Below are 57,671 nucleotides of genomic sequence, written 5' to 3'. Positions count from 1 at the left end.
TGGCTGACAACCAAAGACCTGATGCTGGCAACAGCGGTTGTCATGGTCGCCAGTTTCGTCGCCGTCATCGTCTCCTTTGTTGTGCAAAGGCAAATTCCATGGATGCCGCTGATGACAGCTGGAATTGTCGGGGTCTTCGGTGGATTGACGCTGTATCTTGAGGATGAGAGCTTCATTAAAATGAAGCCCAGCATGATCAATACCATGTTCGCCGCCATCCTGCTGGGCGGGCTGATGATCAAGAAACTACCGCTGCGGGCTGTGATGGGCCAAGCCCTGGAAATGCCTGAGCGGGCCTGGAAGTTATTGACCCTGAGAACGGCGATCTTCTTTCTGGCGCTGGCTGCCTTGAACGAGATTGTATGGCGCACACAAGCCACGGAAATCTGGGTCTATTTTCGCTTCCCGGGTCTGATGCTGCTGACCTTTGGATATTTCGCAACACAAATGCCATTCATGATGCGCCACGGTAAAGAAAAGCCAAGCGAGTAACGCGACAGGGGATTCCAGAGTTTCTATGGCTAAATTGGAAAAATTGATCGAAGACGCGGAAGAACATTATCGCCAGGGCCGATTGGATGCTGCTGTTGCCACCTATGAAAAAGTCCTGAAACAAGAACCGGATCATTTGGAAGCCCTGGAATGGCGCGGGGAATTGGCCGTGCAACAGGACGACTATGAACGGGCCGTGGAAACACTGTCCCGGGCACGCCAATTGCGCGGCGATGATGCCTTTACCGAATATACCAATCTGGGCCTGTGTTATTACGAATTGAACATGCCGGAAGAGGCGGTAGAGACGCTGTGGCGCGCCGTGCGGCGAGATGCCGATGATCTGGTTTCCCATTCCAATCTGGGAAAGTCGCTTTACGATCTGTACGCCCATGACAGGGTGGAAGAAGCGGTCACCATCGCTGCGGAATGGATGCGGCGCTTCCCCAATGTGCCCGACGCCCAACATATCGGGGCGGCAATTTCCGGTCTGGGCCTGCCCGACACCGCCAACGCTGCCTATGTCGAAGATATCTTCAATGACTATGCACCGATCTTTGATGAGAAACTGGCTGAGCTTGGCTATCGCGCCCCGGCACTGATCCTGCAAGCCTTGCAGCCACATCTGCCAAGCCCCAATCGGGACCTGGTCATTCTGGATGCAGGTTGTGGCACGGGCCTGTGCGGCCCCCTGCTGGCCCCGTATTGCCAGCGTCTGGACGGGGTGGATCTGTCACCAAAAATGCTGGAAAAGGCCAAATCCAAGCAACTGTATGATCGCCTCAGCAAGGCGGAACTGACCGCCTTTCTAAACAATGCGCCTGACATGTATGATGTCATCGTTGCGGCAGATGTCCTGTGCTATTTCGGCGATCTCAGCCGCGCGGCAGCCGGCTTCCTGAATGCCCTGGTACCGACCGGGCGATTGGGGTTTTCCGTGGAACGCATGGATGATGCCACCGCTGATGAGCCTGGGTATCGGCTGGATCAAAGTGGTCGCTATAAGCATGACCCCGCCTATGTTGAACGCGTCCTGGAGGAATCAGGCCTGCTGATCATCGATATCACACAGGAAGACCTGCGCAGTGAATATGGTGTATCCGTCGGCGGCTTGATCATTACCGCAGCGAAGCCCGCGTAAGGATGCTTCCCCGACCCGGCGTTCCCAGTGTAAGCTTGCCCTATGGATAAAGACGATACGATAGGCGCACGCGACGCAGGACCAAACCCGACGGAGTCTAAGACCCCGCAGACGGATGACCCAGTTTCTCCAAAATCCGACTCTGCAGCGGCCCAGACAAATCAGAAAAAGGCTGCGCCGCGCCGCGCGGTTGCAAAGGCAGTTGTTGCCAAGGCTGTCGCGAAACGCCTGCCGACAAAACAAGCCCCTGCTGCGCAGCCCGCATCCGCCCGCACTGTGGCGAAGGCAACCTTCACCAAACGCACCACGACCAAGCGCCCAATTGCAAAGGCGGTCATTAAGGCGGCTGCAAAAAAAGCGCCGGTGGCGATCCAGGATCAAAAACCCGACCCCCTTCCCACCCCGGAACAGAAGAGACCGGCAAAACCGCCAGAAAAACCGGTAGCTCAAGTTATCTCCCGCCCGGATCGGGACCCTAAACTGTTGCTCAGACAAGCGTTGCGCGCCCATCAGACCAATAAACTGGAAGAAGCCGAAGAGCTGTATCAGCGGACCCTGAAACTGGATTCTGACAATGCCGCAGCCTGGATTAATATGGGGGTATTGCTGCGCCGCCGCGGCCAACTGGAGACCGCTGTTACCTGTCTGAAACGGGGGATCGCACTGACCCCAAATGATGGTCCTGCCTGGTCAAATCTGGGCAATGCGTTGCGATCATCCAACAGATTAGACGATGCCCTGATGGCGCAACGCCGCGCCCTAGACCTGTCCAGTGATGTTGCGCGCATCCACTATAACTTTGGCTTAACCATGCGCGACAAAGGGGACCTGGAGCAAGCCGCCAGCGCCCTGCGTCGGGCGGATTTGCTGGGGTATGATGCACCCGAACTGGGATGGGACATCGCCTTGACGCATTTGTTGGCGGGCAAGCTGCGCGACGGTTTCCAGGCTTATGAGAACCGCTGGAATTTACCCGAATCCACAAAGTCGCATCAGTCCCTGCCCGCCTGGGATGGCAAACCCTTAAAGGGTCGCACTCTATTGGTTTGGGCGGAACAGGGTATGGGCGATACGATCCAGTTCTGCCGATATCTTACCGATGCTGTCGATGGTATCGGCAAATCGGGAGAAAAAATCGTGCTGGAAGTTCAGGCTCCCCTGGCGCGGGTCCTGCAACGATCCCCCAACTTCTCCAAGATCACCGTTATTCCGCGCGGCACAAAACTGCCCCGCTGCGATTTACAGGTGCCCCTGTTGAGCCTGCCCCGGCTGTGCGGCACAGAAATGGACAGCATCCCGGACCATTGTCCCTATATTATCGCACCAACCGACACCACCAAACCCAGCGGCCTTCGCCGGGACAGACTGAATGTTGGTCTGTGCTGGGCCGGAAAACCCAGCCATAAAAATGATCGCAACAGGTCCAGCGCCTTGCATCACTTCGCCAGCCTGCTTGACCTGCCTGGGACAGATTTCATCTCTCTGCAGAAAGGTCCCGCTGCGCAGGATATTCAGGACTTGTCCTTAGCACCATTGTTGCGGGACATGGGCAGCGGATTTCGGGATTTCGCTGACACAGCCGTCGTGCTGCGGGATTTGGACCTGATCATTACTGTTGATACATCCGTTGCGCATTTCGCCGGGGCAATGGCGCGACCGGTTTGGGTCCTATTACCCTATGCGCCCGATTGGCGATGGATGCTGCGCCGGGATGATAGCCCCTGGTATCCATCCATGACGCTGTTCCGCCAGACCAGCCCCGGCGATTGGCCCGAGCTTTTCACACGGGTTCGACAGGCCCTGATCCGAAAACTGCGCAGTTTCGGTTAACCTAATCGGGTTTCCCTTCCCCGAAAATCAATTGGCCCGATTTGTTCTCCTAAGTTAAATGGGAACAAAACAAGAAATAGCGCCTTCTTTGCTTGCCCGCGCGCGCTCAAATCATCGCCCTTCACTCTAAAGCGGTACCCGCTAACTTCCAGCGGCGGTTTTTATCTTGTCTTATTATTGGACAACAACTTGCTGTTTGCCTGTTTTTAGCACCATATTCGTTGACGGATAGCGTATTCCCATGATATCCCATAAATACCCATAACCGTAGTATCTGACATAGTATGCGTGATGTGTTTCTGAAGACATTCGCGGAAAATGGGCAACCCGTTGTTATCAAATGGGTTTTTTTGAATACGTACCGGAATCGCCCATCGGGGGAGATATCCAGACACAAGGGGTGGCCTTCAGCATGACGCTGTTCGCTGGCACATTCGAAAATAAAGTTGACCGGAAGGGACGTGTTTCCTTGCCGGCCGATTTTCGTTCCGAATTGCCGGAAGGGGGCGAGCGGATCGTCTATATCTACCCCTCTCCTCGCCACGAAGCGCTGGAAGCCTGTGACAAGGCCTTCATGAAGCGCATTGTTGAAGCGATTGAGGCGCGCCCGCTTTACTCCGATGACGAAGAAGACCTGAATCAATCTATCGTCGCGACGGCCCGCAAGGCGTTGCTGGATGAAACCGGTCGCCTGGTTCTGCCGCCGGATCATGCCGCCCATGCCGGGATTTCCGATCTGGCGGTCTTTGTGGGCCAGGGCAATCGCTTTCAGATCTGGGCACCAGAGCGCTTTAAGGATCACAGCGAAAAAGCCCGTGCCCGCGCGAAAAACAAAACCCTGACATTGTTGCCCGCTCGGGGCACAGAAGGCGGTGACGCATGATCGCCCCGTCTAAAGACCCTCATTTCCCTGTCATGCTGCCGGAAGTCCTGGCGGCATTGAAACCGGCGGCTGGTGAAGTTCACCTGGATGGCACTTTTGGCGCAGGCGGCTATACCCGTGGTATTCTGGATACCAGCGATTGCCGCGTCTTTGCAATCGACCGGGACCCGGATGCTATTGCCCGCGGCCAATCCCTGGTTACCACGTATGGTGATCGTCTGACGTTACTGACCGGCACTTTCGGGGATATGGAACACCTGTTGTCTGGCGTTGGGGTGACCCAGTTGGACGGCGTCGTGCTGGATCTGGGTGTGTCTTCGCCTCAGATCGACACACCGGAACGTGGCTTTTCGTTCCGGTTCGATGGCCCTTTGGACATGCGCATGGGGCTGGATGGTCCCAGCGCCGCCGATGTCGTCAATGAATGGCCGGAAGAAGAACTGGCCCGCATCATCTGGGAATATGGGGAAGAGCGTTTTTCGCGTCGTATTGCCAAGGCTGTCGTGCGGGTACGGGCGGAAAGCCGCATTGAAACCACCACACAACTGGCGAATATCGTCCGGGGGTGCGTCCCCCGTGCGAAAGACAAGATCGACCCCGCGACACGGACATTCCAGGCGCTGCGCATTCAGGTGAATGATGAATTGGGAGAATTGGACCGCGCCCTATTGGCCGCAGAACGCCTGTTGGTGCCAGGCGGGCGGTTGGTCGTCGTCGCGTTTCACAGCCTGGAAGACAAACGCGTGAAGGCCTTCCTGCGCGCCCGGTCCGGTCGGGCCGGCGGGGGTGGATCACGCCATCTGCCCCAGGGTCACGCGGAAACCCGCAGCCCGTCTTTCACCCTGATGACAACCGGTACCGTCAAACCATCCGCATCTGAAACCGCAGTCAATGCCAGGTCCCGCTCCGCGCGCTTGCGCGGCGCATGGCGCACCGATGCGCAACCTTGGACCGATGGAGGATCGCTATGAGAGTTTTAGTAATCGCCATTTGGATCATCATGGTGACGGTCACCGGCTATACGCTGTTTCATATCAGCTTTCAGGTTGAGGCGCTGGATGGGCAATTGGCTGAATTGAACCAGCAAATTCGCGACGAACAAGAAACGATCCATAATCTGAAGGCGGAATGGTCCTATTCCAGCCGCCCGGATTGGATTGAATCCCTGGGCAAAGAATTTCTGCCCGACATGCATTCGATGGAGCCATCCCAGGTGATGGCCATTGAAGATATCCCGTTTCGCCGCACCGATCCGCAAGAAGCGGATGCGGGCGCTGAAGCCGCCTCGGCGGCACCATCTGGCACGACAGAAGTTTTGCCAGCGACCCTAGTGAGGACCTCACAATGATCGGACCGTTCAGAAAGACACGGCGTCCGAAGCCACCGGAGTTCGCTCCGCCCCGGCATCGACCGCATTCAGATCGTCGCCCAGCTTTACCTTGTGCCCCCATTCGATCCGACGGCAGCTTCCGTCGTGCGATAGAGATGGGGCGCGCCCGGTTGCTGATCACCGGCGCGGTGATGGCATTCGCCTTTACCGCCGTCGGTGCCCGACTTGTTGATTTAGGGGCGTTCGCCAATCAGAACGTGGCCTCTGTCCAGACCCACGCCATCATCAACCCGGATTTAAGAACGGAAAAGGCGACCATCACGGATCGCAATGGCGTGATCGTGGCAACCAGCCTGACCACGACGGCGCTTGCCGCGCGCCCGGACCGCCTGTTGGATCCAGTGGATGCGGCCCGTCGCCTAGCCCAGCTATTTCCTGAGTTGGACGAGAGTGACCTGCGGGCAAAGCTGACGTCCGATTCTCCCTTCGTTTACGTGAACCGTAAATTGACGCCGAAAATGGAACAGGCCGTGATGCAATTGGGCATCCCCGGTCTGGAGTTTGAACGTGCAGAAACCCGCGTCTATCCCCATGGGCGGCTGTTGTCGCATATTCTGGGTTATACCGATGTCGACGGCAAAGGGCTGTCTGGCATCGAACGGGGTCTGGAAGATCGGCTGCGGGCCAGCAAAGAGCCGTTGCGCCTGAGCATTGATCTGCGTTTCCAGCATGTCGTGCATGAAGAATTGAGCAAGGCTGTCGAAGAATACAGCGCCGAAGGTGGTGCTGGTATCGTGATGGATGTGAATACCGGTGAAGTCATGGCGATGGTTTCCTTGCCGGATTTCGACCCGAACCGTCCTGCAAACACACCTGAAATCAATCGCTTCAACCGTGCGACCTTCGGGACGTACGAACTGGGTTCAACCTTCAAGATATTCAACACGGCGATGTCCCTGGATTCCGGTGCGGCAACCCTGAATGATGGGTATGACGCAACGAACCCAATCAAGATCAGCCGTTTCACGATTTCGGACTATCACGCCAAATCGCGTTTCCTGACATTGCCTGAAATCTTCGTGTACAGCTCCAATATCGGGTCTGCGAAAATGGCGTTGGATGTTGGTCCACCGGCACAGAAGGCCTTCATGGACAAATTGGGCCTGTTAGAGCCCATCGCGCTGGAAATTCCCGAAACCGGTCGTCCGATGTTTCCAAACCCCTGGAATCCGATCAACACGATGACAATCGCCTTTGGTCATGGATTATCGGTAACGCCGCTGCATTTGGCCAATGGTGTTTCTGCCATGCTGAATGGCGGAGAATTGCTGCCTCCCACGCTTCTGGCCCGGGACCATGCTCCCAAAGGGCGTCGCGTGATTTCGGAACGCGTAAGCTTTGACATGCGCCGTCTGATGCGTTTGAACGCCACCGAAGGATCCGGCAAGGCGGCGCTGGTACCCGGCTATATGGTCGGCGGCAAGACTGGAACGGCAGAGAAACCCAGCAGCGGTGGCTATAAGAAGCGGGCGCTGATCTCTTCCTTTGTCGCGGCCTTTCCGATGAACAGCCCCCGCTATGTGGTCTATGTCGTTTTGGATGAACCACATGGCACCAAGAAAACCTTTGGCTTTGCCACGGGTGGTTGGGTTGCAGCTCCGGCGGCTGGCGCAATCATCGAACGGGTTGGTGCCATTGCTGGCATCAAACCGATTCAAGAGAATGCGCCCGAAATTCAACACGTATTTGCCATAGACCTGCCAGAGGAAACCAAGAAGCTCGCCTCGCTGCAACAATAGGCGTTGGGGTGATGATGTGAATGAGGACACAAGGACGGAGATGACCGCAGACAGGATCCTACCGGATATCCCCCTCACCGGACTGACGGCTGACAGCCGCCAGGTCCGGCCAGGATACCTGTTTGCCGCAATTCCGGGCACCGTCGCTGACGGTGCCGCCTTCATTTCTGACGCCGTGGCAAAAGGTGCCGTGGCGGTACTGGCCCCGCCGGGCATTTCCGCCGGTCAAGTCGGGGCCAATGTGACCCTGATCACGGATGCAAATCCCCGTCGTCGTCTGGCCCGAATGGCCGCGGCATTCTATGGCCCGCAACCCGATACGATTGTTGGTGTGACAGGCACCAGCGGCAAAAGCTCAGTCGCAGGGTTCACCCGCCAGATATGGGCCGCGACTGGCCTGAAGTCGGCCAGCGTCGGTACCCTGGGCATTGAAGGGCCCGGCTATACGGGCAGCGAAGGGCTGACGACCCCTGACGCAACCGACCTGCACCGCGAACTGGCTGAAATGGCAAGGGCCGATATTGACCATGTGGCGATGGAAGCGTCCAGCCACGGCCTGGATCAATATCGACTGGATGGCGTCCGGTTCAGCGCAGCGGCCTTCACAAATTTAAGCCATGAGCATCTGGATTATCACCCAACCATGGAAGCCTATCGCCAGGCCAAGATGCGCCTGTTCGAAGACTTGCTGACACGCGGCGGCAGTTGCATCGTCAATACGGCTTCCGCAGAGCACGACCATATCGCCGCCATCGCTCAGGAGCGCGGATTGCGCATGCTGTCCTATGGCTTGGTCAATGGTTCAATCCGCTGCATAGATGCGATTGAAGGCCGCGGCGGCTATGCCCTGACGCTGGATGTGATGGGCGACCGGGTAAAAGTCGATTTTCCCCTGCCCGGCAAATTCCAACTGGAAAACGCCCTTGCTGCCTTGGGCCTGGTCATCGCCACAGGCACCGATGGTCGCCGCGCCGCCCAAATGCTGTCCCGCCTGGAAGGTGTGCGGGGGCGCATGCAACTGGCTGGAACCCGTCACAATGGCGCGCGGATCTTCGTTGACTACGCCCATAAGGCAGAAGCGCTTAAGACCGTCCTGAACACCCTTCGGCCCTTCGTGAAAGGTCGTTTGGTGGTGGTGTTTGGCTGTGGTGGCGACCGTGATCGGGGTAAACGGTCGGTCATGGGCAAATATGCTGCGGAATATGCCGATCAGGTGATTGTCACCGATGATAACCCCCGCACGGAAAATGCCGCCGCGATCCGCGCAGAAGTCATGCAGGGCTGTCCCGATGCCACCGAAATCGGTGATCGGGCCGTTGCCATTGCGCAAGCCGTGTCTGGTTTGACCGGTGACGACATTCTGCTGATTGCAGGCAAGGGCCATGAGACTGGCCAGAAGATCGGCACGACGATACATCCTTTCGACGATGTGGTTCAGGCGAAGACGGCAATAGCCCTTTCTGATGGCACGGCAGCGGGAGGGGGCGTATGAGCAACCAACCAATCCTGTGGACGTCTGAAACCGCCCATGCCGCCTTAAAAGCGCGATCCAACGCAAAATGGGTTACGACCGGTGTCTCCATCGACAGCCGCGCCGTCGCGCCAGGGGATCTGTTCATCGCCCTGAAAGGTCCGAACCATGATGCCCATGATCATATCGCCCAGGCGATTGCTGAAGGGGCCGTCGCTGCAATCGTAAATGCTGATTGGGCACAGGGCCAATCCTTGAATTTCCCCCATCTGATCGTCCCCGACACGATGCAGGCCTTGATAGACCTGGCCCGGTTCAAGCGGGACACGACGCAAGCCAAGGTCATCGGTATTACCGGCAGCGTTGGAAAAACCGGCACGAAAGAAGCGCTGGCCGCCGCTTTGGCAAAGATTGGCGAGACCCACAAGACAATGGGCAATCTTAACAATCACATCGGCCTGCCTTTGACTCTGGCGCGCCTGCCCGATACGGCGCGGTTTGCCGTCCTGGAAATGGGGATGAACCATTCCGGTGAAATCGATGTGCTGTCCCGTCTGGGTCGCCCTGATGTGGCGATCATCACGACGGTCGAAGCCGTGCATCTGGAATTCTTCAAAGGAATTGAAGACATTGCAGATGCAAAGGCAGAAATCTTCAGCGGCATGAATGCACAGGGAACTGCAATCCTGTTTCGTGACAGTCCGGTTTTTGACCAGTTACGGGACCGTGCAGAAACATCAGGCATTCGAAAGATCCTGACCTTTGGCGCGCATATGGATGCCACTATCCGCCTGATCGACAAATCCCTGCATTCAGCCTGCAGCGCAGCGACCGTCCAGATCAATGACAAGACCCTGGACTATTGTCTGGGGGCACCCGGTTTGCACTGGGTCATGAACAGTCTGGCCGTTCTGGGGGCGATTAAGGCCCTGGGCGAGGACCTGATTGCAGCCAGTGCCACATTTTCTGACATCCGCGCGCCGCGCGGTCGCGGGGCCTATCGCCAGATCACACTGTCCAATGGCGGCAGTTTCGGCCTGATCGATGAAAGCTATAATGCAAGCCCTGCCTCCGTCCGTGCCGCTATTGCCGTATTAGGCGGAACACATCCAAAAGACGGTGGACGCCGCATCGCCGTTCTAGGCGACATGCGAGAGTTGGGTGCGGCTGGACCAGACCTGCATGCGGCCCTGACCAAAGACCTGCAACAGGCAGACATCGATCTTGTTTTCTGCTGTGGCCCGTTGATGAAATCGCTGTGGGCTAAATTGCCCCCGGCGCAACGCGGCAGCTATGCCGAAATTTCCACCGATCTTGTTGATCCTATCTGTGCCGCCCTGAAGGCCGGGGACATTGTCACGGTCAAAGGATCCCTGGGCACAAATATGGCCCCAATCATTCGCGCACTGGATATGCTGGGCGCGGAAACCAGCCGGGCCGCAATCGCCCAGGCTGCAGGAGGATAATTCTATGCTCTACACCCTCCTGGCCCCGTTTGCCGATACCTTTCCCGGCATCAACCTGTTCCGGTACCTGACCTTTCGCACGGGTGGCGCGATCATGACGGCTTTGCTGATCAGTTTCCTGATCGGCCCAACGGTTATTCGCTGGCTAAAGTCAAAACAGCGCGGATCCAGCAATATTCGCGAAGACGTGCCTGAAGGCCATCTGGTGAAGGCGGGAACGCCAACAATGGGCGGCTTTCTGATCCTGGTCGCATTGGTTCTTTCCACCCTGCTATGGGCTGATATCAAGAACCATTATGTCTGGATCGTCCTGCTGGTGACGGTTGGCTTTGGCGCTATCGGGTTTGCCGATGATTTTCTGAAACTGACCAAGCGCAATTCCAAAGGGCTGCCTGGCAAGATGAAACTGTTGGCGCAGTTCATTATCGGAACTGCAGCCGCCTTGTGGTTTATGTCCGTGACCAACGAACCCTTATCAAGCGGCCTGGCGATCCCCTTCCTGAAGGATACATTGATCAACCTATCCTGGTTCTTCCTGCCTTTCGCCTTGTTTGTCATGATCGGGGCGTCCAATTCAGTGAACCTGACCGACGGGCTGGACGGGCTGGCTATTGTACCGGTCATGATTGCAGCAGGATGCTTCGGCTTTATCGCTTACCTGGTCGGAAACACTGTTTATGCCGGCTATCTGGGCATCCACTATGTTGAAGGCAGTGGCGAACTGGCGGTTTTCTGTGGCGCCGTTCTGGGCGCAGGCCTGGGCTTTCTGTGGTTCAATGCGCCTCCGGCCATGGTCTTCATGGGCGATACAGGATCCCTATCTTTGGGCGGCGCATTGGGGGCAATCTCCATCGTCACCAAACATGAAATCGTATTGGCTATCATCGGTGGCCTGTTCGTGCTGGAGACCGTGTCGGTGATTGTTCAGGTGGCCAGCTTCAAGATGACCGGCAAGCGCGTCTTCGCCATGGCGCCGTTGCACCATCACTTTGAAAAAAAGGGCTGGAAAGAGCCGACCATCGTGATCCGGTTCTGGATCATCGCCGCCATCCTGGCCCTGGTCGGCCTTGCCACCCTGAAACTGCGGTGAGGCAATGACACACAGACCTGACATTCGCCCGCTGACCCTGTTTGCTGACAAGCCCGTCTATGTCGTCGGGCTTGGTGCGTCTGGCATGGCCGCCGCACACGGTCTGCGTGCCGGTGGCGCGAAGGTGTTGTGCTGGGACGACAATCAGGCGACCCGCGATACGGCCACAGCGCAGGGATTTAACATCGATGATCCGGCAACCTCTTCCCGCCTGGAAGAGGCAGCCGCGCTGGTACTGGCACCAGGCATCCCCCTGACCCATCCAGCCCCCCATCCTGCCGTATTGGCCGCACAGACAGCCGGTATTGAGATTCTGGGGGATATTGAACTGTTGTTCCGGGCACAGCCGAAAGCGCGCTATGTCGGGATCACCGGGACGAATGGCAAATCCACCACCACGGCCCTGGTCGGGCATATCCTGCGCCAGGGCGGTGTGGATGTTGCAATTGGCGGTAATCTCGGAATTCCCGCCCTTACCCTGCCGAATGCCGCCGTCTATGTGCTAGAAATGTCCTCTTATCAACTGGAGCTGACTCCCAGCGCCATGTTCGATATTGCAGTCCTGTTGAATATCACACCCGACCATTTGGACCGCCATGGTGATCTGAACGGATATATTCAGGCTAAGATGCGCATCCTGCGACCACGCGACGCTGACAGTTTGGCAATTATCGGAATTGATGAGCCGCACAGCGGCAGCATCGCAGACCAATTGATGAAAGATGGGCGCGCAATCAGCCGCATCGCGCATACGACCCAGCCTGTGGCGGATATGATCGATGACGGGCAATGCCCTGCCCTGGCGGGTGATCACGGCAAGCAGAATGCCGCCGCAGCCTTCGCCATCGCCCAGGCGCTGGGCCTGTCACAGGAAAGCATCCTGGAAGGCCTGCGCAGCTTTCCTGGTCTGGCCCATCGCCAGGAGCGAATTGCAACACTGGATGGCGTCACATTTATCAATGATTCCAAGGCCACCAATGCGGAATCCGCTGCCCGCGCCCTGTCGGCTTTTGATGGGATCTACTGGATCGCCGGCGGCAAGGGCAAGGATGGCGGTTATGGCGCACTGGACGCCTATCTGACCCGCGTGCGCCATGCCTTCCTGATTGGGGATGCCGCGGCAACCATGGCCGATTGGATCGGCAATCGCGTCCCGACAACTCTTTCCGGCACGCTGGAAACCGCGATTGGTGCTGCCTTTCAAATGGCCCGTACAGAACCGTCCGCTGGACCGGTTATTCTGTCGCCCGCCTGTGCATCCTTTGATCAATTTAAGAATTTTGAGGTCCGGGGCGATGCCTTCCGTGACCTTGTGCTAGCGCTTCCTGCCAATTCCCGCACGGTTTTCTCAACAAGGGAGGCCGCGTGATGGCCATCGCACGTAATGATACTTCTGTCTTGGGTCGCTGGTGGTGGACCGTGGATCGGTGGACACTGGCCGCCCTGCTGACGCTGGCATTGCTGGGCCTGTTGATGACCCTGTCCGCCAGTCCCTCCGTGGCGGAACGCATTGGCGCGGACCCAATGCATTTTGTGCGCAAACAGGCGATCCTGTTGATCCCATCCCTATTGGCAATGATCGGCGTTTCCCTGATGGATCCCCGCGCCATTCGTCGCCTGGCCCTGTTGATGCTGGGCGGTTCCATCGTCCTTTTGGTCGCAACCCTTTTCATCGGCGCAGAAATCAAGGGCGCGACCCGATGGGTCTCCCTGGGCGGATTTACGGTACAGCCGTCAGAATTTGTAAAGCCCGCCTTCGCAATCATCGCTGGCTGGATGTTCGCCTCTCAACGGATGGGGGAAACGATGCCCGGCTATGCGTTTGCCGGGCTTCTTTACCTGCTGGTGGTCAGCCTGTTGCTCTTGCAGCCCGATGTCGGACAGGCCGCCGTTGTGACCGCGATCTTTGGGGTGCAATTTTTCCTGGCTGGCCTGCCGATGATTCTGGTGATCATCATGGTCCTGGGGGGCATTGGCATGCTGGTCAGCGCCTATTTCGTCTTTCCCCATGTGCAGAGCCGAATTGACCGCTTTCTGGATCCCGCTGCGGGAGACACTTTCCAGATCGATAAAGCCCGGGAAGCTTTTATGAATGGTGGCCTGTTTGGACGCGGCCCCGGTGAAGGCATTGCCAAGGCGAACCTGCCCGACAGTCATGCGGATTTCGTGTTCGCCGTTGCAGGTGAGGAATTGGGCCTGATCGCCTGTTTGATCATTGTCGGTATCTTTGCCTTCATCGTATTGCGGGGCTTCTCTCGGGTGCTGCAAGACAATGACCTGTTCGTCGTCGTCGCTGCGACGGGTCTTTTGGTCCAGTTCGGCTTGCAGGCACTGATCAATATGGCCTCCACCCTAAGCTTGATTCCAACCAAAGGTATGACGCTGCCGTTCCTGTCCTATGGCGGATCGTCCTTACTGGCATTGGGGATTGGTATGGGAATGCTGCTGGCCCTGACACGAAAGCGACCGGGGGTGCTGTCATGACATCCGATACCCCATTGATCGTTCTGGCGACTGGCGGCACAGGCGGGCATGTTTTCCCGGCCCAGGCACTGGCCGAAGAATTAAAGAAACGCGGCAATCGCCTGGCCCTGATCACGGACCGGCGTGGCGATGCCTATTCAGGACCCTTAGGGGAATTGGATGCCCATACGATCAGTGCCGCGGGTGTTTCCGGAAAAGGCCTGATTGCACGGGGTATGGCGGCCTTTCAATTGCTGATCGGATATTTTCAGGCCCGGTCCCTGCTGTTGCAGATGAAACCATCCGTCGTCGTAGGCTTTGGTGGTTATCCAAGCGTCCCCACGATGATGGCGGCCAGTCACCTTGGCATTCGCACTGCCATTCATGAACAAAATGCCGTCCTGGGCCGCGCCAACCGCCTGATGGCGTCGCGCGTCGACAAGATTGCGCTCAGTTTCGATGAAACGGATGGATTGCGCCCCAAGGATCAGGACAAGGCGCTGCGCACCGGTAATCCCGTTCGCCCGGAAATCGCCGCCCTGTCCGGGCGTCCGTTTACACCGCCGGGCCCGCAAGACCGCCTGAACATATTGGTCGTGGGGGGCAGCCAGGGCGCGCAGATTTTGGGGGAGGCCGTTCCCGCTGCCCTGACCGGATTATCCCAGGATTTGCGCAATCGCCTGTCTGTCGAACAACAGACCCGCGCAGAGCAATTGGATGCTGTAAAGGCTGCCTATCAATCGGCTGGCATTCGTGCCGATGTGCGCAGCTTCTTTGACGATATGCCCGAACGCCTGGCGCGGGCGCATTTGATAATCGGGCGCGCAGGGGCGTCGACCATGGCGGAAGTCGCGACCGTCGGCCTGCCCGCCATCCTGATCCCCTATGCCTATGCGATTGATGATCATCAGGCAGCCAATGCGGCCCGGCTCAGCGATGCAGGCGGTGGATGGGCTATTCCCCAGATGGATGTAACAGCCGCCGATTTAGGGCGCCGATTAGAGCAATTATTGGCCAACCCCTCCGTGTTAAGCGCCGCCGCACAGGCTTCGGCACGAACCGGCATTCCAGACGCAACGGTTCGACTGGCAAATCTTGTTGAAAGCCTGGCGACGGGCGAAGGCAGTGTTGGCGCGGTTCGGGCCGGAAATGCCAGAAAGGAAGCCGCATAATGCAAATTCCACTCTCCCTTGGTCGTTTGCACTTTGTCGGGATTGGCGGCATTGGCATGTCTGGCATTGCAGAAGTCATGCACAATCTGGGCTATGCCGTATCCGGCTCTGATATGGCAGAAAATGCCAATGTTCTGCGCCTGCGCGGCCTGGGCATCGATGTGAAGATTGGACACCTGGCGGAAAATGTTGCTGGCGCAGCCGTGGTTGTCGTCTCCACCGCCGTTAAGCGTGAAAACCCTGAAGTCGCCGCCGCCCGCGCAGCCTTGATCCCGGTCGTGCGTCGCGCGGAAATGCTGGCGGAAATCATGCGCCTTAAATGGTCCATTGCGGTAGGCGGCACCCATGGCAAAACCACAACCACCTCTTTGGTCGCGCAAATGCTGGACAGCGCCAAAATGGACCCGACCGTCATCAATGGCGGCATCATCAATGCCTATGGCACGAATGCCCGCCTGGGTCAGGGCGACTGGGTTGTCGCCGAAGCGGATGAAAGTGACGGGACCTTTGTAAAACTGCCCGCCACGATTGCGATTGTGACCAATATTGATCCCGAGCATATGGATCATTACGGGACATTCGATGCCTTGCGCGATGCGTTCCGGACCTTTGTCCAGAACATCCCCTTCTATGGATTTGCCGCGCTGTGCCTGGACCATCCAGAAGTCCAAGCCTTGATCGGGCGCATCGAAGACCGTCGTATCATCACCTATGGCTTCAGCCCGCAAGCGGAAATTCGCGCGGTAAAGGCCCAGCCTGGACCAGATGGATATGACCTTACCGTCGAAATTTCTCCCCGTACCGGTAACAAGCGGCAGATACCCGATATCCACCTGCCGATGCATGGTGACCACAATGTTAAGAACGCCTTGGCGGCGATTGCTGTTGCGGTAGAAATGGGCCTGTCGGATGACACAATCCGCAAGGGGCTGGCGGATTTTACCGGCGTTAAGCGTCGTTTCACTAAAACCGGCACCTGGAATGACATCGCCATCATTGATGATTACGGTCATCACCCTGTGGAAATCGCAGCGGTCCTTAAAGCGGCACGACAAGCAACCACCCACAACGTTATCGCGGTCGTTCAGCCGCACCGCTATACACGGCTGCATGATCTGTTCGAAGATTTCTGCACCTGTTTCAACGATGCAGACAGCGTGCTGGTCGCGCCGGTCTATACCGCAGGCGAAAACCCTATTGAAGGCGCAGACCGGGACCATCTAATCGAGGGCCTGCGCGCACGCGGCCACCGGTCCGTCGCTGGGATTGAGGGGGAGGACGACCTGCCCGCCGCGATCCGCAACCTGGCAAAGCCCGGCGATATGGTGATCTGCCTGGGGGCGGGTTCCATTACCTATTGGGCCAATGCGCTGCCGACAAAATTGGCGGGGGGTGCATGATGATGGCGCTGCGCACCGATCCATTTGGTGACGACCTGATCAGCCGCCTGCCCAGCACAACCGGGCGACTGAGCGAAGGCAGCCTACTGTCCAAAGTCACCTGGTTCCGTGTCGGGGGCCCTGCGGAGGTTCTGTACAAGCCCGCCGATCAGTCGGACCTGCAAACTTTCCTGGCCGCCCTGCCCAAAGATATTCCGGTAACCCCGATTGGGGTTGGTTCCAATCTGTTGGTCCGCGACGGCGGCGTCGCTGGCATTGTTTTGCGTCTGGGCGGAGCTTTTGCCGACATCACCGTAGAGGGAAATGAAATCGAAGTCGGCGCAGCTGCCCTGGATGCCAATATTGCAAAAACCGCCGCCAATGCCGGATTGACCGGCCTGGAATTCTATTCCGGTATTCCTGGCACGATTGGCGGGGCCCTGCGTATGAATGCGGGGGCTTATGGCACTGAAACCAAGGATGTTCTGATCTGGGCGGAAGCACTGGATCGTTCAGGAACCCTGCATCGCCTCAGCGCAGATGAAATGGGCTTTAGCTATCGCCATTCCAGCATTGATGACGACTGGATCTTCGTGCGCGCCCGCTATCGCGCGTCCCCCGGTGATAAAACTGAAATCCTTGCCAAGATGGCGGAAATTCAAGAAAACCGCAGCGCCAGCCAACCGATCCGCAGCCGCACCGGTGGCTCCACCTTCCGCAATCCCCCCAATGGCAAGGCCTGGCAGACGATTGATGCTGCGGGTTGCCGGGGCTTGGTCTGGGGCGGCGCGATGGTATCAGAACAACACTGCAATTTCCTGATCAATACCGGCACCGCCACTGCGGCAGACCTGGAAGGGCTGGGCGAAGAAGTGCGCCGCCGGGTGAAAGACAGTCAAGGCATTGACCTGACCTGGGAAATCAAACGGATCGGGAGGACCGCATCATGACAAAGAAAGTGACGGTCCTGATGGGCGGTTGGTCGGCAGAGCGGGATGTGTCTTTGGTTTCTGGCACAGACTGCGCCAATGCATTGGAACGCGCAGGCTATGATGTCACCCGTGTGGACATCGCGCGCGATATTGGTTCGATCGTGAAGGCCTTGGACCCCCGTCCCGATGTGGTGTTCAACGCCCTGCATGGTCGCTGGGGTGAAGATGGTACGATCCAGGGATTGCTGGATATCATGGCCATTCCCTATACCCATTCCGGACGCGTCGCCTCCACTTTGGCGATGAGCAAGCCACTGTCGATCCAACTGTTCCGCGATGCCGGTCTGCCGACGGCCAATCATGTGACAATGCCAATCGAAAACCTGCGTGCGGGTGTTGATCCCCTGCCGCGCCCCTATGTGGTGAAACCCGCACATGAAGGATCCTCAGTTGGTGTCTATATCGTTGAAGAGGGCAGCAACGGTCCAGACTTCGGTAACTGGAAATACGGCCTGGCCATGGTCGAAGACTATATCCCCGGCCAAGAACTGACCGTCGGTGTTATGGGCGGCAAGGCCATGGGTGTTACGGAACTTCGTCCGCTCAGCGGCTTCTACAGTTACGAAGCGAAATACACCGATGGTAAGACCGAGCATCTGTGCCCGGCGCCAATCTCGGACAGTCTGGCACAGAGTTGCATGGATATCGCAGAGCGCGCCCATATTGCTTTGGGCTGTCGCGGCGTCAGTCGGTCTGATTTTCGATACGATGCAACGACGGAACGATTGGTGATTTTGGAAACCAATACCCAGCCCGGTATGGCCCCACTGAGCCTTGTACCCGAGCAGGCGCGGCATATTGGCATGAGTTTTGAAGAGCTGGTCACATGGATGGTGGAGAACGCGGAATGCGATTCATGACACGGGGCAAGAAACCAAAGGGACGCGCCGCAAAGGCGACGCCAGCCCGGCGTCGCGGCGAAGCTGCGAAGCAACGCACACGGCGCATCGATCATGATCGCCTGAAGCGGGGGCTCAGATTTGGCGCAGTCGCAGCGATGGCACTGATGCTGGTCGGCGGCAGCGCCACCGCCTGGCATTTGAACCTGCCTGGACAGGTTGCAGCTTGGGCGGAAGCGAAAACAATGAACGCGACGGCCTCTATGGGTCTGGCGGTAAAAGAGGTCTATGTTATCGGTCGTCAGGAAACCGCACGGGAAGATCTGCTGACCGCGCTTAACATTCACGTTGGCGACCCTATTCTGGGGTTCAGCCCACAGGCGGTCAAACAGCGTGTTGAACAATTGGGATGGGTGAAATCAGCAGAAATTCGCCGCACCCTGCCCGGCATTGTCGTCGTGAAAATCGAAGAACGCCGCGCGGTGGCCATCTGGCAACATGAAGATGAGTTCGTGCTGATCGACAGCGAAGGGATAACCATTGGCGCAAAGGATGTGCATCGCCATGGTCATCTGAAAGTCGTCGTGGGTCCAGACGCACCGGAACATGCGATGGACCTGTTAAATATGTTGGCGCAGGAGCCAGAACTTGATGACCGTGTAATTGCCGCTGTGCGCATTGGCGCGCGTCGATGGAATCTGCGCCTCAGTGGCGATATCGATGTAAGCCTGCCGGAAGAAAATGCGGCAAAAGCCTGGCAACAACTGGCGATTTACCAGCGGGACCATGAAATTCTATCGCGCGCGATCCAGGAAATCGATCTGCGCAACATCGATCGCATGACCCTGGAATTGACGGAACCCGCCTTGCAAGAGGTTAGCGGACGCAACTTGGGTGAACAGACATAGCCTTTTAAAACACACGACCGACTGGCTCAGGAAAGTATATGGCATCCGGCCCAATGCCGGGGGATCAGGGTAAGGAAGAACGAAAGTGGCAACGCGCAAACTAACGGCTTTAGACATTGGATCTACCAAGATTTGCTGTTTTATCGCGGAAGTCTCGGAAGCGGGACGTATTCGCGTCACGGGGATGAGCCACCAGCAATCCGCCGGGCTGAAAGGCGGCATGGTGGTCGATATGGAAAGCGCTTACCGCGCCATCCTGTCTGCCGTGCATTCCGCCGAACAAATGGCCGGGACGACGATTGAAGACGTGGTCTTGTCCATCAATGGTGCGCGCCCCCACAGCACGACCCTGACGCGGGAAATGCAAATCGGTGGTGGCGCGATTCGCGATCCTGATATTTCAAGACTTTTGCAGGAAGCCCGTGAAAGCGTCGCTCTACAGGACCGGATGTTGCTGCACGCCATCCCAATCGGTTATTCCGTCGATGGCGGTCCATTGCTGAAAGAGCCACGCTCGATGCATGCCCAGACCGTGGGCGTTAAAATGCATGTGGTCACAGCGAATGAAAGTGCCGTTCAGAATTTGGTGAACTGTGTCGCGCGTTGTCACTTGACCGTATCCGATTTCGCTCTTGCCCCCTATGCCGCGGGTTTGTCCGCGCTGGTCGAAGATGAAAAGGACCTGGGCGCTACCGTGATCGACATGGGCGGCGGCACGACCAGCTTCAGCGTCTTTTATGAAGGGGCGGCGGTTTATGGGGACTGCATCCCGGTTGGGGGTCAGCATGTGACATCCGACATTGCACGGGGTCTATCAACCACCCTGCAACAGGCAGAGCGGTTGAAAACCCTGTATGGTTCCTGCCAACCCGCACCGTCGGATGATCGGGAATTGATCGATGCGCCGCGTATTGGAGAGGAAGATGACACCTCTCCGAATCGGGTTCCCCGCAGTTTTCTGGTGTCCATCATTGCACCGCGGCTGGAAGAGACCTTCGAATTGGTGCGCAAACGCATGGAAGCGTCCGGGGCCAATGGCATGGCGGGTCAACGGGTCGTCCTGACCGGCGGGGCCAGCCAATTGCCAGGTGTTCGGGAAATGGCCGGACGGATCCTGAACAAACAGGTGCGTCACGGGCGCCCTTTGAAAGTTTCAGGTCTTGCGGAAGCGACCGGCGGCCCCGCTTTTGCGACCGCTGCAGGCCTTTTGCACTTCGCCGTAGACGATTGTGGGGAGGCCCGGGGCAGCACCTCTCAATCAACTGCGAATCAGAATGGACTCTTTGCCCATATAGGAAAGTGGTTTAGTGGCTTTTAAGCAACACTCAAACAAAAAAATGCAAATTCTGTCCGAAAATGCACCTGAAAAACGGTCCTTTTTCGGCGAATCACGTGAGACTCGCCTCAGCTGTCGCGTTTCACGAATCCAGTACGGCTGTTAGACACCATCGCTCGAAGGAGGCGAATATGAGCATTAACTTCCAAGCACCCCAGACGGATGCTGATCTTAAGCCGCGGATCGTGGTCGTAGGCGTCGGTGGCGCCGGTGGCAACGCCGTCAATAATATGATTCGCTCCAACCTGGAGGGCGTCGAATTCGTCGTCGCCAACACGGATGCGCAAGCCCTCAAACACTCGCAGGCGGATCTGAAAATCCAACTTGGCGCGACCTTAACGCAAGGTCTTGGCGCCGGGGCCCGCCCGGAAGTCGGCCGCGAAGCTGCCGAAGAATCCATGGCCGATGCGATGGAACATCTGGCCGGGGCCAATATGGTCTTCATCACCGCCGGTATGGGCGGTGGCACTGGAACTGGTGCCGCACCTGTTCTGGCCGAGGCCTGCCGCGATCATGGTATGCTGACGGTGGGTGTTGTCACCAAGCCCTTCCATTTCGAAGGCGCGCACCGCATGCGCGCCGCCGAACAGGGCATCGAAGAACTGCAACAATTCGTTGATACGCTGATCATCATTCCAAACCAGAACCTGTTCCGTGTCGCCAATGAAAAGACGACCTTTGCCGATGCCTTTAAAATGGCAGACGATGTTCTGTATTCAGGCGTTCGCGGCGTCACCGACCTGATGGTCATGCCGGGCCTGATCAATCTGGACTTCGCCGATATTCGCACGGTAATGAGCGAAATGGGCAAGGCAATGATGGGAACGGGCGAAGCGGAAGGCGACAACCGCGCCATCATGGCCGCGGAAAGCGCGATTTCCAATCCGCTGCTGGAAGATGTGTCGATGGCCGGCGCGCGGGGCGTGCTGATCAACATCACCGGCGGTCCGGACATGACCTTGTTCGAAGTCGACGAAGCTGCAAACCGTATCCGGGAAGAAGTGGATTCGGACGCAAATATCATCTTTGGCTCGACCTTTGATGAAAATCTGCAAGGCATCATGCGCGTTTCCGTGGTCGCAACCGGCATTGAATCCGAATCCGCTCAAATGCCACGTCCACAGTCCAAGGCAACGGTTTCCCCGCTGCGCCCTCGCCATGTGGCCCCTGTTGCTGAAGAAGCCCCTGTTGAAGAAATCGCACAGGTTACAGCGGCAGAACAGGACGATATTGCCGCCCACAGCGATAATGCCGCCTATGACCAGGACACCTATGATCACGACGACGCAGAGGTGGATCCTTATGCCGATACAATGGCACAGGAATCTGACGTCGCAACCGAAACGGCAGCCGCTGACGATAATGCATATCTGGAGGAAGACCTTCCAGAACCGGCCCTGTTCGATGCCCCTGCAGCAAAAGCCCCGGAAGCGGCACCTGCGATGCAGGCAAAAGAGACGGCACAGACCACGCCTCAGGCGGCTCCTCAGGCCGCCCCTCAAGCGGTTCGCCCTAAGGATGCCTTCATTCCACCACGCCCTGTTCGCCCGGAAGAACTGAACCGTCGCGCAACAGAACGGAATGCGGAACCATTTCGCGAAGCCGACCTGATGAATGCGGGAGAGCACGCTGGAAAACCGAAAGAAAAGCAAAGCCTTTTCAGCCGCGTTACTGGCTTGGGTTTGAACCACACCGCCAAAGCGGCCCCGGCAAAGCCAAGTGAACCATCGCTTGTCCGATCCGAACGGACATCGCCGACGCCAGCCCCGGCCCCACAGCAGCAGGCCCCAACCCCAATGCAACGCCCCGCTGCGGCCCCTCAGGCGCAGTCTCACCCTGTGGAAAAAGATCTGGCGCCGTCCAAGGCGGAAGAGGAAATGCTTGAAATTCCAGCCTTTTTGCGCCGTCAGGCAAATTAACAAATATCGCATCCAGCGCCTGTAATAGGGGGCTGGATGCGTTAGATTTACCCCCTTGCATAAAAATTCCGGCCGCGACCAATAACAGGCGCGGCCGGAAATCTGTCTGGTCCCTGATCTTGTGTGGTACAAATCTTGCTCACACAAATTCTAGACGGAGCATCCTTGAAACAATACCCGTAACTGGCTAGAAGAATGCGCTGTGGAAGGAGCAAAAAAGCCAAACAAATCAAGCTGATATTTCTTCCGGATAGAAACAGAACAATGCAACAAAATGTAACACTAGTTGATTTGAGGCTTTGAGAGCACAGTGCTATCCATCGAACATACCGATCACCTGAGTTTAGCGTAGGCTTATTCGCTGCGGGGAGATGGGTGAAGAATACTGAAATAAATGTTTGGGCACCGTCGGAAACCCAACACACGAGATAGATAAGGCCGGTGATAAGAATGTTGGATGGTATGAGCGACCTGATGGAAGCGTCCACCCGCTCGGTAACGACCGGGTTGTTACAGCGGACGCTGAAGGCACCGATCCATTGCAATGGCATCGGCCTTCATTCTGGGTCGACCATCAATATGACGCTTGTCCCCGCTGATCCCAATACGGGCATTCTGTTCCGTCGCATCGATCTGAAAAATGGCGCCCGGGATATTCGTGCCCGGTATGACGCCGTTGTCGATACACGCATGTGCACCACAATCGCCAACGATCATCATGGGTCGGTGGCAACGGTCGAACATTTGATGGCGGCACTGGCTGGTTGTGGTGTCGATAATGTGGTGGTTGAACTGGATGGACCAGAAGTGCCGGTTATGGATGGCAGTTCAGAACCGTTCGTCTTCCTGATTGAATGCGCCGGTGTGGTTGAACAGGCTGCCGAACGCTCCGTCTTGCGGATCAAGCGTCCGGTCGCTGTTGAAAATGGTCTATGCACGGCTGCGCTGGAACCGGGTCATCGCTTCACCATGGCAATGGGGATCGATTTTGACAGCCGCGCCATCGGTCGCCAGGATATTTTCCTGGAAATCAGCGATTTGACCTTCAAACGGGAATTATCCCAGGCCCGTACATTTGGCTTTCTGCACGAGGTAGAGGCCATGCGTGCGGCAGGTCTGGCGCGCGGCGGCAGCCTGGACAATGCCGTTGTGATTGATGGTGATTCGATCATGAATACGGATGGTCTGCGCTTTGATGATGAATTTGTCCGTCACAAGGCCCTGGACTGTGTCGGCGATCTGGCCCTGGCTGGTGCCCCGATCCTGGGCCATTTCAAGGGACGCCGCACGGGTCACGATTTGAACAATCGCCTGCTGCGGGCTGTTTTCTCAGATGCGGATAATTATGAACTGGTTCCCAGTTCATCCGTACTGACCAGCCTTTAATCCAATTCCGCATCCTGGTTCTTGATATGGCGCTAATCGGTCGCAGATTATCGCTATTGGCGTTTTGATCCCCCGCCCGGAATGCTATAGTCTGTGCGTTCGTTCCCACTGCAGAAATGAGCGGTCCCGATGCGTCTGAGAGAATTCATCTCACCCAATCGTCTGATTCTGTCCATCGCGGCCTTGATGCTGCTGGCATTGACGGCCTGTTCCGATGAAGAACCGGTCTATGTCGAACGTCCGGTTGAAGAATTGTACAACGAAGCCATGGACATGCTGGAGGTGCAAAACTATACCGGCGCCGTTGCTTCCTTTGAAGAAGTCGACCGTCAGCACCCCTATTCGGTTTGGGCGACCAAGGCACAGTTGATGTCAGCCTATGTGAATTACCGCGCCGATAAATATGACGAGGCGATCATCGCCCTGGACCGGTTCATAGACCTTCACCCCGGAAACCGTGACATTGGATATGCCTATTACCTGCGGGCAATTTCCTATTATGAACAGATTGTCGATGTTGGTCGCGACCAAAAAATCACCCGTCTCGCCCTGGACTCATTACAGGATGTCGTGCGCCGTTTCCCAAATTCTGAATATGCGCGCGACGCACAATTAAAAATCGATCTGGCGCGGGATCATCTGGCCGGCAAGGAAATGTCCGTTGGCCGATATTATCAACGCCAGGGGGAATATCTGGCCGCGATTAACCGGTTCACCACCACGATCCGGGACTATGAAACAACAACCCATGTACCCGAAGCCCTGCACCGGCTGGTCGAAAGCTATGTCGCCCTGGGTATCCGGCCGGAGGCTGAGCGCACCGCATCGGTTTTGGGGTATAACTTCCCGGGCAGCGACTGGTATTCAGACTCCTATGCGCTGCTGGAAGGAAAAAATTTGGATAAGCCGGAAGACAATTCCTGGCTGAGCTGGACCTGGTCCTGGATCTTTTAGAACGGCGCGCCATGCTGACGAGTCTAACCATCCGAGATATCGTTTTAATCGATAAACTTCGGCTGAGTTTTTCCAGCGGCTTGTCTGTCCTGACGGGCGAGACCGGGGCGGGTAAATCTATTCTTCTGGACTCACTGGGCCTTGCACTGGGCCGCCGATCAGAAGCCAAGCTGGTGCGCCCTGGGGCCGAACGCGCGTCCGTTACCGCAGAATTTGACCTGCCCCCTGATCATGCCGTCCACGCCCTGCTTCAGGAAAACGATCTTCCCAATGAAGACCGACTGCTGCTGCGTCGCACTGTATCCGCAGATGGGCGCAGCAAGGCCTTTATAAATGACGAGCCGGTTGGCATCGCCCTTTTGAAGCAAATCGGGGAGAGACTGGTTGAGGTGCAGGGGCAATTTGACCAGCACGGCTTAATGGACCCAAACACCCATATAGACCTGCTGGATGCCTATGGCCGCCTGACGATGGAACGCGAGGCCGTCGCCCGACACTATACCGCCTGGCAGGCGGCCCGAAAGGCGTTGGACCGCGCCAAGGCCGCTGCGGAAGCAGCACGACAGGAAGAAGACTATCTGCGGTTTGCGGCAGATGAATTGGACAAGCTGGCCCCCCAGCAGGGCGAAGAGGAAGAACTGTCTGAAAACCGCAGCATGATGCAAAATGCAGAACGCCTGACTGAGGCGATCACCAGTGCGGTTGAGTATCTGACCGGTCCCAAAGGGGCTGATCAAGGCCTGCGCCAGGCCCAGCGGGCACTGGATCGCATGGCGGACAAGATGGGCGAGCAACTGAATGATCCGCTTTCGGGGCTGGAACGGGCATCTGTAGAAGTGGCTGAGGTCATCGCGACGCTGAACCGCATTGGATCGCAATTGAATGCTGATTCCACGACATTGGAGAATATTGAGGAACGGCTGTTCGCCCTGCGCGATGTGGCGCGCAAGCATAATGTCCCCGTCGATGACTTGGCGCGCCTGCGGGATGATTTCTTTGAACGCATCGCCCTGATCGATGCGGGGGAAGAGAAACTGGCTGACCTGACGGAAAAGGCTGATCGTGCCCGTGCCGATTATGAAAAAGCTGCGGAGATCTTGAGCATTAAACGCCGCGCTGCTGCGGAAAAGCTGGATGCCGCCGTCAATGCGGAACTTCCGCCCCTGCGCCTGGAACGTGCAAGGTTCACCACTGAAATTGTCGAACTGGAGCCATCCCGCTGGGGGGCTGCGGGCCGCGACAGAACAGGATTCACGGTGACAACCAATCCCGGCATGCCGGGGGGACCCCTGGACAAGATCGCATCGGGGGGTGAGTTAAGCCGGTTTCTTCTGGCGATTAAAGTCGCCCTGGCAGAGGTTGGGACCGTACCGACCCTGGTCTTTGATGAGGTCGATGCAGGCGTCGGCGGGGCAACTGCTGCCGCCGTTGGTCTACGCCTTGGACGATTGGCGGAGCGCCTTCAGGTCCTGGTCGTGACCCATTCCCCGCAGGTCGCGGCCAAGGGTGCGGCCCATTGGCGGGTCGCCAAGGCGACCGCAGAAGATGGGCGCGCTGCCACATCGGTCGACAGTCTGGACCCGCATCACCGCCGGGAGGAACTGGCCCGCATGCTGTCCGGGGCGGAAGTCACCGACGAGGCCCGCGCTGCAGCGGACCGATTGATGGAAGAGACCCATCCATGAGCCAACAAAAGGACGTGTCTGAGCTGACTGAACGGGAAGCACGCGCGGAACTGGCCCGCCTTGCGATGGAAATCGCCTATCATGATGCGCGGTATCACAAGGAAGACGCACCGGAAATCACCGATGCGGATTATGATGCCCTGCGCCGCCGCAATGATGCGATAGAGGCGCAGTTTCCGGAACTGGTGCGCAAAGACAGCCCTTCCCTGAAAGTCGGGGGCGGGCTGAAATCCGGCTTTGGTAAAATCCGCCATGTGAAGCCGATGCTGTCCCTGGGCAATGCCTTTTCAGAACCGGATGTCGCCGAATTCCTGTCCCGCGTGCGCCGGTTTCTGGGCCTTGGCGATGCGGAAGAGCTTGCCATACTGGCAGAACCAAAGATCGACGGCCTGTCTGCGTCGCTGCGCTATGAAAAGGGGCGTTTGATCTATGCCGCAACGCGCGGCGATGGCACAGAGGGCGAAGATGTTACCGCCAATATGCGCACCCTGGCCGATGTGCCCGAAACCCTGGCGGGCAGTGACTGGCCGGACGTTCTGGAAGTGCGCGGTGAAGTCTATATGCGCAAGGATGAGTTTTTGGCCCTGAACGAACGACAGGAAGCGGCGGGCAATAAGACCTTCGCCAATCCCCGCAATGCCGCTGCCGGGTCCCTGCGCCAGTTGGATCCATCCATCACGAAACAGCGGCCCCTGCACTTCTTTGGCTATGCCTGGGGGGATTTGTCGGAACCGCTGGGGCCAACGCAATCGCAATCCAGAGACCGCCTGAAACAGCTGGGGTTCACATTAAACCATCCAACAACCCTATGCCACAGCCTGGATGACATCATGGATCATTACCGGCTGATCGAACATCAGCGGGGCGAACTGCCCTTCGATATTGATGGGGTGGTCTATAAGGTCGATCGGCTGGATTGGCAGGAACGCCTGGGTCAGGTCAGTCGCGCGCCACGCTGGGCCATTGCGCATAAATTTGCCGCAGAAAAAGCGGAAACAGTGATTGAAGAAATCACCATCCAGGTCGGTCGCACCGGGGCATTGACGCCTGTTGCAAATCTTAAACCCGTCACGGTCGGGGGCGTCGTGGTATCGCGGGCGACCTTGCACAATCATGACGAAATCACCCGATTGGGCGTGAAAGCGGGCGACACGGTGCGCATCCAGCGGGCGGGTGATGTGATCCCCCAAGTATTGGAAGTGACCGCCGATGGCGGCGGCGCGCCCTTCGAATTCCCGACCCATTGCCCGGTCTGCAACAGCGAGGTGGAACGCGAAGCGGGTGAAGTCGTCTATCGCTGCACCGGTGGGCTGATCTGTGATGCCCAAGCCGTTGAGCGCCTGAAGCATTTCGTCAGCCGAGACGCCTTTGACATTGAAGGTCTGGGCACCAAAAGCATTGAGGAATTCTGGGGCGAAGGCCTGATCAAGGAACCTGCGGATATCTTTAAGCTGGTGGCCTATCGCGATACCATTCTGGGGCGGGAAGGATGGAAGGAGAAATCCGTTTCCAACCTTTTCAATGCAATACAAAGCCGCCAGGAAATCCCCCTGGACCGGTTCCTGTTCGCCCTGGGCATTCGTCACATTGGTCAGACCACGGCCAAACTGTTGGCGCGCAGCTACACGTCCTTTACCGCATGGCGTGACGCAATGCAGGCCGTAGCATCCGAACGCAAGGCCAAGCCTGATGAGAAAAAGCCAGATCTGATCGGCCCACATTATGCCGAACTGGTAGCCATTGATACCGTTGGCATGGCCGCAGCAGACAGCCTGTCGGCCTTTTTTAATGAGGCCCATAACATCACCGTGCTGGACAACCTGGTTGCCGAACTTCACATCACCGATGTAGACGCCCCCCAGGCAGGCAATTCCCCCATCGCCGGAAAAACCGTCGTCTTTACGGGTTCCTTGGAAAAGATGAGCCGGGGGGAAGCCAAGGCGCGGGCGGAATCCCTGGGCGCAAAGGTCTCCGGGTCTGTGTCCAAAAAAACGGACTATGTGGTGATCGGTGCAGATGCCGGGTCCAAGGCAAAAAAGGCACAAGAACTGGGAGTAACCATCCTCAGTGAGGAAGAATGGCTGTCCCTGATCGACCAAACACCCCCCCTGGTATCAGAAGCACCAGAAGCCTCCGGCAGCCCGCAAGGAACCCTATTGTGACCCAATGGTCCATCCGCCTGCTGTATGCCCTAACGTTCTGTATCACGCTCACCACCACGGGCGCATATGCGCAAAATTGGAGCATCCTGGAATATGATAAGGACGGCAAAGTCACAGGGGTAAGGGAAGGGACGGACGATACACAAAGACCCAATGGCCTGGGTGAAGAAAGCCAGCGCGCAATTGAGCCAGGTGAAATCCTTGTGGTTGACCCGACAGACACGGATCTGGCTGCTATGGAATCTGCCGGTTTCAAACTGATGCGCAAAGACACCCTGTCAGGGCTTGAAATGATCCTTGCCCAATTCAAAATTCCAGAAGCAATGAGCGTACCCGACGCACTGGAATATTTTGCACGGCAATTCCCAAATTTGACAGTTGGAACAAATGACCTGATGGATTTGTCCGGCGGCGCGCGGGTGCAAACAGCGCAAGCATTTGATTATTCACGCAATCTGTCGGGATGGGGCATCGTTCCAGACACATGCGGGAAAGGCATTGTACTGGGCCAGATCGATGGCTTCGTGGACGAAAACCATCCCGCATTACGCGGTAAGAACCTGGTCTATAAAAGCTTCCTGAAATCTGGCCGCCTGCCAGCGGCGGAAAATCATGGGACCGCCGTCGCGATCCTGTTGATTGGGCGCAAACTCCCCAACTATGGTGGTGGCCTTTTGCCCGGTGCGAAACTGTATGCGGCCAATATATTTGAGCGTCGCAACGGCAAGGATGTTGGTAACCTTGCCGCCATGATCCGTGCCGTCGATTGGCTGGTTACACAAGGGGTGCAGGTCGCCAATTTATCGATTGCCGGTCAGGATAACGTCATCATGCGATTGGCGATCAAGCGTTCATTGGAAAAAGGCATACTGTTGGTTGCCGCCGCTGGCAATAATGGGGCGGGTGCGCCCCCTGCCTGGCCCGCCGCCCATCCTGATACGTTCTCGGTCACAGCGATTGATGATTCGATGCATCTGTATCAATTTGCCAATCAGGGAAAGTATATCGATTTTGCTGCACCGGGTGTGAATATACCAACCGACACCCCAAACGGGCTGATGGCCCAAAGCGGCACATCCTTTGCCGCACCCTTTATAACCGCCATGGTGGGCCTACATTTAAAGGCCGGGTTCAAATTGGACCCGGACCTTATTCGCCGCAGCATGCAGCGCTATTCGACCGATCTTGGGTTAGCCGGAAAGGATGACCTGTTCGGCTGGGGTCTGGTGCGGTTGCGCCCAGCCTGCTGATTGGGGCCTGCTGATTGGGAAATAGCCCCCAAATTGCCTAAATCCATCCGCATCACCGCCCAGAAGCACTGGCAATGTGCCTGGCATGACATACCGCATCCTTCCTATGCTTGCCGTCAGCATGATCGGCATCGGACTGGCCATCGCCGCCCCTGTGGGGGCATATTTTTGGTCCCGTGATCCTGGTCCGGCCCAGACGATGGAACGCCTGACAGCGGAACGTCTGTTGCCGGAAGATATCAACCGTCCGCACACGGTCAAAAGCCGGCTGAACAGTTTCGGACCCTCAGCGCGTACCCGCCTGAAAAAGGCGTTCCTTGCCGCGCCCCTGCCCTATCCACCGGCAGAAATCGTACTGTTGGGCCTGAAACATGAAAGATTGCTGGAATTATATGGCCGTGCGCCGGGGGATGAGCTGCGCTTTATCAAATCATACCCCTTTGCCGCCTGGACTGGCCGTTTGGGCCCGAAGCTGCGCGAAGGAGACCGTCAGATACCAGAAGGCGTTTATGGTATCGATTACCTGAACCCGAATTCTATCGCCTATGTCTCGTTGCGCATCGGCTACCCCAATGCGTTTGAACGCGCCCGCGGTCAGGAAGATGGACGCACTGAGTTAGGGGGTGATATCATGATCCATGGCAAGACCGGCGGATCTGAGGGCTGTATCGTCGTTGAGAATTCAGACATAGAAGAACTGTTCACCCTGGCCGCCGATACCGGCATTCATAACATTCGCGTCCTGCTGGCCCCAACAGATCTTCGGCGCAACCCTGCCCCGACCCATCCGGGAAACCCCTCCTGGACAGACCGTGTCTATGCCGATCTGATCCAGGAAATGGCAGAAATCCCTATGGGTAAGATACAGGTGGCCGGGGATTGATTAGCGCATACCCAGGGCGGACATATAGGTGTCCAGCAGGGCTTCTTCTTCCGCGCGATCATCCGGGTCCTTCTTGCGCAGACTGACGATCTTCCGGATGATCTTTACGTCAAAGCCATGACCCTTGGATTCTGCATAGACTTCCTTGATATCTTCAGCCAGGGCCTTCTTTTCTTCTTCCAAGCGCTCAATACGCTCAATGAACGACCGCAGGCGCGCGCCGGTGGCGGTTTGGGTCGCGTCTTCAGGACTGGTGTCATTGTCGGCGGTGGCGGCGATATCAGCCATGCGATCGGCTCCCTATTCATATCTTCGGGGTGAGGTGATGTTGGGGGGACTGTACCGGTGCGCCCCCGCTGCTTCAAGACGCAACAGCACTTTGATCAGGATCAAGGCACGCATTTTATGAACCGGCGATAACACGGCATGACACATGATCTGATCAGCCGCTATGGCGGCAACGCGCCGCGCTATACCAGCTATCCCACCGCCCCACATTTCAGTGCGGATATTGGGGAAACACCCTATCGCGCCCGCTTGGCCAGTCTGGCACCAGAGCCGATTTCGCTTTATGTCCATATCCCCTTTTGCGACACACTGTGCTGGTTTTGTGGGTGTCACACCAAAATCACGCGCCGGTATGAACCTGTCCTTGATTATGTTGATATTCTAATTCTGGAAATGGCTGAACTGGCACGCGCCGCCCCGCCCAATATGCAGATGAGCCACATGCATTGGGGCGGTGGATCGCCAACCCTGCTTACCGCCAACGATACGCTGCGCCTGGCCCGAGTCGCAAAAAATCTGTTTTCCCCCACCGAAGCATTTGAATTCGCGGTAGAGATTGATCCTAGAGAGACCGGCGAAGATCGGATCGCTGCCCTGGCAGAAGCGGGTCTGACCCGCGCCAGCATCGGTGTGCAGGATTTTGACTCCCAGGTGCAGCAGGCGATCAACCGAACCCAAAGTTTTGAAGAGACGGCCGCCGCCGCCCATAGCCTTCGAAACCATGGGGTTCAAAGCCTTAATCTGGATCTGATGTATGGCCTGCCCTATCAAACCCTAGAGCGAACCCTGCGCACCATTGAACAAGCCCTGACACTGGCACCAGATCGGGTCGCGCTGTTTGGCTATGCGCATGTCCCCTGGATGAAGAGCCATCAGCGGCTGATCCCCGAAGAGGCGCTGCCAGGCCCGCTAGAGCGCCGGGAGGCCGCCGATGCCGCTGCGGAACTGTTGATTTCTGCGGGATATCGCCAGATCGGGATTGACCATTTCGCCTTACCGGGAGACAGCCTGTCCCAGGCCAGCGATGCCGGCATGTTACGGCGAAACTTTCAGGGTTATACGACGGATCAGGCAACCACCCTGTTGCCGGTCGGGGCCAGTTCCATCGGTCGCCTGCCCGATATGTTCATTCAGAACGAACCGTCCCTGAAAAGCCATGCCCGGCGGGTGACAGAAGGGCATTTGCCAATCGCAAAAGGGGTTCTGCTGAGTATGGATGATCAATTACGCGCGGCGGTCATCGAGCGTCTGATGTGTGCCTTCTCCGTCGATCTTGCGGCAATCTGCACCCTGTTTGGCGCAGATATCGCGTGCCTTTCCGATGCCTTTCCCAGGCTGCGCGCAATGGAACAAGACGGGCTGCTGACCCATAACAGAAGCCAGATCACCGTGACCCCCGTTGGCAAGCCTTACATCCGCCAGATCGCCGCCTGCTTCGATACCTATTTCAGCCAAGGCACCGCGCGCCATTCCAGCACGGTCTGATATCGTCAGCCTCCAGGTGTTGGCAGCGTTGCCTTCACATTTTCTGGCTTGCCGACAACGACAAAGGTCAGTGCGTCCGGGTCCAGCAGATCTTTGGCCAGAGCATTCACATCCTCCAGGGTTACCGCCTCGATCAGGCCGTTCCGGGTTTCGAAATAGTCGATCGGAAATCCGAAATACTGCATGGATTCCAATTGCCCTGCAATGCGCGAAGAGTTTGTGAAGCGCAGTGGAAAGGATCCTGTGATATAGGTTTTCGCATCGGCAACCTTGTCGGCGTCCAGACCATTTTCCTTGAAGTCCGCGAAGACCTTCTTCACCAGATCAATTGTTTCCCCCACCCGCGCATTCTGGGTCCCAGCACCGCCACGCAACAGGGCGGCGTGATCCATGGACGCCATATAGCTGTACACAGAATAGGCAAGGCCTCGTTTGACACGGATTTCATCGGTCAGAACAGAGCTGAACGATCCACCCCCCAGCACATAATTCATCACCATGCCGGTATAATAGCGCGGATCATCAATCGACAGGCCGGGCTGAGCGAAGGCGATGGTGCTTTGGGGCACGTCCATATCAATCACAACCGTGCCACCTGGGGTCTTGCCATTAAAGGCCGGGACTTTGTCGGAGGCGCCGGTCTTAGGCAGTTTGCCAAAAATCTTATCCAGCATAGGGCCCAATTCTTCCGGCGTGATCGCGCCAACAACGCCAATTTTCAACTTATCGCGCGTCAAGGCATCGGCCATATAGGCCTTCATATCCGCCACCGTGATTTTAGGAACACTGGTCAATGTGCCTTCATCCGGGCGGCCATACGGGTGATCCTTGAATATCGTTTCCGCCATCGCCTTACCGGCAATCGCATCAGGGTCCGTTTGGGCCTGTTTCAACCCGATCAGAATTTGGGAACGAACGCGTTCCACCGGCTCTTCATCAAACCGGGGTTCTGTCAGGGCCAGAGAGAGAAGCTCAACAGCCTCATCCCGATATCGATTGAGGGTATAGAAACTGCCTGAAAAGGCGTCCTGTCCGGCATTGAAAGAGATGGTGATGGACTGATCCGACAATTTCCCCTGAAAGGTCTTGCTGTCATAGGGGCCAGCACCTTCATCAATCGTGCTGGCTGTCAGGCGTGCAGTGCCTTCTTTGCCGGGCTTATCATGACCTGCGCCGCCCCCTTTGAAAGAAAACTCGATCGCGGTGACAGGCACAGTCTCGTCCCGAACCAGCCAGGCCGTGATGCCCCCGGGGCTGACCACTTCCTCCACCTTTACTTCCGCAAAGGCTGGACGCAGGGCCAGCAATAGAATTAACGAAGCCAGAGTCACTAAGACGGCGACTTTTGCCATCACTGCGGTTTCGAGGGTCACAGTGGCGGTCGTTTGGGTGCCAGATTGTCTCATTGCGTGACCTCCGCATCTGATTTCGGTAACAGAATATCAACCACCTCGCCCGGTGCACCCAGCACGCGCCGTGCAACCTCATTGACTTGATCCACGGTCACCTGCCCGATTTTGTCTGGCCAGGTTTCCACATCGTCCAGGCTGTAGCCCACCGACAAGGCGCGACCAATGTTCATGGCCGGCCCGCTTAAGCTATCGCGGGCAGTCGCCGCCGAATCCTGAATACGGGTGATCGCACGGGTTACCTCATCCTGGGTAACCCCCTCTTTCAGAACCAGGTCGACTTGCGCGCGCAGGGCGGCTTCCGCTTTATCCAGGGGGACATCCTGGGCAGGGCTGACATACAGGCCCATCATACCGGGCCCCCGACCATCCCCGTCATACCAACTGCCAGCACTAATTGCGATGCCCTGATCGATGACAAGGGACCGATACAGACGGCTGGTGCTATTGCCGCCCAGGACCTGCCCCAGGACCTCCAGCGCATAAGCGTCGGCCTTATTATCCGCCTGAACCCAACTGGGGGCCTGTTTTCGGATCGACAGGCTGGGCTGGCGCACGCGGTCATCGCGATAGGTCACACGGCTGGACACCAGAAGCGGTGGCTCACGCAGGTCGGGCCGATCCGGCAGGGCTCGCGATGGAATGGCGCCATAATACTTTTTCGCCAGATCAAAGACCGCGTCGGCTTCAACATCGCCTGAAACGACCAGAATGGCATTGTTGGGTGTGTAATAGGCATTGTAGAAATCAACCGCATCCTGCACTTGCAATGCTTCGATTTCGTGCCGCCACCCAATGATTGGAACAGCATATGGATGATTGCGATAGAAGGCAGAGGCCGCCTGCTCCCGCAATATAGAGCCTGGATCATTGTCCGTGCGCATGCTTCGCTCTTCCAGAACCACCTGTTTCTCTGGAACGAATTGATCCTCTGCGATATTCAGATTCGCCATTCGATCCGATTCCAGCTTCATCACCATTTCCAATCGATCACTGGCGACAGATTGGAAATAGGCTGTGTAATCCTGACTGGTAAAGGCGTTGTCCTGGCCCCCATTGCGGGCCACGGTCGCAGAGAATTCTCCCGGAGCGACAGTATCGGTACCCTTGAACATCAGATGTTCCAGAAAATGGGCGATACCAGATTTTCCCGGCGGCTCATCCATTGCGCCAACCCGGTACCAGACCATATGGGTCACGACGGGCGCCCGGTGATTTTCCACCACAACGACCTGCATCCCATTATCCAGGACCATCTGTTTCGCATCATAAATTTCTGCCTGTGCGGACCATAAGGTCACACCCCATAACAGCATAGACGCAGTGATTGTCTTCCCAAGATTGGCTATAAAGGGGAGTCTCATTAAGCCTCCTAAACCGGTGCGACGCGGGCATCCGGAGTCATAAATAAAGGAACCCATCTGGGTCCCGGAACAGGATGTGGAGATAACATAGTGTCGACACTGCGCGTGTTCCACAGCCTGCGGTCATAAACCGGCACACTTTTCATAATTCGCAAAAATGTCGCAGAACACGATATCGAAAAGAGAAAAACTCAGAACGCCCTAGAACGGCCATTCGAAGAGTGATTTTTCACCTTCGCGGGTGATGATGGGCGTGTTTCCGTCGGTGACGGGTTGTCCAAGGGCTGAATTGCCTTGCAGACGGCGGGTTTCTTCCCCGGCGTCTACCACATCCCCGGCAGGTTCCTTGTCACGCCAGAAGACCAAGGTATCCACAAAGGATTCCTGTTCCGCGGTCAGGGCCGCCGTCTCCTGATCGACCACACGGCGTATGCTGGAATCCGCGTCCAGACCACCGGTGCGCGTCAACAGGGCGATTTCCCCCTGGCTGCTGCCGGCGCGGCGCATATCCGCTTCTGTCTCAAGGCGTCTCTGTACGGCGTCTTCACCAAACACGGCGCGCTGCGCTTCCAGCCCTGGCTTCAGGTCCTGGGTCCGCTGACCATTGGGATCTGGTGGACGCAAACCGAATTCCGGCGGCAGCGTTAAAGGTGCCCGGGTCACCACAGCAAATTCATCTGGAGTCTGACGATCCAGTCCCAGGATTTTGCCCGTTTCTCCACCACATGCTCCCAACGCAAAAAGCGAGGTCAGGATACATGCCGTGCCGACGTGACGCCGTATCTTATTAAGCCCAGCAACCATTCGTTTCCACCACTACTGCAATCACCCGTCGATTTTAACACATAAGACGTTGGATCGCATTATTTACCCTATCCTATTTAGGCTCTTTCGCTGTCCCAAACAAGCCATCGTATGCAATCAGAAAAGCCCCCACCACGATTGCGCAATCCGCTACATTGAAGGACGGCCAGTGATATCCCGCGACATGAAAGTCTAGAAAATCAACAACTGCCCCATATAACAGCCGGTCCAGCGCATTGCCAAAAGCCCCCCCGATGATCAGACCACAGGCAATGGCCATGATCCGCTTATCGGTTTTACGCAGCAGGAAATAGTATATCGCCACCGCAATCGCGATAGCCAATCCGGCCAGGATATAGGGCCCCAAACCACTGTCATTGGACAGCAGACCAAAGCTGACGCCCCGATTGTATACCAGCACCAGATTGAAAAAGGGCGTCACCTCGACAAACCGTACGCCCCCGTCGAAGACCGACAGAATCCAGGGCTTGGAGATCTGATCCAACCCAAAAATACATACTGCAAGAATTAGCCCAAGGCGCTGCATTATAGACCCGATACTTTCTAAAGGAGTTATTCCGCCGCCTGGGGCGAGGCTGAGACAGCATCCGCGCAACGTCCACAGATACCTGGTGTCTGGGGACGGCTGCCGACATCGGACAAAACCTTCCAGCAACGCTGACATTTCGCGCCATCGGCCAGCTTGAAAACAACCGCGATCCCTGGACAATCCGGCAAGGTGAACGCCCCTTCCGGCGGTGTTTCAAGGCTTAATGTGCCAGCAGACGTGATCAGAATATCGGCCAGATCCAGATCGGCAAAAGCCGCCTGATGCGCGGCATCGACATAGACCGTCGGGGCCGCATCCAGGTTGGAGCGGATGACTTTTTCCGTGCGTTTCTGTTCCAGGGCGGCCAACACAACACGTCGCACCCGACGCACTTTGCCCCACCGGGCAGCCTCAGCCTCGGGCAACAGCCAATCGTCGGACACTTGGGGCATTTGGCGCATATGTACGGACACATCCGGCCCATCGCCGTGCCGTGTCAGCCAGGCTTCCTCCGTCGTGAAGCACAGGATAGGGGCCAGCCACGCTGTCAGGCTGTTGAACAATGTATCCAGCACAGTCAATGCCGCCAGCCGGGTCGGGCTGTCCGGGGCATCACAATACAGAGAATCTTTTCGGATATCGAAGTAAAAGGCCGACAGGTCCACCGCACAGAATTCGTGAACTTCACGGAAGATCAGGGTGAAATCATAGGTTTCGATGCCCTTGCGGACGATTTTATCGATTTCCGCGACACGATGCAGGGCCCAACGCTCCAATTCCGGCATATCGGCGGGATCGACCCGCTTTTCCGGCTGGTAATAGGCCAGGCTGCCCAACAGCCAGCGCAGCGTATTGCGGAACCGCCGATAATAGTCGGTCAGCTGCTTAAGCATGCTCTCCCCGATGCGAAGGTCACCGGAATAATCTTCCGACACGACCCACAGACGCAGGATCTCCGCACCATATTTATCGTTTACAGTGGCCGGAACGACGACATTTCCCAGGGATTTGGACATTTTGCGACCGTCTTCCGCCATCACAAAACCATGGGTCAGGACGGCGTCATAGGGTGCGCGCCCCCGCGTGCCACAGCTTTCCAGCAGGCTGGAATGGAACCAGCCGCGATGCTGATCCGACCCTTCCAGATACAGGGATGCCGGCCATTGCTGGTCTTCGCGCCCTTCCAGCACAAAGGCATGGGTGGAGCCGGAGTCGAACCAGACATCGACGACGTCGCGGACCTGCTCATACTCTTCAACATTATACTCATTGCCCAGGAATCGGGACGGATCGCTGGAGAACCAGGCATCGGCCCCTTCCTCCCGGAATGCGGCAACGACACGATCCACGACCGCCTGATCCCGCAAGGGCTCCCCGGTTTCCTTGTTCACGAAGACAGGAATAGGCACACCCCAGGCCCGCTGACGGCTGATGCACCAATCCGGGCGTTCCTTGATCATGGAATGCAGCCGGGTTTTGCCCTGTTTCGGATAGAAATCCGTGTCGTCAATGGCCTGCAGCGCCACATCGCGCAAACCATGGCTTTCCATGGAAATGAACCACTGGGCCGTATTGCGGAAGATCAAGGGTGCCTTGGAGCGCCAGCTATGGGGATAGCTGTGACGCAGGCTGCCCTTGGCCAGCAAGCGTCCGACAATGGCCAGTTCCCGCATGACGGATGGATTGGCATCGCCTTCCTTGCCTTCCTGCGTGATCACGACCTTACCCGCCATCAGCGGCACGAAGTCATAGAAGCTGCCATCCTCGCCAACGGTTTGCGGGATTTCGATATTGTTCTTTTTGCCCAACTGCCAGTCATCGGCGCCGTGGCCCGGCGCGATATGGACAAAACCCGTCCCGGTATCGTCGGTTACGAAATCTGCCAGCAGGACCGGCACGTCAAACCCATAGCCATCCCCCGCTTCCGAATGATCAAACCAGGGGTGACGACAGACAGACCCTGCCACATCCGCCCCTTTCAGGGTGGATAGGATCGTGTGTTCCGTGATCTTGGCCTGTGTGCAGACCGCTTCAATCAGGGATTTGGCGATGACCAGCTTCTCCCCGACAACAGCGCCTTTAGCGCCCTCATCCACCGCATCGACCTGCATCACGACATAGTCGAAATCCTCGTGACAGGCGACCGCGCGATTGCCCGGTATCGTCCAAGGGGTCGTGGTCCAGATCACCACAGACGCCCCCGCCAAAGCAGGGGACTTTGCGGTGCTGACCGGGAACTTCACCCAGATCGTGGTGGATTTATGTTCCATATATTCGGCTTCGGCCTCAGCCAGCGCAGTTTTCTCAACTGCCGACCACCAAACAGGACGCGCGCCCTTATACAGGCTGCCCTGCATCAGAAACTTGCCGATTTCAGCCGCGATCTGCGCTTCGGCGCCATAGGCCATGGTGGTATAGGGATTATCCCAATCCCCCTGCACGCCCAGGCGTTTGAACTGAGTGCGTTGCTTGTCGATCCATTCATCGGCAAAGACGCGGCATTCCTGGCGGAATTCGACGATGGGCACATCGTCCTTGTCCAGACCCGCCGCGCGATAGCGTTCCTCGATCTTCCATTCGATGGGCAGGCCGTGGCAGTCCCAGCCTGGCACGTAGGGGGCGTCATAACCCGTCATCTGGCGAGACCGAACGATGATGTCCTTCAGGATCTTATTCAGGGCATGGCCGATATGCAGGTCCCCATTCGCATAAGGAGGACCATCATGCAGGATGAATTTCTCACGGCCCTTGCTATCGGCGCGCAGACGGTCCCACAGCTTGGTCTGGGCCCAGCGATCCAGAATTTTCGGCTCAAGATCCGGCAGCCCCGCCCGCATCGGAAATTCTGTCTGGGGCAGATTGATGGTATCTTTGTAATCGACGCTCTGTGGCGTTTCAGCGCTCATCGTTTTCAGACTCTCTGTCTTAAATCTATAGAAGGTGGACTGGGTTCAAAGGGGTCGACCGAACCAAGTGGTGGCCGCAGCAACAGCAAACCTATCCCGACGCCCGCGAGCCCCGCCCCGCGAGGGCCGGGCCGATAATTCGAGTCCCAAAAGCGCCAAAGCGCGAAAGGCTGGTGAAGCGGTGTTTCATAGCGGCGCGACTGTATGGGCTAGCCTGCCTGAAATCAAGCATCTGAATGCCGCATTGATCGCTTTGTGCCTGTTTTAGGATCGGATCATTGTTAAGCAGTCCTTAATCTATTCCTGCTATCAAAAGATCATGCGCCCCGATCTGACAAATGCCTGGAAGGAAGTCCTGCGGATGGCTCAGTTAGAATCAATATCGCTGGAAAACCTGCGGGACCGTCGGGGGGAAACGCGCCTTACAGTCGTTCTTCCGGTATTGGAGCTGGATGGACATCAATACCGGTTGATGGATTTCAGCGACCATGGCTTTCGGGCAATCGTCCCAATGGAATACCGTGTCATGGGCAGGACAGGGCGCGCTATATTACACCTGCACGCGGCCGGCTATAGCGTCCATAAGCATGTCGACTTTACAGTCGTACATGTCACACGCTCTGAAGTCGGCGTCACATATCAGACCGTTGAAACAATATCAGAAAACAGCGCCAGCTTATTTTAAAGCGACATGGAACAGGCAATCCCCCCGAATGACCCGCGCGGGCACGCGGTGCGCCAAGGCAATGCTTGGCTGATCGAAATGAACATCCAACGGAGCCTTACCCGGCGTCTCGGGAAAATGAATGCGCGCGACCACTTGACCTGCTGCGATCTCTCCGCCTGCCAGAACCAGCGGTTCGTAAAGGCCGGGCTCTTGTGCGAAAATGTAGTCTTCCCTTTGAAAATCACGGTATGTTGGGGACAGAACATCCCCGACAATCTGGCCGGTGTAAGATCCAACTGCGGCCAATGCCCGCAAGATGCCGGTTTGCGCGCCCTGTCGGATAGCGGGATCGACCGTTCCACCCCCGCCCAATTCCAGGGTGAAGCCCGCCGCCCCGGCCCGCCAGGATGCAGAGGACGAATACCACCCTTCAGCTTCCGGTCCATGACGCAGCACGAATGGCAACCCCAATGCCTCCAGAACCTTCAGACGCATGGAATTTCGGGCGTTTCCTTCAACCCAGGATGTCATTGCGAAGGGCACACAATACAAAGAGGATCCGCCTGAATGCAGGTCAATCACCATATCCGTACCGACGATCAGATGGTGTTCGATATAGAACGCAATCATTTCTGTCGGTGCCCCCACCGCCCGACCGGGAAAGCTGCGGTTCAGATTGCCACTGTCCAGGGGCGATGTTCTAAGTCCAGCCTCCGCAGCCGAGAAGTTCGCCATTGGCAAAAGTGTCAGGCGACCACATATATCTGTTGGGTCCAATGTACGGATCAAATCCGACAGGATGACCTGGCCTTCGTATTCGTCCCCGTGATTACCCGACATCAGCAAGACAGTCGGCCCAGGCTTTGGCCCGACGAAAGATACAATGGGCACAGGAATATGCCCATACGCTGATCGATGGACTGAATGAGGCACTCTGAGAAATCCCAGATTACGTCCTGGGATGGTCAAATCAACGGTGCACTGAACCGGGGAAAGGGTCATAAACTTGAATCCATCACGTTTTTATAAAGATCTCAGACAGATAGAGTAGACGTCCCAATTCTACGATTGGCAAGAGGCGCCAATCACATTGGGCAATCGTGACAGACAAAATTGTAACTTTACGGTCGGCATGGGCCGAAGCGAATAAAAATGGCATCGGATCGGTTAATGACATCAACACAAGCGCACTTATCTGATGCAGATCCAAGAATTCTGGATTTCCTGAATGCTTGGCGTGCGGCACGACGGGGAAATGAAATCGTTCCCTTGAAGAAGAACTTCGACCCTATGAGGGTCCCAACACTTTTGCAATTTATGTGGCTGTATCGCTTTGATCCCTCCAATGGCAATTATTTGTGTCGCTTGGCGGGAGAAGAAGTCAATGCGGCCTGGGGTTACAGCATTAAGGGCAAGAGCCTGGCGCAGATCGTTGGCCCCGTGGACTATCCAACGGTTCTTAAGCGCTGGCACATGATCACCAACACACCCCTTGTTCAGTATGGCACCGCCAGGGAAAGACTGACGGAACAAACCACGCAACAAGCAGAGCGGATGCTGGTTCCTCTGAAAGACACGTCCGGGGCAACGTCCTATGTATTAGGCGTCAGCCTGTATCGGTATGTGAATTTCGAACCCGTTCACATCCCGCCGTTATCAGGGAATATTGTAAGGATCGCCTGCGCGGATATCGGATAGCGCTGCTCTAACCCGCCGCCCGAACAGGTTCACCCTCCCGCTGTTTGGTTTCCCAATCCGGTGCAATCCAAACCGGCGCGTTTGACGCAGGCAATGGGTCGCGCCCCCGAAGCAAATCCGCTGCCTTTTCTCCCACCATAATGGTTGGTGCATTCAAATTTCCATTGGGAATTGTTGGAAAGATCGAGCTATCCACGATGCGCAGGGCTTCAATACCGATCACGCGACAATCCGTATCGATAACAGCGGTAGGATCGTCTTTCGCGCCCATTTTACACGTGCAGGACGGATGATACGCGCTTTCAGCATTTTCCCTGATCCAGGCATCGATCTCCTTATCCCCGGCGATCGCTTCGCCTGGTTGGATTTCTGACCCCCGGAAATCATCCATTGCTGGTTGCGCCATAATCTCCCTGGTTAATCGAATGCAGGCGCGGAACGCCTCAATATCTTCCTGTTCTGTCATATAGTTATACAGGATCTCCGGCTTTGCGGCCGGGTCCGGGGATGTGATGTGAATATGTCCCCGGCTCTTGGGCTTGTTTGGCCCGACATGAACCTGAAAACCATGCCCGTCAAAGGAGGCTTTGCCGTCATAACGCATTGCGGCTGGCAGGAAATGATATTGCAGATCCGGTGACTTCAGCCCTGGTTTTGATCGGATAAAGGCACAGGATTCAAAATGATTGGTCGCCCCCAGCCCGGATTTGAAAAAGAACCAGCGCGCCCCGATCATGAACTTGCTGAACGGATCCAGTTTTCCATTCAGTGTGATGGGCTTTTTACTGCGGAACTGGAAATAGACTTCCAGATGATCCTGCAAATTACCCCCGACGCCCGGCAGGTCATGCACGACATCCACGCCAGCCTTCTTCAGAACATCGGCGGGGCCGATCCCTGACAGTTGAAGTATTTGTGGCGACCCGACCGACCCGGCGCTTAGGATGACTTCCCGATTGGCCCGCGCCTCTGTCACCTTGCCATTGACCTGATAGCGGATGCCAACGGCCTTCTTACCCTCCAGCAGGATTTTTTCTGTCAGGGCTTTCGTTACAACGGTCAGATTTGGGCGGCCCATGGCAGGTTTCAAATAGGCATTGGCTGTCGACCAGCGAACGCCATCCTTCACTGTCATATGCATCCGGCCAAAGCCTTCTTGCCGATAGCCGTTATAGTCTTCCGTCTTGCCATAGCCAGCCTGCTCCCCCGCCTCAATCCAGGCGCGATAGAGCGGGTTTTTCATATTATTTCCATTGCAGGTCGATAAAGGGCCATCCGTGCCGCGATAGGCATCCTGCGGGCGATCGTCCGGGTCCGACCATGTTTCCGCCCGCTGAAAATAGGGCAGGCAGTGGCGATAGGCCCAGCCTTTAGCGCCCTGCTCTTCCCATTCATCAAAATCACAGGCATGCCCGCGCACATAGACCAGACCATTGATGGAAGAAGAGCCCCCCAGCACCTTTCCACGAGGCGTGTGCATCAGACGATTATTCAGTCCTGGTTCAGGTTGGCTTTCAAAGAACCAGTTGAACTTTTTCATATTCATTGGGATCGACAGTGCCGTTGGCATCTGAATAAAGATCGAAGAATCACTGCCGCCTGCTTCGATCAGCAGGACCCGCACATCAGACTCCTCAGTCAGGCGCGCCGCCAGCACACATCCGGCCGACCCGGCCCCCACAATGATGAAGTCATACGTCTGATTTTCCGGCATGTCCGTTCCCCTTTGTCACACCCTACGGGTTTGGGTCATCGCAACCCGATCGTCAAGGATGGCGAAAGGTGCGCACACAGAAAAAGTTAATCGGTGTTTTACATTTCGGAAAATCCGCTAGAGCATATCAGTCAGACCACGTTGGGGAGAAGTGTTCATGCGATTTGCCATATCTGTATCTATTCAATTCAACACCCTGGGCCTTGCCTTGGGATCTCTGTGATTGGGGATACTGTTATGACTGATGCTGTTCGCCGCCCCTCCCTCAGGGCCTGGGCTGCCTTTGCACTGGGATGCCTTTGTTTCGGCTATGCCTTCACACAACGTGTTGCCCCCAGCGTCATGACCGAAGACCTGATGCGCGCTTTCGCCGTTGGTGGCGGAGCACTGGGATCGCTGAGCGCATTCTATTTTTATGCCTATGCAGGCATGCAGATGCCGGTTGGTGTTCTGATGGATCGTTTTGGCCCCAGAAAATTGCTCAGCGGGGCCATGACGCTGTGTTTGATCGGCAGCCTTATCTTTGCCCTGGCCCACAGCCTGGGCATAGCCTCAATCGGGCGCGCAATTATCGGCGCTTCGGTTGCCTGTGGGTATGTCGGTACGATGAGCATTGCAGCCGCCTGGTTTCCGGCCCGCCGCTTCAGCATGCTGATTGGCATATTGCAAAGCGTTGGCATGACCGGGGCGATGGTCGGGCAAGCACCACTCAGCTTCTTCGTCTCGTCTTATGGATGGCGGGAAACGATCATCAGCCTTGGGGTGATCGGCGCTATCCTGGCGGTTCTGATCTTTTTTGTGGTCGCTGAGATTCCCAGATCCAAACCCCAACCTGTTACCGGAAAGCCTGCCACAGGAGGGGGGGCATTTCAGGATGTCCTGTCCCGCCGCGACAGTTGGGCCTGCGCGATATTGGGATTCACGTTGGCCGCGCCCATGCTGTCCTTTGCAGGCCTTTGGGCGGTTCCATGGCTGGTTCAAACACAAGGATTTACAAAGGCCGATGCCGCTGCCTGTACATCCCTGATTTTCCTGGGATGGGCCTGTGTGGGGCCCGCCCTTGGCATCATGACAGAGAAAATCGGACGCCGGAAACCCATCCTGTATGCCGGGTTCATTATGGGCGCACTGTCATTGGCAATCATGATTTATGTCCCAAATCTGTCGCCTACCGTGTTGGGGGTTCTATTCTTCCTTAACGGCGTTAGCGGCTGCACGATGATCTTATCTTTCACCTGTGTGCGCGAAACAAACCGACCCAGCCGAATGGGGGCCGGGCTTGGCTTTGTGAATATGGCTGTTGTGGGATCAGGCGCGCTGTTCCAACCGCTGCTTGGATTCATCCTGGATTTGCGATGGACCGGCCTGGAAGAAAATGGGGCCCGCATCTATGAAAATGCGGCCTATGTCACCGCTTTCTCAATGCTGATCCTGGCTTATGCCATTGGTTTTATTGCCTGCATCCTATTGCGAGAGACGCATTGCAAACAGCTTGTCCAAGAATAACCGGGATCGTTTAGAGCCTAAGACGCGACAGAGAAGCTCTCGCCACAGCCGCAGCGCGCGGTTTCGTTTGGATTACGGAAGGTAAACCCAGACTGAAGCTTGGATTCCTCGTAATCAATTTCCGCCCCGATCAGAAACATCGTTGCCGCCGGATCGATCAGCACCTTGGCACCATCGACATCGACTTCTTCCTCAAACTGTTTCTTATCCTTGGCATATTCGACAACGTAAGACAGGCCGGAGCAGCCCTTGGAGGATACACCAATCCGCAGGCCGATCACGCCGTCACCACCCTTTTCCATCAAACTGCGCACCCGTTCAGCGGCAGTATCGGTCAGGGTCACTATGGCTTTTCCAGTCCCAAACATATCAGTTCCTCGCATTCCTATAACGCACTGTACACTATATCATAACGCTGTCAGAAGAAATCCAGTGCCATTTTGGCATCTTCCGACATCATTTCCGGGCGCCAGGGTGGCGTCCAGGTCAGGGTAACACACACCACCCCGATACCTTCAACCGCCGCGACGGCATCGGCAACCTGTTGCGGCATCTCGCCCGCCACGGGACAAGCCGGGGCGGTCAGGGTCATGGTGATGTCGCAATCCCCTTTTTCATCCACCTCACAGGCATAGATCAGGCCCAGATCATAGATATTCACCGGGATTTCCGGATCATGGACCGTGCGCAAGGCCGCTTCTACCGCATCCGGGCTGGCAACAGCGGTGCCCTCTGGCAGAATATCACCTGACAGGGCCTGCATGCCCTCTTCAGCCTGTTTCTCGCCAAAGCCGCCCAGATAGGGATGCGCAAAATCCGCCCCCGTCTGTGGGGCCGGGGCGACTTCCAGCCGGTCTCGTTCGTTGGTACGGTCGTCCATATCGATCTTCCTATCCAAAAATCGCGTTCACTTTTTCCAAGGCCTGGGCCAAGGCATCTATTTCGCTGCGGGTATTGTACATGCCCAAAGAGGCACGAGCGGTGCCCACAACCCCCAAACGATGCATCAGGGGTTCGGCGCAATGATGTCCGGCCCGAACGGCAACGCCCTGTTGGTCGATGATTGTCGCAATGTCATGCGGATGTGCTTCGCCCATCACAAATGAAATCACCGCAGTTTTGTTAGGTGCCGTGCCAACCACGCGCAATCCATCAATAGAAGCCAGCCGCTGCATGGCATAGGTCAACAAGTCGTGCTCATGGGCAGCCACACGCTCAATTCCAACCCCGGTCAAATATTGAATGGACGCGCCAAGCCCGATGGCTTCGACAATAGGCGGTGTTCCGGCCTCAAATTTTGATGGCAATTCAGCCCAGGTCGATTTTTCAAAGGTAACGGACGAAATCATATCCCCGCCCCCCAGAAAGGGCGGCATGGCCTCCAACAGCGCTTCCTTGCCATACAGAACACCAATGCCTGTCGGGCCATACAGTTTGTGGCCCGTAAAGGCATAGAAATCGCAATCCAGATCCTGCATATCAACAGACATATGCATCACGGCCTGGCTGCCATCAAACAGCACTTTCGCTCCAACGGAATGGGCCATTTCCACAATTTTCTTTGCAGGCGTGATCGTACCCAAAACGTTGGACACATGGGTAACCGCCACCAGCTTCACGCTGTCATCCAGCATGTCGGCATAGGCATCCATGCGGAATTCGCCTTCATCGGTGATCGGCACGACCTTCAGCGCAACACCGGTGGCATCCCGTAACAACTGCCAGGGGACAATATTGGAATGGTGTTCCATCTCCGATATCAGAACCGTATCTCCTGCTTTCAGGATACCCCGACCATAGGAATACGCGACCAGATTAATGGCCTCGCTGGCATTCTTAGTGAAAATGATTTCCCGCTCGCTTTTGGCATTCAGAAAGCCGCGGATAATCTCTCGCGCGCCCTCATAGGCCGCCGTGGTGCGTTCCGAAAAGTCATAGGCCCCGCGATGCACATTGGCATAGCATTCCTCAAAAGACGCACGCATCGCCTCAATCATCGCCCGGGGCTTTTGCGCCGATGCGCCACTGTCCAAATAGACCAGCGGTTTACCATGGACGGTTTGGCTGAGGATCGGGAAATCCGCGCGAACAGCCTCGACATCATAGGCCAGGTCATCTGTCAGTCGGATTGCGGCGTCGTTCATACCAAATCTCCTTCCAACCGATGGGCCAGCGCGTCACGGAAGACATCCCGAATTGCCGGTCGGGCGATATGTTCTACCGCCTCAATCAGGAAAGATTGCGTCAACAAGGCACGCGCCTGAGCCTCTGGAATGCCGCGCGCACGAAGATAGAACAACTGGTCTTCATCCAGGGCGCCAACGGTTGCGCCATGGGCGCATTGCACATCATCGGCATAAATTTCCAATTCCGGCTTGGCATCGACCTCTGCCTGACCGGATAACAGCAAGGCCTTGTGTTGCTGTTGACCATCCGTCCCCTGAGCGCCTTCCCGCACCAGGACCTTGCCCTGGAAAACGCCGCGGGACCGGTCATCCAACACACCCCGGAAAAATTGTCGACTGGTGGCATTTTCTGCGACATGGGTGACAAAGGTCGTCGTATCGATCAGGGCATCGCCTGTTCCAAAATAAGCCCCGGACAAGGCAGCTTCGCCTCGTTCTCCGGCCATGGTTAAGCGTACTTCCCGCCGGGCCAGGCCCTTGCCGATCGACAGGATAAAGGAATCCAGCACCGCCCCTTTTGACACACCGATATCGGCAAGGCCGATCTGAGATGACCCCGCCTTTTCCATCAATGCGGAATACAGGCCCAGTCTGGAATTTTCACCCAGACTGACGCCCAGGCTTGGCACCGTAAATCCATTACCGCTGGCGGTCACATGGCTTTCCACAACGGTTGCCTCAGCCCCCTTGTCCAGCGTGATCGTCACTCGCGCCGCATGGGCGATGGCCGCATCGGCATCTGCCCCCCATGTGATATGATGGATATGGATGGGGGCCTCAATCACCTTGCCCGCATCAACCCGAAGGGTCAGTTCCTCCTGTGTCAGCGCGTCGCTCAACCGATCCGTAAAGCCATCACCATAGGCTTCAGAGGCCGGTCCAGCCTCCAGCGACAGGCCCATTGGCAGATGATCCAATGCGGACAGATCCCGATCCAGGAAACCGTTGACCAGAACAATATTGATCGCGCCCTCAATCTTAAGGGCCGCATCGGGTATCGCTGTCACGCCATGGCTGTCTTCCGCCAGCCAGACCGACCAGCCGAATTTATCCAGCCGTTTCAGGTCGGTATATTTCCATGCTTCCGCCTTGCGGGTAGGCAGCGCCTCCTTAGGGTCAAACCGCCCGGAGTCGCCCCGCTGGCGCAGCAGATCTTGCAGCAGGTTATCCGTCATGCCGCTTCATCCTCATAGGCTGCGTAACCGGTCTTCTCCAATTCCTGCGCAAGCTCTTTACCACCGGTCTTCACAATCCGACCAGCGGACAGAACATGCACCTTGTCCGGCACGATATAGTCCAAAAGCCGCTGATAATGAGTAATCACCAGGAACGAACGATCCGCGCTGCGCAGCGCATTGACGCCATCGGATACCAGCTTCAGGGCATCGATATCCAGCCCGCTGTCGGTTTCATCCAGGATTGCCATGCGCGGCTCCAGGATGGCCATTTGCAGCGTCTCATTGCGCTTCTTTTCCCCGCCGGAAAAGCCGACATTGACCGGCCGTTTCAGCATATCATCTGGGATATTCAACTCTTTCGCCTTTTTGCGCAGCGCCTTCACGAATTCCAACGCATCCAGTTCAGCCTCACCCAGATGCTTCCGGCGCGCATTCAGGGCGTGTTTCAGAAAGGTCGTATTGGCAACACCGGGCAGTTCTACCGGATATTGAAAGGCCAGGAACACCCCTTCACAGGCGCGCTCTTCCGGGGCCATCTCCAGCAGGTTCTTGCCCTGATAGGTGACCGATCCACCGGTCACTTCGTATCCTGGGCGACCCGCCAGAACATAAGACAGGGTCGATTTACCTGAGCCATTGGGGCCCATGATCGCGTGCACTTCACCCGGTTGAATATCCAGGTTGATCCCTTTCAGGATTTCCTTGCCACAGACAGTCGCGTTCAAATTTTCAATCTTCAACAATGACATTACCGTTCTTTCCATTCCTCAAAAGACTCACCGTCTCCCCGGACTTGATCCGGGGTCCAGAGCGCCACGCTGGCTTCCTGCATTTGGCTCTGGATTCCCGCCTGCGCGGGAATGACGTATTAACTTCTCTCGACTTATCCAACGCTGCCTTCCAGTGAAATGCCGATCAGCTTTTGTGCCTCAACGGCAAATTCCATAGGCAGGGTCTGCATCACTTCCTTACAGAAACCATTGACGATCAGCGCCACGGCCTCTTCCTCGCCGATCCCACGGGACAGACAATAAAACAGCTGATCCTCGCTGATCCGGCTGGTCGTTGCCTCATGTTCCAATTGCGCCGAGGGATTGCGGCTTTCGATATAGGGGATGGTATGCGCCCCGCATTTGTCGCCAATTAAAAGGCTGTCGCACTGGGTGAAATTCCGCGCACCACTGGCATTGGGCAAGACCCGCACCAGCCCGCGATAGGTCTGATCCGCACGCCCGGCCGAAATCCCCTTTGAGATGATACGCGACCGGGTGTTTTTGCCGATATGGATCATCTTCGTACCGGTATCGGCCTGCTGACAATTATTCGTGATCGCAACGGAATAGAATTCCCCGACCGAATTGTCGCCTTGCAGAATGCAGCTTGGATATTTCCAGGTGACCGCAGAACCGGTTTCGACCTGGGTCCAGCTGATTTTGGAATTGCGCCCGCGACAGGCACCGCGCTTGGTCACGAAATTAAAGATCCCGCCCTTGCCGTTCACATCTCCGGGATACCAGTTCTGCACCGTCGAATATTTGATTTCCGCATCGTCCAGCGTGATCAATTCCACCACGGCGGCATGCAGTTGATTTTCATCGCGCATCGGCGCGGTACACCCTTCCAGATAGCTGACATAAGATCCTTCGTCAGCAATGATCAGGGTGCGTTCAAACTGCCCGGTTTCCTGGGCGTTGATGCGGAAATAGGTGGACAATTCCATCGGGCATTTCACGCCCTTGGGGATGTACACAAAGCTGCCATCGGTAAACACAGCGGCATTCAGACAGGCATGTTTGTTATCGGAATACGGTACGACAGAGCCCAGATATTTCTTCACAAGGTCTGGATGCGTTTTCACCGCTTCTGAGATGGAACAAAAGACAATACCGTGTGATTCCAGCTCTTTGCGATAGGTCGTCGCAACCGATACGCTGTCAAAAACAGCATCCACGGCAACCCGGGGTGCACCTTCAACACCGGCCAGAACCTCTTGTTCCTTCAACGGAATGCCCAGCTTGGCATAGGTTTCCAGTAGCTTCGGGTCAACCTCATCCAGCGATTTCGGGCCGTCCTTCTTCGGGGCGGCATAGTAGTAGACATCCTGATAATCAATCTGCGGCACATCGGGCTTCTGCCAGCCGGGTTCCGGCATATCCTGCCACAGCGCAAAAGCCTTCAGCCGCCATTCCAGAAGCCATTCGGGTTCTTCCTTTTTGGCGGAAATCAGGCGCACGATGTCTTCGTTCAAGCCCTTGGGCGCGAAATCCATCTCAATATCTGTTGAGAAGCCATAGCGGTACTTTTCCGCTTCCAGGGCGCTTACGCGTTCAACTGTGTCTGTCGTAGCCATGATAAATTACCGTCCTACTGTCGCCAGCCCGGAAGCGGGCGCATCTTCAAAATGTCGGATCATGCCACTGTCACTGATCAAATCCGCCAGACTTACATTGTCCAAAGCCGACTTCACGGCCAGGTTGATGCGGTTCCACCCCCCCGCCATCGGGCACAGGCTTTCCACCGCACAATTATCATCCGACCCGTCTACACAGGCCGTCAGCGCGACCGGTCCGTCCAGGGCCGTAATAATCTCTGAAACGCTGATTTCCTGTGTGGGGCGGGACAGGACATAGCCCCCCAACGCCCCGCGTGTCGCCGCCAAAACGCCTGCTTTAGACAGGGATTTCAATATTTTGGCAACTGTTGGTGCAGGCAGCGTCGTGCGATCAGCCAATTCCGGGGCTGTGCATAACACATTGGGTTGCTGGGCCATATAGCTCAACAAAACCACACCATAATCTGTCATTCGTGACAGGCGAAACACACTGAAAACCTTTCGCTTTCTCATACTGGACTAAATAAGTCCTGTTTCTAGATGTAGCGGAAAAGGTCGTCTTTGCAAGGCCTGAAATGGGATTTGGGAAATTTATTCCGCTGCTGCGCCGGCCCCCAGGGCCTCGTGTGAGGTACCCACATCCGCAATTGCGATTTCATAGTCTTCGCTGTGCGCCAGAACGCCGGTCGGCGTGGTCAACAGGATGCCATAGGCCGCCGGTTCATCCACCGAAAGTGATACATCCATCGAATCCATATTCATCGGCATCTGGTGACAGGGACTTTTGAATATGTTGAACGGAACACCGCGATGAGACCCAGAAATCGTGCGATGCACATGGCCCGCCACAAGATGCTTCACACAATTGAAACGCCCGATTACGTCATACAGGGCCGGACCATTCTTTAACTTGATGGCATCCATGCCGGGAAACCCGATATCGTGGGGCGGATGATGCAGGAACAGCAGCACGGGTCGATCCCCGGCTTCCCTTAACTGCCCCTGCAGCCACTCCAGCCGCGCCGGACACAGATAGCCACTATACGTTTCCGGAAATTCATAGGGGGGTGCATTCAATGTGTCTAGAAAGACCAGACGCCAATCCCCAACATCCAGCACGCTTTGGACAAAGCCATTTGGGTCCACGGACACGTCAGGGAAGCAGGACAGGAATGTTTCTCGGGAATCGTGATTGCCGATCAACAGGCTGACGGGAATATGCGTCCGGTCCAACAGTTCCGCCAGGCGCAGATAAGAGTCTGCATCCCCCCGATGGGTTAAGTCGCCGGTACAGACAATACGGTCTGCATCTGGATGAATTTTGGTCGCATGGTCAATACCAGCAGCAAGACGCGCATAGGGATCCAGACCAATGATCGTCTTGCCGATGGGCAGGATGTGCAAATCCGTGAACACAATAATCTTCGACATGCCCGATCCTTAAGAAGCCTCTGTCTAAATCACACAAACAACCCTGCCAAACACACCGACATCTGGCGAGTGAAGATTGTAAGACGATGCGGACAGCAACACCAATCGGACAAAAAGAAAGGGCGGCGCCATTGGCACCGCCCCTCTTCACCGCTGCGCGGTACCGGTCTTAAGGATTACTCCCCAAGATCGGTTCGCGCGGCGTTAGGATGCGCGCAAATTCACCGCCTTCGGGCCGCGACGGTCGGCTTCGACCTCGAATTCCACGGCTTGGCCATCGCTCAGCGTGTCCATGCCGGAAGCCTGAACAGCAGTGATGTGAACGAAAACGTCCTTTTCGCCGCTATCTGGTGTGATGAAGCCGAAACCTTTGGTGGTGTTGAAAAATTTGACGGTGCCTTTGGCCATTTTCTCGTAGTCCTACTTGTTTGATTCGCTGGTCGGCCTTCCTTCATTGAAAGACCAAACCCGATATGCATTCCCGGACCGCGCTCGTGCGGAACCGGGGCGAGTCGCCCTGATTAGGATTTTTTGAGGAAGGTAGTCTCTAGCACGGTCGCAAGCGAAAGCTTAGTATCGTCTCTAAAGTCAAACATCACTCGCAAACCAGGTGCGGGGTCATCACGAGGCGGACCATGCGCCGGAACCATACGGAATGCAAGGGGAATCTTGCGTTCCTGCTGTTTGCTGCGCGGAACAGCCCGATTTTTGTAACGGTTTGCCCACACAAGCCCTGGCAGTATTAACCATAATTCCCAAACAATGACCTATTTGTCAGAATACTGACCAAATCGGATCAAATGTAAATTGGCTGTCAAAGGGGTCAGGTTTCTTCCGGCACGCGCAAGCGAATGCCATCCAGCGCATCGGTTACGCGAATTTGACAGGTCAGGCGGGATGTCTTGGTCAGACCAAACGCCAAATCCAACATGTCTTCTTCATCTTCACTGGGCGGATCAAGCTTTTCATACCAATCCTGATCTTCAACGACCATATGACAGGTTGCGCAGGCCAGGGACCCTTCACAGGCCGCCTCGATCTCAACATCATTCTCGACAGCGGTTTCCATGACCGACAGGCCAGCTTTCGCATCAACAATGGTCTCGCTGCCGTCGCGGTGAATAAAGGTGATTTTTGGCATCCCGGTTTCCTTACGCCTGACTATTCTTCGCTAACGCGGTTATTTGGGATAAAGCCCCGGTGAAGTCAATCGCCTAACTCAGGCCGGGCTATTTCTTGCTTACAGCCGCCAACAGCATTTCAGCCGCAGCCGCGATGTCATTCTCTGTGGTAAACCGGCCCAGTCCGATACGCAGGCCTGCTGCAACCTTGGCCGGATCGTGGCCCAGCGCCTGCAGAACATGACTGGCGGCCTGCGCCCCGGAAGAACAGGCTGAGCCACTGGAAACCGACAATCCATCCAATGCAGCCAGCAATTCACTGCTCTCCACCCCCGGCACGGTGATGTTCAGATTGCCCGGAAGGCGTTGATCCATATCCCCATTCAAACTTAAATCCGCATCAGACTGTTGCAGCAGGTCCCACAACCGGTTGCGCATCCGGGTCAGTCTTTCAGCCTCCTGCCCCATTTCGGATTTGGCGATATCTGCCGCCGCGCCCAACCCAATGCAAAGGGGAACGGGCAAGGTGCCGGACCGCAAGCCCCGTTCCTGGCCCCCACCATCCATCAACGGGTCCAGTTCCACCTTCGGTTTGCGGCCCCGTACATACAGCGCGCCAACTCCCTTGGGTCCATAGATCTTATGGCCGGAAATACTCATCATGTCGATGCAGATAGCATCAACATCCAGCGGGTACTTCCCGAAAGCCTGTGCCGCATCGGTATGAAACCACGCGCCGCACTCCCGCACCATCGCACCGATATCGGCCAGGGGTTGGATCACCCCGATCTCATTATTCGCCGCCATGACAGATACAATCGCAACCCGGTCATCCAGCGCCTCTTTCAGGGTCGAAAGATCCAGCAATCCATTCTTCTGAATAGGTAAAATCTTAACGTTAAAGCCTTCCCGGCTTAACCGTGCGGTGCTTTCAAGGACGCATTTATGCTCACTGGCCAGCGTGATTACCGTGTCGCGACCGTCCGCCTGCCGTCGATGCCGGGCTGCGCCCTTAATCGCAAGATTGTTGGATTCTGTCGCACCGGACGTGAAAATGATGTCCCTTGGCTTTGCCCCGATCAGGGCTGCTACCTGCCCGCGCGCCGTCTCCACGGCGGCTTCCGCCTCCCAACCATGTCGATGATCTGCAGAATGAGGATTCCCAAAAATATCGCTGAAATAGGGCATCATACGATCCACGACACGGGGATCACACGGCGTTGTCGCCTGATAATCCAGATAGATCGGGCGATTTGGTCGATTGACAGTCATTATACGATCCTATCCCGCCACCTGGCCTGCATGGGGGGGGTCCTTCGGCAGCAACCGTTCCGCCATCGCAAGATAAGCGTTCACAAAAGCGTCTATATCATCTCCCGTGGTGCGCCATCCCAGACTGATCCGGATCGCTGACCCGGCGATATCGGCAGGTAATCCCATTGCCGTCAGGACAGGACTGCTTTTCACCTTACCAGAAGAGCAGGCCGATCCGGCGCTGACACAGAACCCCGCCAGATCCAGGCTAATGACTTGCTTTTCAGCGGGCGCGCCAGGCAACGACAGGCAAGATGTATTTGCAACACGTGGAAGACCAGCCCCAATGATCCGAAGCCCCGCACAATTCTGTGCAAGCCGATGTTCCATGTGGTCCCGCAGTCCTGAAAGGCGCTTTTGTTCCGGTGCCATATGATCCAGAACCCATTCTGCCGCCGCCCCGAAACCAGCGATGCCGGCGACATTTTCTGTGCCGCCCCGTCGCCCCTTTTCCTGACCACCGCCCTTTGTCTGCGCGGTAAGGGCAAGACCTTCATTAAAAACCAACGCCCCCACGCCGGTTGGCCCACCAATCTTATGGGCGCTGAGGCTGAGTGCTGCGAGGCCAAGGGCGCGTATGTCAAAAGGAAGCCGCCCGGCGGCCTGAACCGCATCAACATGCAACAGCGCCCCTGCCGCCTTCACAATTTCTGCGATTTCTTCAATCGGTTGGATCAGCCCCGTTTCATTGTTAACCGCCATAACCGATACCAGATCCCCATCGCACACAGACTGTCGCAAGGCGTTCAAATCTATCACGCCCTGCCCTGTGGCAGGTAAAACCACGGCGTCGGGGACGGCGTTTAGTACGCTGTCATGTTCTATTGATGAGACCAGAACGCGGTGACGGGGAAGCCCCCGCAGGGCCAGGACATTTGCCTCACTGGCGCCAGACGTAAACACAACCGCGCCTGGGCGCGCCCCAACCAGGGCTGCAACCTGACGCCGCGCCTTTTCTATCAGGGCCCGTGCGGCCCGCCCCGCGCCATGTATGGATGACGGATTACCGCCAACAGCGATGGCGTTCCCGACGGCATCGGCTGCAACCGGTAAAACCGGGCTGGTGGCATTATAATCCAGATATATTTGCTGAGTTTGCATAAGGCATTTTTCGCATGCCTTTGACCTTAAGAAAAGGATGCTGACGACAGATCAACCAGCCCTGCTTTAGCGGCTATGCCCAACCATTGACTGGGGCCGTTGCTCTGGACTGAGGATATGCCCCTCGCAGACATCTTCCAGGCTGACCGATGACAGCGCCGCATCCATTTGAATCGTCAACATTTCCCATAAGGCATGGGTCGCACATCGTTGATTTCCAGGCATGCACTGATGCGGTGAACTGGGGGAACAGCGAACCGGGCGCGCGGAATCATCCACGGATTTTATGATGGTGGATATCAGAATAGTCGAGGCAGGAGCCGCCAACATATAGCCGCCGCCCGGCCCCCGCACACTTTTCACGACACCACCCTTTTTCAGCTTCGCGAAAAGCTGTTCCAGATAGGATAAAGAAATGTCCTGGCGCTCCGCTATATCTGCAAGTGGCACTGGTTGACCGGCGCTCATGCTGGTCAAATCCACAATAGCCATTACGGCATAGCGCCCTTTTGTCGATATCTTCACACCAAACCTCCAAACCCTGATTTTTGTAAAAACCAACAGGGCTGATCCCATGACAAGGGAGGCGCGACATCTGCACAGCACACAACAGTGCACGCCATACCCGTAAGTCTGTAAGCACTGTTAAACAAATATACGTTTGGGATACCCCTCGTAGATCAATACGAGGGGAGATTAAGGCTGGATCACATCAGTAACATTATTGTCGAAAATCTCATTTTTTCGCGGAACGCGCAGAATCATCTGGGGCATCATCAGCGCCAAAAGAAAAATTCGGGCGCTGTTCTGCATCCGTCAAACGACTTTCCAGATCACCAACCTGTGCTTTCAGCACATCCACTTGCGCCATCAAGGCTTCTATGGCGCGGGCGGCGGGATCTGGCAAATCTCCCAGCGGTGTCCCATAGGGCGCAAAGCTGGAATCCGCGCGATTGGCCTGGCCAGCAATAGGCTTTGCTGGAATACCGACCATGGTTGCCATTTCCGCAACATTCTTGATCACAACAGCATTTGCCCCGATACGGGCACAGCGGCCCACCGTGATTGGACCCAGAATTTGAGCACCGGACCCGACAATCACATTGTCACCCAGTGTAGGGTGACGCTTCTGGCAGCGCTGACCGTCCGAATTTTCAGACGGGGAAACACCGCCCAATGTCACATCATGGTATAGGGTAACATTGTTGCCTATTTCCGCTGTCTCCCCGATCACAACGCCCATACCGTGGTCGATGAAGAAGCCGTGACCAATCTTTGCCCCGGGATGGATTTCAATACCGGTGAACAACCGGGCGACCTGGGATACGAAACGGGCGAAGAAAAACCACTGGCGCTGATACAACCAATGGGCCACGCGATACAGGATGATGGCGTGAAATGCCGGATACAACAGCGCAACTTCCAACCGCGACCGGGCGGCCGGATCACGGGAAATCATTGCATCAATATCGGACTTCAAAGTTTTAAACATCGCATCACCCGCTTGGTTAGGGTATTCATTCATCCCGCCGAAAAAGCCTAAGGCCGCCTGTTTCCGCCGGAATGAAACCATAAAGTCGCTCTTTAAAGACACGACTTCACGCCTTAGATATACTGCCTGTTTCGTCAGCGTCAAGCGACGCCCAGAACACAACACCGCGATAACGCTTGTATCTCAAGGTCTTGACGTTTACAGCCAATGGCTTGGTAACAACAGTTTTTCCATCCTCTCACTTCTACCGGGGATTCTTTATGCCTGAAGTTACAATTAACGGTCCAGAAGGTCG

The 57,671-nt window shown here is 56.4% G+C and carries 52 protein-coding genes (2 of these 52 cut by a window edge); 30 read left to right on the top strand and 22 right to left on the bottom strand.

Annotation, left to right across the window (positions count from 1 at the left end; genetic code table 11):
• The 25 genes from ACOSDR_RS01610 to ACOSDR_RS01490 all read left to right on the top strand — a co-directional run.
• Nucleotides 1–492 carry the 3' portion of an inner membrane-spanning protein YciB gene (locus tag ACOSDR_RS01610; protein ID WP_420730206.1) on the top strand. 117 nt of this gene lie to the left of the window's left edge, so the window shows 492 of its 609 coding nt (coding positions 118–609); its start codon lies off the left edge, out of view; the stop codon is at nucleotides 490–492.
• A 25-nt stretch (nucleotides 493–517) separates the two neighbouring features.
• On the top strand, nucleotides 518–1,633 hold the full coding sequence (locus tag ACOSDR_RS01605; protein ID WP_420730204.1) for a methyltransferase: 1,116 nt from the start codon (nucleotides 518–520) through the stop codon (nucleotides 1,631–1,633).
• Between the two features lie 42 nt (nucleotides 1,634–1,675).
• Entirely contained in the window at nucleotides 1,676–3,463 is a 1,788-nt protein-coding gene (locus ACOSDR_RS01600) for a tetratricopeptide repeat protein (protein ID WP_420730203.1), read from the top strand.
• Nucleotides 3,464–3,875: 412 nt separating this feature from the next.
• A complete protein-coding gene (locus tag ACOSDR_RS01595) occupies nucleotides 3,876–4,346 on the top strand; it encodes a division/cell wall cluster transcriptional repressor MraZ (RefSeq protein ID WP_420723076.1) in 471 nt (156 codons plus the stop codon).
• Nucleotides 4,343–5,317: a 16S rRNA (cytosine(1402)-N(4))-methyltransferase RsmH gene (rsmH, locus tag ACOSDR_RS01590; RefSeq protein WP_420723075.1), complete on the top strand. Its 975-nt coding sequence runs from the start codon at nucleotides 4,343–4,345 to the stop codon at nucleotides 5,315–5,317. The genes ACOSDR_RS01595 and rsmH overlap by 4 nt, the downstream gene beginning before the upstream one ends.
• Nucleotides 5,314–5,694 carry a cell division protein FtsL gene (ftsL, locus tag ACOSDR_RS01585; RefSeq protein ID WP_420723074.1) on the top strand — a complete coding sequence of 127 codons (381 nt, stop codon included), beginning with the start codon at nucleotides 5,314–5,316 and terminating at the stop codon, nucleotides 5,692–5,694. The genes rsmH and ftsL overlap by 4 nt, the downstream gene beginning before the upstream one ends.
• A complete protein-coding gene (locus ACOSDR_RS01580; protein ID WP_420723073.1) occupies nucleotides 5,691–7,475 on the top strand; it encodes a peptidoglycan D,D-transpeptidase FtsI family protein in 1,785 nt (594 codons plus the stop codon). The genes ftsL and ACOSDR_RS01580 overlap by 4 nt, the downstream gene beginning before the upstream one ends.
• 40 nt (nucleotides 7,476–7,515) lie before the next feature.
• Nucleotides 7,516–8,967: a UDP-N-acetylmuramoyl-L-alanyl-D-glutamate--2,6-diaminopimelate ligase gene (locus ACOSDR_RS01575; RefSeq protein WP_420723072.1), complete on the top strand. Its 1,452-nt coding sequence runs from the start codon at nucleotides 7,516–7,518 to the stop codon at nucleotides 8,965–8,967.
• Entirely contained in the window at nucleotides 8,964–10,412 is a 1,449-nt protein-coding gene (locus tag ACOSDR_RS01570) for a UDP-N-acetylmuramoylalanyl-D-glutamyl-2,6-diaminopimelate--D-alanyl-D-alanine ligase (protein ID WP_420723071.1), read from the top strand. Before ACOSDR_RS01575 ends, ACOSDR_RS01570 begins: the two co-directional genes overlap by 4 nt.
• Nucleotides 10,413–10,416: 4 nt before the next feature.
• A complete protein-coding gene (gene mraY, locus ACOSDR_RS01565) occupies nucleotides 10,417–11,502 on the top strand; it encodes a phospho-N-acetylmuramoyl-pentapeptide-transferase (RefSeq protein ID WP_420723070.1) in 1,086 nt (361 codons plus the stop codon).
• 4 nt (nucleotides 11,503–11,506) lie between these two features.
• Nucleotides 11,507–12,871 carry a UDP-N-acetylmuramoyl-L-alanine--D-glutamate ligase gene (gene murD / locus ACOSDR_RS01560; RefSeq protein ID WP_420730201.1) on the top strand — a complete coding sequence of 455 codons (1,365 nt, stop codon included), beginning with the start codon at nucleotides 11,507–11,509 and terminating at the stop codon, nucleotides 12,869–12,871.
• Entirely contained in the window at nucleotides 12,871–13,986 is a 1,116-nt protein-coding gene (gene ftsW / locus ACOSDR_RS01555; protein WP_420723068.1) for a putative lipid II flippase FtsW, read from the top strand. The genes murD and ftsW overlap by 1 nt, the downstream gene beginning before the upstream one ends.
• Nucleotides 13,983–15,137, top strand: coding sequence for an undecaprenyldiphospho-muramoylpentapeptide beta-N-acetylglucosaminyltransferase (gene murG, locus ACOSDR_RS01550; RefSeq protein WP_420730200.1), 1,155 nt, complete (start codon nucleotides 13,983–13,985; stop codon nucleotides 15,135–15,137). Before ftsW ends, murG begins: the two co-directional genes overlap by 4 nt.
• Nucleotides 15,134–16,537 (top strand): UDP-N-acetylmuramate--L-alanine ligase, encoded by a 1,404-nt coding sequence (gene murC / locus ACOSDR_RS01545; protein ID WP_420730479.1) that lies wholly within the window; start codon nucleotides 15,134–15,136, stop codon nucleotides 16,535–16,537. Before murG ends, murC begins: the two co-directional genes overlap by 4 nt.
• Nucleotides 16,534–17,466: a UDP-N-acetylmuramate dehydrogenase gene (gene murB / locus ACOSDR_RS01540; RefSeq protein ID WP_420730199.1), complete on the top strand. Its 933-nt coding sequence runs from the start codon at nucleotides 16,534–16,536 to the stop codon at nucleotides 17,464–17,466. The genes murC and murB overlap by 4 nt, the downstream gene beginning before the upstream one ends.
• Entirely contained in the window at nucleotides 17,463–18,368 is a 906-nt protein-coding gene (locus tag ACOSDR_RS01535; RefSeq protein WP_420730198.1) for a D-alanine--D-alanine ligase, read from the top strand. Before murB ends, ACOSDR_RS01535 begins: the two co-directional genes overlap by 4 nt.
• Nucleotides 18,356–19,255, top strand: coding sequence for a cell division protein FtsQ/DivIB (locus ACOSDR_RS01530; RefSeq protein ID WP_420730197.1), 900 nt, complete (start codon nucleotides 18,356–18,358; stop codon nucleotides 19,253–19,255). The genes ACOSDR_RS01535 and ACOSDR_RS01530 overlap by 13 nt, the downstream gene beginning before the upstream one ends.
• Nucleotides 19,256–19,340: 85 nt before the next feature.
• The gene (gene ftsA / locus ACOSDR_RS01525; protein WP_420730196.1) at nucleotides 19,341–20,573 is read left to right on the top strand and encodes a cell division protein FtsA; all 1,233 of its coding nucleotides are present in this window, start codon (nucleotides 19,341–19,343) and stop codon (nucleotides 20,571–20,573) included.
• A 149-nt stretch (nucleotides 20,574–20,722) separates the two neighbouring features.
• Entirely contained in the window at nucleotides 20,723–22,510 is a 1,788-nt protein-coding gene (gene ftsZ / locus ACOSDR_RS01520) for a cell division protein FtsZ (protein WP_420730195.1), read from the top strand.
• 462 nt (nucleotides 22,511–22,972) lie between these two features.
• Nucleotides 22,973–23,896 carry a UDP-3-O-acyl-N-acetylglucosamine deacetylase gene (gene lpxC / locus ACOSDR_RS01515; RefSeq protein ID WP_420723060.1) on the top strand — a complete coding sequence of 308 codons (924 nt, stop codon included), beginning with the start codon at nucleotides 22,973–22,975 and terminating at the stop codon, nucleotides 23,894–23,896.
• Nucleotides 23,897–24,025: 129 nt separating this feature from the next.
• Nucleotides 24,026–24,850, top strand: a complete 825-nt coding sequence (locus ACOSDR_RS01510) for an outer membrane protein assembly factor BamD (protein WP_420723059.1) — start codon at nucleotides 24,026–24,028, stop codon at nucleotides 24,848–24,850.
• Nucleotides 24,851–24,861: 11 nt separating this feature from the next.
• On the top strand, nucleotides 24,862–26,535 hold the full coding sequence (gene recN / locus ACOSDR_RS01505; protein WP_420723058.1) for a DNA repair protein RecN: 1,674 nt from the start codon (nucleotides 24,862–24,864) through the stop codon (nucleotides 26,533–26,535).
• Complete coding sequence (gene ligA, locus ACOSDR_RS01500; protein ID WP_420723057.1) at nucleotides 26,532–28,697, top strand: NAD-dependent DNA ligase LigA; 2,166 nt, start codon at nucleotides 26,532–26,534, stop codon at nucleotides 28,695–28,697. Before recN ends, ligA begins: the two co-directional genes overlap by 4 nt.
• On the top strand, nucleotides 28,694–29,947 hold the full coding sequence (locus tag ACOSDR_RS01495; protein WP_420723056.1) for a S8 family serine peptidase: 1,254 nt from the start codon (nucleotides 28,694–28,696) through the stop codon (nucleotides 29,945–29,947). The genes ligA and ACOSDR_RS01495 overlap by 4 nt, the downstream gene beginning before the upstream one ends.
• 85 nt (nucleotides 29,948–30,032) lie before the next feature.
• Nucleotides 30,033–30,830 (top strand): L,D-transpeptidase family protein, encoded by a 798-nt coding sequence (locus ACOSDR_RS01490; RefSeq protein WP_420730194.1) that lies wholly within the window; start codon nucleotides 30,033–30,035, stop codon nucleotides 30,828–30,830.
• Here ACOSDR_RS01490 and ACOSDR_RS01485 read toward each other — a convergent pair whose 3' ends face one another.
• A complete protein-coding gene (locus tag ACOSDR_RS01485; protein WP_420723054.1) occupies nucleotides 30,831–31,118 on the bottom strand; it encodes a DUF2312 domain-containing protein in 288 nt (95 codons plus the stop codon).
• A 138-nt stretch (nucleotides 31,119–31,256) separates the two neighbouring features.
• On the opposite strand from ACOSDR_RS01485, the gene hemN reads away from it, so the two are divergent.
• Nucleotides 31,257–32,603: an oxygen-independent coproporphyrinogen III oxidase gene (gene hemN, locus ACOSDR_RS01480; protein WP_420730193.1), complete on the top strand. Its 1,347-nt coding sequence runs from the start codon at nucleotides 31,257–31,259 to the stop codon at nucleotides 32,601–32,603.
• Nucleotides 32,604–32,608: 5 nt separating this feature from the next.
• On the opposite strand, the gene ACOSDR_RS01475 is transcribed toward hemN, so the two are convergent.
• The 5 genes from ACOSDR_RS01475 to ileS form a co-directional block, all read right to left on the bottom strand.
• Nucleotides 32,609–34,009, bottom strand: coding sequence for a M16 family metallopeptidase (locus tag ACOSDR_RS01475; RefSeq protein ID WP_420730191.1), 1,401 nt, complete (start codon nucleotides 34,007–34,009; stop codon nucleotides 32,609–32,611).
• Nucleotides 34,006–35,376, bottom strand: coding sequence for a M16 family metallopeptidase (locus tag ACOSDR_RS01470; protein WP_420730190.1), 1,371 nt, complete (start codon nucleotides 35,374–35,376; stop codon nucleotides 34,006–34,008). The genes ACOSDR_RS01475 and ACOSDR_RS01470 overlap by 4 nt, the downstream gene beginning before the upstream one ends.
• A gap of 201 nt (nucleotides 35,377–35,577) precedes the next feature.
• Entirely contained in the window at nucleotides 35,578–36,180 is a 603-nt protein-coding gene (locus ACOSDR_RS01465; RefSeq protein ID WP_420723050.1) for a DUF3035 domain-containing protein, read from the bottom strand.
• Nucleotides 36,181–36,253: 73 nt separating this feature from the next.
• Entirely contained in the window at nucleotides 36,254–36,727 is a 474-nt protein-coding gene (gene lspA, locus ACOSDR_RS01460) for a signal peptidase II (protein WP_420723049.1), read from the bottom strand.
• A gap of 26 nt (nucleotides 36,728–36,753) precedes the next feature.
• Nucleotides 36,754–39,636: an isoleucine--tRNA ligase gene (ileS, locus tag ACOSDR_RS01455; protein ID WP_420730188.1), complete on the bottom strand. Its 2,883-nt coding sequence runs from the start codon at nucleotides 39,634–39,636 to the stop codon at nucleotides 36,754–36,756.
• 361 nt (nucleotides 39,637–39,997) lie between these two features.
• Between ileS and ACOSDR_RS01450 the strand changes: the two genes are divergently transcribed.
• Nucleotides 39,998–40,321 (top strand): hypothetical protein, encoded by a 324-nt coding sequence (locus tag ACOSDR_RS01450; protein ID WP_420730187.1) that lies wholly within the window; start codon nucleotides 39,998–40,000, stop codon nucleotides 40,319–40,321.
• Here the strand turns inward: ACOSDR_RS01450 and ACOSDR_RS01445 are convergent.
• Nucleotides 40,313–41,305: a deacylase gene (locus tag ACOSDR_RS01445; protein ID WP_420730186.1), complete on the bottom strand. Its 993-nt coding sequence runs from the start codon at nucleotides 41,303–41,305 to the stop codon at nucleotides 40,313–40,315. The two genes, ACOSDR_RS01450 and ACOSDR_RS01445, sit on opposite strands and share 9 nt — an antisense overlap.
• Before the next feature lie 168 nt (nucleotides 41,306–41,473).
• On the opposite strand from ACOSDR_RS01445, the gene ACOSDR_RS01440 reads away from it, so the two are divergent.
• Nucleotides 41,474–42,001, top strand: a complete 528-nt coding sequence (locus tag ACOSDR_RS01440; RefSeq protein ID WP_420730184.1) for a PAS domain-containing protein — start codon at nucleotides 41,474–41,476, stop codon at nucleotides 41,999–42,001.
• A 7-nt stretch (nucleotides 42,002–42,008) separates the two neighbouring features.
• On the opposite strand, the gene betA is transcribed toward ACOSDR_RS01440, so the two are convergent.
• Nucleotides 42,009–43,715, bottom strand: a complete 1,707-nt coding sequence (betA, locus tag ACOSDR_RS01435) for a choline dehydrogenase (RefSeq protein WP_420730183.1) — start codon at nucleotides 43,713–43,715, stop codon at nucleotides 42,009–42,011.
• Nucleotides 43,716–43,952: 237 nt separating this feature from the next.
• On the opposite strand from betA, the gene ACOSDR_RS01430 reads away from it, so the two are divergent.
• A complete protein-coding gene (locus ACOSDR_RS01430) occupies nucleotides 43,953–45,221 on the top strand; it encodes an MFS transporter (protein WP_420723043.1) in 1,269 nt (422 codons plus the stop codon).
• 17 nt (nucleotides 45,222–45,238) lie between these two features.
• Here ACOSDR_RS01430 and ACOSDR_RS01425 read toward each other — a convergent pair whose 3' ends face one another.
• The 14 genes from ACOSDR_RS01425 to epsC form a co-directional block, all read right to left on the bottom strand.
• On the bottom strand, nucleotides 45,239–45,589 hold the full coding sequence (locus ACOSDR_RS01425) for a HesB/IscA family protein (RefSeq protein ID WP_420723042.1): 351 nt from the start codon (nucleotides 45,587–45,589) through the stop codon (nucleotides 45,239–45,241).
• 50 nt (nucleotides 45,590–45,639) lie between these two features.
• Nucleotides 45,640–46,101 carry a DUF59 domain-containing protein gene (locus ACOSDR_RS01420; protein ID WP_420723041.1) on the bottom strand — a complete coding sequence of 154 codons (462 nt, stop codon included), beginning with the start codon at nucleotides 46,099–46,101 and terminating at the stop codon, nucleotides 45,640–45,642.
• A 10-nt stretch (nucleotides 46,102–46,111) separates the two neighbouring features.
• Nucleotides 46,112–47,365 (bottom strand): aminotransferase class V-fold PLP-dependent enzyme, encoded by a 1,254-nt coding sequence (locus ACOSDR_RS01415; protein ID WP_420723040.1) that lies wholly within the window; start codon nucleotides 47,363–47,365, stop codon nucleotides 46,112–46,114.
• Nucleotides 47,362–48,582, bottom strand: coding sequence for a Fe-S cluster assembly protein SufD (sufD, locus tag ACOSDR_RS01410; protein WP_420723039.1), 1,221 nt, complete (start codon nucleotides 48,580–48,582; stop codon nucleotides 47,362–47,364). Before sufD ends, ACOSDR_RS01415 begins: the two co-directional genes overlap by 4 nt.
• Nucleotides 48,579–49,334: a Fe-S cluster assembly ATPase SufC gene (gene sufC / locus ACOSDR_RS01405; RefSeq protein ID WP_420730182.1), complete on the bottom strand. Its 756-nt coding sequence runs from the start codon at nucleotides 49,332–49,334 to the stop codon at nucleotides 48,579–48,581. Before sufC ends, sufD begins: the two co-directional genes overlap by 4 nt.
• A 134-nt stretch (nucleotides 49,335–49,468) precedes the next feature.
• Nucleotides 49,469–50,935 (bottom strand): Fe-S cluster assembly protein SufB, encoded by a 1,467-nt coding sequence (sufB, locus tag ACOSDR_RS01400; RefSeq protein WP_420730181.1) that lies wholly within the window; start codon nucleotides 50,933–50,935, stop codon nucleotides 49,469–49,471.
• A 6-nt stretch (nucleotides 50,936–50,941) separates the two neighbouring features.
• A complete protein-coding gene (locus tag ACOSDR_RS01395) occupies nucleotides 50,942–51,430 on the bottom strand; it encodes an SUF system Fe-S cluster assembly regulator (protein WP_420723036.1) in 489 nt (162 codons plus the stop codon).
• A 78-nt stretch (nucleotides 51,431–51,508) separates the two neighbouring features.
• Nucleotides 51,509–52,348, bottom strand: coding sequence for a phosphodiesterase (locus ACOSDR_RS01390; RefSeq protein WP_420730179.1), 840 nt, complete (start codon nucleotides 52,346–52,348; stop codon nucleotides 51,509–51,511).
• A gap of 204 nt (nucleotides 52,349–52,552) precedes the next feature.
• Nucleotides 52,553–52,756 carry a cold-shock protein gene (locus ACOSDR_RS01385; protein ID WP_420723034.1) on the bottom strand — a complete coding sequence of 68 codons (204 nt, stop codon included), beginning with the start codon at nucleotides 52,754–52,756 and terminating at the stop codon, nucleotides 52,553–52,555.
• 415 nt (nucleotides 52,757–53,171) lie between these two features.
• Nucleotides 53,172–53,489 (bottom strand): ferredoxin family 2Fe-2S iron-sulfur cluster binding protein, encoded by a 318-nt coding sequence (locus tag ACOSDR_RS01380; RefSeq protein ID WP_420723033.1) that lies wholly within the window; start codon nucleotides 53,487–53,489, stop codon nucleotides 53,172–53,174.
• Nucleotides 53,490–53,577: 88 nt separating this feature from the next.
• Nucleotides 53,578–54,741: a cysteine desulfurase family protein gene (locus ACOSDR_RS01375; RefSeq protein WP_420730178.1), complete on the bottom strand. Its 1,164-nt coding sequence runs from the start codon at nucleotides 54,739–54,741 to the stop codon at nucleotides 53,578–53,580.
• A 9-nt stretch (nucleotides 54,742–54,750) separates the two neighbouring features.
• The gene (locus ACOSDR_RS01370) at nucleotides 54,751–55,884 is read right to left on the bottom strand and encodes a cysteine desulfurase family protein (protein ID WP_420730177.1); all 1,134 of its coding nucleotides are present in this window, start codon (nucleotides 55,882–55,884) and stop codon (nucleotides 54,751–54,753) included.
• Nucleotides 55,885–55,950: 66 nt separating this feature from the next.
• Complete coding sequence (locus tag ACOSDR_RS01365; RefSeq protein ID WP_420723030.1) at nucleotides 55,951–56,409, bottom strand: Rrf2 family transcriptional regulator; 459 nt, start codon at nucleotides 56,407–56,409, stop codon at nucleotides 55,951–55,953.
• Between the two features lie 211 nt (nucleotides 56,410–56,620).
• Nucleotides 56,621–57,376 (bottom strand): serine O-acetyltransferase EpsC, encoded by a 756-nt coding sequence (epsC, locus tag ACOSDR_RS01360; protein WP_420723128.1) that lies wholly within the window; start codon nucleotides 57,374–57,376, stop codon nucleotides 56,621–56,623.
• Between the two features lie 260 nt (nucleotides 57,377–57,636).
• Here epsC and ACOSDR_RS01355 point away from each other — a divergent pair, with 260 nt between their 5' ends.
• On the top strand, nucleotides 57,637–57,671 hold the beginning of the coding sequence (locus tag ACOSDR_RS01355; protein ID WP_420723029.1) for an alpha/beta hydrolase. The gene runs 616 nt beyond the window's last position; only the first 35 of its 651 coding nucleotides appear in the window; its start codon is at nucleotides 57,637–57,639; its stop codon lies off the right edge, out of view.

It is taken from the genome of Hwanghaeella sp. 1Z406 (assembly GCF_048892425.1).
Classification (GTDB): domain Bacteria; phylum Pseudomonadota; class Alphaproteobacteria; order UBA8366; family Aestuariispiraceae; genus Pacificispira.
Note: the sequence above shows the minus strand (reverse complement) of the source record. Positions and strands in the feature narration are given on the sequence as shown.

Bases quoted from the DNA above. Each gene is read 5' to 3' on its own strand.
- ACOSDR_RS01605 (WP_420730204.1), top strand. From the start codon at position 518: ATGGCTAAATTGGAAAAATTGATCGAAGACGCGGAAGAACATTATCGC.
- ACOSDR_RS01600 (WP_420730203.1), top strand. From the start codon at position 1,676: ATGGATAAAGACGATACGATAGGCGCACGCGACGCAGGACCAAACCCG.
- ACOSDR_RS01595 (WP_420723076.1), top strand. From the start codon at position 3,876: ATGACGCTGTTCGCTGGCACATTCGAAAATAAAGTTGACCGGAAGGGA.
- rsmH (WP_420723075.1), top strand. From the start codon at position 4,343: ATGATCGCCCCGTCTAAAGACCCTCATTTCCCTGTCATGCTGCCGGAA.
- ftsL (WP_420723074.1), top strand. From the start codon at position 5,314: ATGAGAGTTTTAGTAATCGCCATTTGGATCATCATGGTGACGGTCACC.
- ACOSDR_RS01580 (WP_420723073.1), top strand. From the start codon at position 5,691: ATGATCGGACCGTTCAGAAAGACACGGCGTCCGAAGCCACCGGAGTTC.
- ACOSDR_RS01575 (WP_420723072.1), top strand. From the start codon at position 7,516: ATGACCGCAGACAGGATCCTACCGGATATCCCCCTCACCGGACTGACG.
- ACOSDR_RS01570 (WP_420723071.1), top strand. From the start codon at position 8,964: ATGAGCAACCAACCAATCCTGTGGACGTCTGAAACCGCCCATGCCGCC.
- mraY (WP_420723070.1), top strand. From the start codon at position 10,417: ATGCTCTACACCCTCCTGGCCCCGTTTGCCGATACCTTTCCCGGCATC.
- murD (WP_420730201.1), top strand. From the start codon at position 11,507: ATGACACACAGACCTGACATTCGCCCGCTGACCCTGTTTGCTGACAAG.
- ftsW (WP_420723068.1), top strand. From the start codon at position 12,871: ATGGCCATCGCACGTAATGATACTTCTGTCTTGGGTCGCTGGTGGTGG.
- murG (WP_420730200.1), top strand. From the start codon at position 13,983: ATGACATCCGATACCCCATTGATCGTTCTGGCGACTGGCGGCACAGGC.
- murB (WP_420730199.1), top strand. From the start codon at position 16,534: ATGATGATGGCGCTGCGCACCGATCCATTTGGTGACGACCTGATCAGC.
- ACOSDR_RS01535 (WP_420730198.1), top strand. From the start codon at position 17,463: ATGACAAAGAAAGTGACGGTCCTGATGGGCGGTTGGTCGGCAGAGCGG.
- ACOSDR_RS01530 (WP_420730197.1), top strand. From the start codon at position 18,356: ATGCGATTCATGACACGGGGCAAGAAACCAAAGGGACGCGCCGCAAAG.
- ftsZ (WP_420730195.1), top strand. From the start codon at position 20,723: ATGAGCATTAACTTCCAAGCACCCCAGACGGATGCTGATCTTAAGCCG.
- lpxC (WP_420723060.1), top strand. From the start codon at position 22,973: ATGAGCGACCTGATGGAAGCGTCCACCCGCTCGGTAACGACCGGGTTG.
- ACOSDR_RS01510 (WP_420723059.1), top strand. From the start codon at position 24,026: ATGCGTCTGAGAGAATTCATCTCACCCAATCGTCTGATTCTGTCCATC.
- recN (WP_420723058.1), top strand. From the start codon at position 24,862: ATGCTGACGAGTCTAACCATCCGAGATATCGTTTTAATCGATAAACTT.
- ligA (WP_420723057.1), top strand. From the start codon at position 26,532: ATGAGCCAACAAAAGGACGTGTCTGAGCTGACTGAACGGGAAGCACGC.
- ACOSDR_RS01490 (WP_420730194.1), top strand. From the start codon at position 30,033: ATGACATACCGCATCCTTCCTATGCTTGCCGTCAGCATGATCGGCATC.
- ACOSDR_RS01485 (WP_420723054.1), bottom strand. From the start codon at position 31,118: ATGGCTGATATCGCCGCCACCGCCGACAATGACACCAGTCCTGAAGAC.
- hemN (WP_420730193.1), top strand. From the start codon at position 31,257: ATGACACATGATCTGATCAGCCGCTATGGCGGCAACGCGCCGCGCTAT.
- ACOSDR_RS01475 (WP_420730191.1), bottom strand. From the start codon at position 34,009: ATGAGACAATCTGGCACCCAAACGACCGCCACTGTGACCCTCGAAACC.
- ACOSDR_RS01470 (WP_420730190.1), bottom strand. From the start codon at position 35,376: ATGAGACTCCCCTTTATAGCCAATCTTGGGAAGACAATCACTGCGTCT.
- ACOSDR_RS01465 (WP_420723050.1), bottom strand. From the start codon at position 36,180: ATGGTTGCTGGGCTTAATAAGATACGGCGTCACGTCGGCACGGCATGT.
- lspA (WP_420723049.1), bottom strand. From the start codon at position 36,727: ATGCAGCGCCTTGGGCTAATTCTTGCAGTATGTATTTTTGGGTTGGAT.
- ileS (WP_420730188.1), bottom strand. From the start codon at position 39,636: ATGAGCGCTGAAACGCCACAGAGCGTCGATTACAAAGATACCATCAAT.
- ACOSDR_RS01450 (WP_420730187.1), top strand. From the start codon at position 39,998: ATGGCTCAGTTAGAATCAATATCGCTGGAAAACCTGCGGGACCGTCGG.
- ACOSDR_RS01445 (WP_420730186.1), bottom strand. From the start codon at position 41,305: ATGACCCTTTCCCCGGTTCAGTGCACCGTTGATTTGACCATCCCAGGA.
- ACOSDR_RS01440 (WP_420730184.1), top strand. From the start codon at position 41,474: ATGACATCAACACAAGCGCACTTATCTGATGCAGATCCAAGAATTCTG.
- betA (WP_420730183.1), bottom strand. From the start codon at position 43,715: ATGCCGGAAAATCAGACGTATGACTTCATCATTGTGGGGGCCGGGTCG.
- ACOSDR_RS01430 (WP_420723043.1), top strand. From the start codon at position 43,953: ATGACTGATGCTGTTCGCCGCCCCTCCCTCAGGGCCTGGGCTGCCTTT.
- ACOSDR_RS01425 (WP_420723042.1), bottom strand. From the start codon at position 45,589: ATGTTTGGGACTGGAAAAGCCATAGTGACCCTGACCGATACTGCCGCT.
- ACOSDR_RS01420 (WP_420723041.1), bottom strand. From the start codon at position 46,101: ATGGACGACCGTACCAACGAACGAGACCGGCTGGAAGTCGCCCCGGCC.
- ACOSDR_RS01415 (WP_420723040.1), bottom strand. From the start codon at position 47,365: ATGAACGACGCCGCAATCCGACTGACAGATGACCTGGCCTATGATGTC.
- sufD (WP_420723039.1), bottom strand. From the start codon at position 48,582: ATGACGGATAACCTGCTGCAAGATCTGCTGCGCCAGCGGGGCGACTCC.
- sufC (WP_420730182.1), bottom strand. From the start codon at position 49,334: ATGTCATTGTTGAAGATTGAAAATTTGAACGCGACTGTCTGTGGCAAG.
- sufB (WP_420730181.1), bottom strand. From the start codon at position 50,935: ATGGCTACGACAGACACAGTTGAACGCGTAAGCGCCCTGGAAGCGGAA.
- ACOSDR_RS01395 (WP_420723036.1), bottom strand. From the start codon at position 51,430: ATGAGAAAGCGAAAGGTTTTCAGTGTGTTTCGCCTGTCACGAATGACA.
- ACOSDR_RS01390 (WP_420730179.1), bottom strand. From the start codon at position 52,348: ATGTCGAAGATTATTGTGTTCACGGATTTGCACATCCTGCCCATCGGC.
- ACOSDR_RS01385 (WP_420723034.1), bottom strand. From the start codon at position 52,756: ATGGCCAAAGGCACCGTCAAATTTTTCAACACCACCAAAGGTTTCGGC.
- ACOSDR_RS01380 (WP_420723033.1), bottom strand. From the start codon at position 53,489: ATGCCAAAAATCACCTTTATTCACCGCGACGGCAGCGAGACCATTGTT.
- ACOSDR_RS01375 (WP_420730178.1), bottom strand. From the start codon at position 54,741: ATGACTGTCAATCGACCAAATCGCCCGATCTATCTGGATTATCAGGCG.
- ACOSDR_RS01370 (WP_420730177.1), bottom strand. From the start codon at position 55,884: ATGCAAACTCAGCAAATATATCTGGATTATAATGCCACCAGCCCGGTT.
- epsC (WP_420723128.1), bottom strand. From the start codon at position 57,376: ATGTTTAAAACTTTGAAGTCCGATATTGATGCAATGATTTCCCGTGAT.